This is a genomic window from Streptomyces sp. NPDC107471 (assembly GCF_055582845.1).
Window position 1 is genome coordinate 516,361 of sequence record NZ_JBVJPC010000001.1, and the last position, 57,671, is coordinate 574,031.

Annotated in this window: 45 protein-coding genes, 2 tRNA genes and 2 pseudogenes (1 of these 49 running past the window's edge); 8 read left to right on the forward strand and 41 right to left on the reverse strand. The window is 70.5% G+C overall.

The window, feature by feature from the left end; genetic code table 11:
- Window positions 1-1,009, forward strand: a 1,009-nt coding sequence (locus ACZ66S_RS02330; protein ID WP_469899046.1) for a WD40 repeat domain-containing protein, incomplete at its 5' end; no start/stop codon positions are given.
- A 125-nt stretch (window positions 1,010-1,134) separates the two neighbouring features.
- Window positions 1,135-1,927: pseudogene (locus ACZ66S_RS02335) on the forward strand (IS5 family transposase).
- A 36-nt stretch (window positions 1,928-1,963) separates the two neighbouring features.
- Here the strand turns inward: ACZ66S_RS02335 and ACZ66S_RS02340 are convergent.
- From ACZ66S_RS02340 to leuS, 10 genes and pseudogenes are all read right to left on the reverse strand, one after another.
- On the reverse strand, window positions 1,964-2,731 hold the full coding sequence (locus ACZ66S_RS02340) for a hypothetical protein (protein ID WP_469899047.1): 768 nt from the start codon (window positions 2,729-2,731) through the stop codon (window positions 1,964-1,966).
- A 229-nt stretch (window positions 2,732-2,960) separates the two neighbouring features.
- Window positions 2,961-3,380, reverse strand: coding sequence for a hypothetical protein (locus ACZ66S_RS02345; RefSeq protein ID WP_469899049.1), 420 nt, complete (start codon window positions 3,378-3,380; stop codon window positions 2,961-2,963).
- The gene (locus ACZ66S_RS02350) at window positions 3,377-5,479 is read right to left on the reverse strand and encodes an integrase (protein ID WP_469899050.1); all 2,103 of its coding nucleotides are present in this window, start codon (window positions 5,477-5,479) and stop codon (window positions 3,377-3,379) included. Before ACZ66S_RS02350 ends, ACZ66S_RS02345 begins: the two co-directional genes overlap by 4 nt.
- Window positions 5,476-7,215, reverse strand: a complete 1,740-nt coding sequence (locus ACZ66S_RS02355; RefSeq protein WP_469899051.1) for a hypothetical protein — start codon at window positions 7,213-7,215, stop codon at window positions 5,476-5,478. The genes ACZ66S_RS02350 and ACZ66S_RS02355 overlap by 4 nt, the downstream gene beginning before the upstream one ends.
- Window positions 7,212-8,765, reverse strand: coding sequence for a site-specific integrase (locus ACZ66S_RS02360; protein WP_469899053.1), 1,554 nt, complete (start codon window positions 8,763-8,765; stop codon window positions 7,212-7,214). The genes ACZ66S_RS02355 and ACZ66S_RS02360 overlap by 4 nt, the downstream gene beginning before the upstream one ends.
- A gap of 68 nt (window positions 8,766-8,833) precedes the next feature.
- Window positions 8,834-10,762: pseudogene (locus ACZ66S_RS02365) on the reverse strand (ComEC/Rec2 family competence protein); the annotation flags it as partial.
- A complete protein-coding gene (locus ACZ66S_RS02370; protein ID WP_469899054.1) occupies window positions 10,759-11,658 on the reverse strand; it encodes a ComEA family DNA-binding protein in 900 nt (299 codons plus the stop codon). The pseudogene ACZ66S_RS02365 and the gene ACZ66S_RS02370, both read right to left, overlap by 4 nt.
- A 388-nt stretch (window positions 11,659-12,046) precedes the next feature.
- Window positions 12,047-12,892, reverse strand: a complete 846-nt coding sequence (locus ACZ66S_RS02375) for a DegV family protein (RefSeq protein ID WP_469899055.1) — start codon at window positions 12,890-12,892, stop codon at window positions 12,047-12,049.
- A gap of 72 nt (window positions 12,893-12,964) precedes the next feature.
- Entirely contained in the window at window positions 12,965-13,699 is a 735-nt protein-coding gene (locus tag ACZ66S_RS02380; RefSeq protein ID WP_469899056.1) for a hypothetical protein, read from the reverse strand.
- Window positions 13,700-13,817: 118 nt separating this feature from the next.
- Complete coding sequence (gene leuS, locus ACZ66S_RS02385; RefSeq protein WP_469899057.1) at window positions 13,818-16,688, reverse strand: leucine--tRNA ligase; 2,871 nt, start codon at window positions 16,686-16,688, stop codon at window positions 13,818-13,820.
- 444 nt (window positions 16,689-17,132) lie between these two features.
- Between leuS and ACZ66S_RS02390 the strand changes: the two genes are divergently transcribed.
- Together ACZ66S_RS02390 and ACZ66S_RS02395 are read left to right on the forward strand one after the other, a co-directional pair.
- Window positions 17,133-18,461 (forward strand): cytochrome b/b6 domain-containing protein, encoded by a 1,329-nt coding sequence (locus ACZ66S_RS02390; protein ID WP_469899059.1) that lies wholly within the window; start codon window positions 17,133-17,135, stop codon window positions 18,459-18,461.
- Complete coding sequence (locus ACZ66S_RS02395) at window positions 18,458-20,071, forward strand: NADH-ubiquinone oxidoreductase-F iron-sulfur binding region domain-containing protein (protein WP_469899060.1); 1,614 nt, start codon at window positions 18,458-18,460, stop codon at window positions 20,069-20,071. Before ACZ66S_RS02390 ends, ACZ66S_RS02395 begins: the two co-directional genes overlap by 4 nt.
- A 106-nt stretch (window positions 20,072-20,177) precedes the next feature.
- On the opposite strand, the gene ACZ66S_RS02400 is transcribed toward ACZ66S_RS02395, so the two are convergent.
- The 4 genes from ACZ66S_RS02400 to ACZ66S_RS02415 form a co-directional block, all read right to left on the reverse strand.
- A tRNA-Ala gene (locus ACZ66S_RS02400) sits at window positions 20,178-20,250 on the reverse strand.
- 99 nt (window positions 20,251-20,349) lie between these two features.
- Entirely contained in the window at window positions 20,350-20,583 is a 234-nt protein-coding gene (locus ACZ66S_RS02405) for a hypothetical protein (RefSeq protein ID WP_003976229.1), read from the reverse strand.
- Between the two features lie 3 nt (window positions 20,584-20,586).
- The gene (locus tag ACZ66S_RS02410) at window positions 20,587-20,760 is read right to left on the reverse strand and encodes a hypothetical protein (RefSeq protein WP_469899062.1); all 174 of its coding nucleotides are present in this window, start codon (window positions 20,758-20,760) and stop codon (window positions 20,587-20,589) included.
- A gap of 69 nt (window positions 20,761-20,829) precedes the next feature.
- Window positions 20,830-22,197, reverse strand: a complete 1,368-nt coding sequence (locus ACZ66S_RS02415) for an MFS transporter (RefSeq protein WP_469899063.1) — start codon at window positions 22,195-22,197, stop codon at window positions 20,830-20,832.
- Between the two features lie 255 nt (window positions 22,198-22,452).
- Here ACZ66S_RS02415 and ACZ66S_RS02420 point away from each other — a divergent pair, with 255 nt between their 5' ends.
- Window positions 22,453-23,349 (forward strand): helix-turn-helix transcriptional regulator, encoded by an 897-nt coding sequence (locus ACZ66S_RS02420; protein WP_469899663.1) that lies wholly within the window; start codon window positions 22,453-22,455, stop codon window positions 23,347-23,349.
- Here ACZ66S_RS02420 and ACZ66S_RS02425 read toward each other — a convergent pair.
- The 7 genes from ACZ66S_RS02425 to ACZ66S_RS02455 form a co-directional block, all read right to left on the reverse strand.
- Window positions 23,331-23,403 (reverse strand) — tRNA-Ala (locus tag ACZ66S_RS02425). The two genes, ACZ66S_RS02420 and ACZ66S_RS02425, sit on opposite strands and share 19 nt — an antisense overlap.
- Before the next feature lie 105 nt (window positions 23,404-23,508).
- Window positions 23,509-24,168, reverse strand: a complete 660-nt coding sequence (locus ACZ66S_RS02430; protein ID WP_469899065.1) for a histidine phosphatase family protein — start codon at window positions 24,166-24,168, stop codon at window positions 23,509-23,511.
- On the reverse strand, window positions 24,165-24,608 hold the full coding sequence (gene rsfS, locus ACZ66S_RS02435) for a ribosome silencing factor (protein ID WP_053849605.1): 444 nt from the start codon (window positions 24,606-24,608) through the stop codon (window positions 24,165-24,167). Before rsfS ends, ACZ66S_RS02430 begins: the two co-directional genes overlap by 4 nt.
- A 113-nt stretch (window positions 24,609-24,721) precedes the next feature.
- The gene (locus tag ACZ66S_RS02440; RefSeq protein ID WP_469899067.1) at window positions 24,722-26,578 is read right to left on the reverse strand and encodes an LCP family protein; all 1,857 of its coding nucleotides are present in this window, start codon (window positions 26,576-26,578) and stop codon (window positions 24,722-24,724) included.
- Window positions 26,579-26,594: 16 nt separating this feature from the next.
- Window positions 26,595-27,233: a nicotinate-nucleotide adenylyltransferase gene (gene nadD, locus ACZ66S_RS02445; protein WP_469899069.1), complete on the reverse strand. Its 639-nt coding sequence runs from the start codon at window positions 27,231-27,233 to the stop codon at window positions 26,595-26,597.
- Window positions 27,234-27,312: 79 nt separating this feature from the next.
- Window positions 27,313-27,477, reverse strand: a complete 165-nt coding sequence (locus ACZ66S_RS02450; protein WP_020136208.1) for a hypothetical protein — start codon at window positions 27,475-27,477, stop codon at window positions 27,313-27,315.
- 117 nt (window positions 27,478-27,594) lie between these two features.
- Window positions 27,595-27,753: a hypothetical protein gene (locus ACZ66S_RS02455; RefSeq protein ID WP_356587255.1), complete on the reverse strand. Its 159-nt coding sequence runs from the start codon at window positions 27,751-27,753 to the stop codon at window positions 27,595-27,597.
- A 161-nt stretch (window positions 27,754-27,914) separates the two neighbouring features.
- On the opposite strand from ACZ66S_RS02455, the gene ACZ66S_RS02460 reads away from it, so the two are divergent.
- Complete coding sequence (locus ACZ66S_RS02460) at window positions 27,915-29,015, forward strand: M48 family metallopeptidase (protein WP_469899070.1); 1,101 nt, start codon at window positions 27,915-27,917, stop codon at window positions 29,013-29,015.
- Between the two features lie 52 nt (window positions 29,016-29,067).
- Here ACZ66S_RS02460 and ACZ66S_RS02465 read toward each other — a convergent pair whose 3' ends face one another.
- The 5 genes from ACZ66S_RS02465 to proB all read right to left on the reverse strand — a co-directional run bounded on the left by ACZ66S_RS02465 (window position 29,068) and on the right by proB (window position 34,169).
- Window positions 29,068-30,138 (reverse strand): SCO2583 family membrane protein, encoded by a 1,071-nt coding sequence (locus ACZ66S_RS02465; RefSeq protein ID WP_469899072.1) that lies wholly within the window; start codon window positions 30,136-30,138, stop codon window positions 29,068-29,070.
- A 78-nt stretch (window positions 30,139-30,216) separates the two neighbouring features.
- Complete coding sequence (locus tag ACZ66S_RS02470) at window positions 30,217-30,783, reverse strand: SCO2584 family spore wall biosynthesis protein (protein ID WP_469899073.1); 567 nt, start codon at window positions 30,781-30,783, stop codon at window positions 30,217-30,219.
- 95 nt (window positions 30,784-30,878) lie between these two features.
- Window positions 30,879-32,165, reverse strand: coding sequence for a glutamate-5-semialdehyde dehydrogenase (locus ACZ66S_RS02475; RefSeq protein ID WP_469899075.1), 1,287 nt, complete (start codon window positions 32,163-32,165; stop codon window positions 30,879-30,881).
- A gap of 103 nt (window positions 32,166-32,268) precedes the next feature.
- The gene (locus ACZ66S_RS02480; protein WP_469899077.1) at window positions 32,269-32,856 is read right to left on the reverse strand and encodes a hypothetical protein; all 588 of its coding nucleotides are present in this window, start codon (window positions 32,854-32,856) and stop codon (window positions 32,269-32,271) included.
- A 206-nt stretch (window positions 32,857-33,062) separates the two neighbouring features.
- Complete coding sequence (gene proB / locus ACZ66S_RS02485) at window positions 33,063-34,169, reverse strand: glutamate 5-kinase (RefSeq protein ID WP_469899664.1); 1,107 nt, start codon at window positions 34,167-34,169, stop codon at window positions 33,063-33,065.
- Window positions 34,170-34,462: 293 nt separating this feature from the next.
- Here proB and ACZ66S_RS02490 point away from each other — a divergent pair, with 293 nt between their 5' ends.
- On the forward strand, window positions 34,463-36,451 hold the full coding sequence (locus ACZ66S_RS02490; protein ID WP_469899078.1) for a hypothetical protein: 1,989 nt from the start codon (window positions 34,463-34,465) through the stop codon (window positions 36,449-36,451).
- Between the two features lie 163 nt (window positions 36,452-36,614).
- Window positions 36,615-38,633, forward strand: coding sequence for a hypothetical protein (locus ACZ66S_RS02495; RefSeq protein ID WP_469899665.1), 2,019 nt, complete (start codon window positions 36,615-36,617; stop codon window positions 38,631-38,633).
- On the opposite strand, the gene ACZ66S_RS02500 is transcribed toward ACZ66S_RS02495, so the two are convergent.
- From ACZ66S_RS02500 to ACZ66S_RS02570, 15 genes are all read right to left on the reverse strand, one after another.
- Window positions 38,617-39,810: a glycosyltransferase family 2 protein gene (locus tag ACZ66S_RS02500; protein ID WP_469899079.1), complete on the reverse strand. Its 1,194-nt coding sequence runs from the start codon at window positions 39,808-39,810 to the stop codon at window positions 38,617-38,619. The two genes, ACZ66S_RS02495 and ACZ66S_RS02500, sit on opposite strands and share 17 nt — an antisense overlap.
- 109 nt (window positions 39,811-39,919) lie before the next feature.
- Window positions 39,920-41,965 carry a hypothetical protein gene (locus tag ACZ66S_RS02505; RefSeq protein WP_469899080.1) on the reverse strand — a complete coding sequence of 682 codons (2,046 nt, stop codon included), beginning with the start codon at window positions 41,963-41,965 and terminating at the stop codon, window positions 39,920-39,922.
- 150 nt (window positions 41,966-42,115) lie between these two features.
- Complete coding sequence (locus tag ACZ66S_RS02510; RefSeq protein WP_469899081.1) at window positions 42,116-43,615, reverse strand: D-ribitol-5-phosphate cytidylyltransferase; 1,500 nt, start codon at window positions 43,613-43,615, stop codon at window positions 42,116-42,118.
- Between the two features lie 144 nt (window positions 43,616-43,759).
- Window positions 43,760-44,953 (reverse strand): hypothetical protein, encoded by a 1,194-nt coding sequence (locus ACZ66S_RS02515; RefSeq protein ID WP_469899082.1) that lies wholly within the window; start codon window positions 44,951-44,953, stop codon window positions 43,760-43,762.
- A gap of 90 nt (window positions 44,954-45,043) precedes the next feature.
- Complete coding sequence (locus ACZ66S_RS02520; protein WP_469899083.1) at window positions 45,044-46,594, reverse strand: alkaline phosphatase D family protein; 1,551 nt, start codon at window positions 46,592-46,594, stop codon at window positions 45,044-45,046.
- Window positions 46,595-46,796: 202 nt separating this feature from the next.
- Window positions 46,797-48,320 carry an FG-GAP and VCBS repeat-containing protein gene (locus ACZ66S_RS02525; protein ID WP_469899084.1) on the reverse strand — a complete coding sequence of 508 codons (1,524 nt, stop codon included), beginning with the start codon at window positions 48,318-48,320 and terminating at the stop codon, window positions 46,797-46,799.
- Window positions 48,321-48,412: 92 nt separating this feature from the next.
- Complete coding sequence (obgE, locus tag ACZ66S_RS02530; protein ID WP_469899086.1) at window positions 48,413-49,849, reverse strand: GTPase ObgE; 1,437 nt, start codon at window positions 49,847-49,849, stop codon at window positions 48,413-48,415.
- A gap of 116 nt (window positions 49,850-49,965) precedes the next feature.
- A complete protein-coding gene (rpmA, locus tag ACZ66S_RS02535; protein ID WP_007381992.1) occupies window positions 49,966-50,220 on the reverse strand; it encodes a 50S ribosomal protein L27 in 255 nt (84 codons plus the stop codon).
- A gap of 14 nt (window positions 50,221-50,234) precedes the next feature.
- Complete coding sequence (gene rplU / locus ACZ66S_RS02540) at window positions 50,235-50,555, reverse strand: 50S ribosomal protein L21 (protein WP_007381993.1); 321 nt, start codon at window positions 50,553-50,555, stop codon at window positions 50,235-50,237.
- A 206-nt stretch (window positions 50,556-50,761) separates the two neighbouring features.
- Complete coding sequence (rfbC, locus tag ACZ66S_RS02545; RefSeq protein ID WP_469899088.1) at window positions 50,762-51,355, reverse strand: dTDP-4-dehydrorhamnose 3,5-epimerase; 594 nt, start codon at window positions 51,353-51,355, stop codon at window positions 50,762-50,764.
- Window positions 51,356-51,365: 10 nt separating this feature from the next.
- A complete protein-coding gene (locus tag ACZ66S_RS02550; RefSeq protein WP_469899089.1) occupies window positions 51,366-53,369 on the reverse strand; it encodes a glycosyltransferase family 2 protein in 2,004 nt (667 codons plus the stop codon).
- Complete coding sequence (rfbD, locus tag ACZ66S_RS02555) at window positions 53,366-54,262, reverse strand: dTDP-4-dehydrorhamnose reductase (RefSeq protein WP_469899091.1); 897 nt, start codon at window positions 54,260-54,262, stop codon at window positions 53,366-53,368. The genes ACZ66S_RS02550 and rfbD overlap by 4 nt, the downstream gene beginning before the upstream one ends.
- The gene (gene rfbB / locus ACZ66S_RS02560) at window positions 54,259-55,245 is read right to left on the reverse strand and encodes a dTDP-glucose 4,6-dehydratase (protein WP_469899093.1); all 987 of its coding nucleotides are present in this window, start codon (window positions 55,243-55,245) and stop codon (window positions 54,259-54,261) included. The genes rfbD and rfbB overlap by 4 nt, the downstream gene beginning before the upstream one ends.
- Window positions 55,242-56,309: a glucose-1-phosphate thymidylyltransferase gene (locus ACZ66S_RS02565; protein ID WP_469899094.1), complete on the reverse strand. Its 1,068-nt coding sequence runs from the start codon at window positions 56,307-56,309 to the stop codon at window positions 55,242-55,244. Before ACZ66S_RS02565 ends, rfbB begins: the two co-directional genes overlap by 4 nt.
- A gap of 229 nt (window positions 56,310-56,538) precedes the next feature.
- Window positions 56,539-57,671: the end of an Rne/Rng family ribonuclease gene (locus ACZ66S_RS02570; RefSeq protein WP_469899096.1), read on the reverse strand. It continues 2,908 nt past the right edge of the window; the window shows 1,133 of its 4,041 coding nt (coding positions 2,909-4,041); its start codon lies off the right edge, out of view; its stop codon occupies window positions 56,539-56,541.

Below are 57,671 nucleotides of genomic sequence, written 5' to 3' on the forward strand. Positions count from 1 at the left end.
GGTGGCGGTGACGCAGATCGAAGGCCGCCCGCATGCTGTCACCACCAGCTCCGACCACACGGTGCGGGTGTGGGACTTGGAGGCTGGGACAGAACGGGCCTCCCTCAGAGGCCACCTTCGGCCGGTGCTTGCGGTGGCGGTGACGCAGATCGAAGGCCGCCCGCATGCTGTCACCACCAGCTCCGACCACACGGTGCGGGTGTGGGACTTGGAGGCTGGGACAGAACGAGCCACCTCCATGGTCGACTATAGGACGGTGCTTGCGGTGGCGATAGCACAGATCGAAGGCCGCCCCCATGCCATCACCACCAGCGATGACGAAGGAGCGGTGGGGGTGTGGGACGTGGAAGCGGGGACCGCACGCACCTTCCTCGACTGCCCGGGGCTCGCGGTGGCGATTGCGCAGATCGAAGGCCGCCCCCATGCCCTCATCACTCATAACGACCTCACCAGAGACGGCAGAATGGTGCGGGTCTGGGACCTGGAATCTGGGGCCCAACGGACCACCCTCACCGGCCACACCGACCAGGTGAATACGGTGGCGGTAACCCAGATCGAAGGCCGCCCCCATGCCATCACCACCAGCGATGACAGCACGGTGCGGGTGTGGGACCTGGAGACTGGCACCGAACGGGCCACCCTCACCGGCCACACCAGCGAAGTGCTCGCGGTGGCGGTGACGCAGATCGAGGGCCGCCCGCATGCTGTCACCACCAGCAACGACCGCACGGTGCGGGTGTGGGACCTGGAGGCTGGGACTGAACGTGCCACTCTCACCGGCCACACTGACCGGGTAAATACGGTGGCGGTGACGCAGATCGATGGCCGCCCCCATGCCATCACCACCAGCAACGACCACACAATGCGGTTGTGGGACATGGTTTTAGCACATCCGGTAACCGTGACCTACATACCGCTATCGGTTTATAGGCTTGTCACGTATGGCAGTACCGCGTTCTTGACTATGGCAAGTGAGATTTTGGTTCTTGAGCGAAAGTCGGAAGAGTGAGCATGGTCGATGCGTCTGCTCATCATCCTTGCATAGGCTAACGACGACTAATGGAGCGAGCTTGACCGCGTCCTACGTAGTGAGGCGTCGTTGAGCCGGGCACGGGGCGGGGTACGTGGAGTTGGATTGTTCCGGAGGGGTTGTGGGAGATCGCGAGGCCGTTGATCCCGCCGTCCAAGGTGCGGCCGCAGGGTGGAGGCACCTTGGCCACGCCTGATGGGACGCTGTTCGCGGCGATCGTCTACGTCATGGTTAGCGGCTGCGCCTGGCGCCCACTGCCGCCCTGCTTCGGCTTTCGAAGTCGACGGCCCACCGCCGTTCCTGATCTGGTCGCGGGCCGATGTCTTGGGGCCGACAGCACGAGGCCGTGCTGCACCAACTTGACGACGCCGGCCTGGTCGATGTCACCCGCGTCGTCCTCGACACCGCCCACGTCCGCGCTAAAAAGGGGGCGAATACACAGGTCCGAGCCCCGTGGACCGCGGCAAGCCGGATTCCAAGATGCACATCTTGTCGGACGCGAACGGACTGCCCCTCCTCGTCGGCGTCTCGGCCGGCAGCACGCACGACAGTGAAGGGCTGAAGCCCATGGTCGAGGGTCGCCGAACGAGACACGACCTCGATCGCGGCCGGTTCTTCAAGCCCCAGCGGCTGTATGCGGACAAAGGCTACGACTGCGCCGACCTGCGGAAATAGGTACGCGGCAAGCGCATCGGAGTACGGATCGCACGCAAAGGCATCGAGTCCAGCGGGCGATTGGGCCGCCGCCGCTGGGTCATCGAGCGGACGATGTCCTGGCTGTCCGGCTACCGACGTCTGAACCCTCGCTACGAGCACAATCCCCGCAACTACCTGGCCTTTCTCGGCTTCGCCGCTGCTGCGTGCTGCTACAAACGACTCGTCCGCCTGACCACGTAGGACACGGCCTTAAGCCTCCTGGCCCTGCGCGTGAGGTCACGTCAGGAACGCGAACAATGGTGCAACTGCCCCCTCGATCCCAGTGACCAGATCGGAAAGTGTTGGAATGATGGGCTCGCCGCTGACGACGCCCCCCTCGCCAAAGGCAACATCAAAGCTGAACGAATGAGCCCCACCCACTCCTCGGTCGGCGCCTTCCTTGACTGCCTTCTTTACCCGAAATACTTCCTCGCCGTCTTGAAGTGGGTATGCTCTATCGGCTGGCTTCAGAGGAACCACTAGGGGGTCTATGCCAGGGACGCTAAAAGACACGTTGACACTGCCGAGAGCTACACCAGTGGTAACGAGCAGGTGATGTTTGTCCTCGATATCCAGCTGATGCAGGCGCCAGAAGCGCTCGTCGCCGCCAGAGAAGGGTTGCAGAGCCTGTACTGCCGCTATGGCGGCTGGTGATGAGCCCCTCAGGTCCGCTTGGTACCTCTCCCTGAACTTATCCCGACTCTCCGCAATCGGAAACATAGTGCGCTTATTTGGCGTCCCTCCGCCAGCTATCACCAGCTGCCAAGCAAGGTAGTCCAAGGCTGATCGCGCATTGTGGATAGCATCACCCAACAGCAGACTCATCTCGATCGGTGGGGACTCGCTTACCTTGACGCGATAGACTAGATCACCAGTCGCTAGCTCCTCCTCCGGGTGAATCCCAAACGGCCTGCGGTCTCTATATGTGCGGATCGCTCCCTCGAGCTCAGCGGTGTGCACTCGCGATCGTCCGAACTTCAATCGCACCTCGGTATCCAGACCCATATGTCCATGGTCGCCCTCGTGGGAGGATCCGCCTCTTGGCGCCCGAGTACTGGCTGGGGAAGGCAGGGCTTGGCGTTTGGCGCGACGAGTTCGCCTTCCGGCGAACCGTGGACACTCGGCGCCCCGCCAGGCAGGACAGCGACGCGGTCGCCGGTCTCCGACCAGTTCGAACAGCGCATCCGGGTTCTAATGGCCGAGATAGCACTGACCGTCCAAGCCCGCCGCCTGCTCAGCCGGCGGGAGGCTGAGGCTGGGTGGGCAGGAGGCGGACGACGGGGCCAGGAGACGCCAGTTGCTGGCGTAGCTGACGGTTCTCCAGAGTCAACTGGTTGACGACCCTGACCAGGGCCTCGCGGTCAGCCCGCAGCTCGCCGAGTTCGAGCAGGTCTGTCTCACGGAGCTCCTTGAGTTTCACAATTCGCTTGCGTAGCCGCACTTCGGCGTCCGTGGGCTGGCCCCGTTCCTTGACCTTCGCGTAGAACTCGTTCTTCAGGTCCAGGTGGCGCTGGGTGAGCGCGTTGCGGGGAACACCAGCTTCGGCGGCCAGGGCCACGATCGTCATGGCACCGCTCGAGTGCTCGGCGGCACCAGCCATGATGCGGTCCATGGCGGCGCGGATGCGGTCGCGTTCGTCGAGGGCCGGGCTCACTGATCGGACTTCCTGAGAGTGATACGGGTTAGGCGATGCTGGTCGGCGGCCTCGCGCAGGCGGGCCGCGCTGGTCCGGAAACGCTGCGCGAGAGCGTGCGGGACGTGCCGGGATTTCAACTCCAACTCCTCGGCTCGTTGTTGGAGTTGATCGGCTTGGTGGTCGGTGCGGGCGATGTTCGCGCAGGTGCTCACGCAGCGGTCCAGGGACGGGGCACTCTTGGCGCCCTCGCGCCGGCATAGTGCCTTGTCGGCCTTGTAGACGCACATCAGCAGTGCGTTCTGGTTGTCATAGACGGCCAAATCCGGGTTGCTCATGACGTTGCGGGCCTGCCGCGGGGTAATGAGGGTGCCCACGAACTGGGGTGCATGAGCTGCTGCGTTGATGGCCCGGCGGGCCGCCGGACCCGAAAGGCCTTCCCCCGCTTCCAGGCCAGCCTGGAGGTCAGCGACGGTGTCGATGGTGGCGCGGGCGGTCTCCACGTCGAGCAGATCGTGGATGCCGTCTCTGCTGCGGGCAGCATAGCTGGCACTGATTGCGGTGCGCATATGGCCGTACTGAACGGCCAGGGCTACCAGACCGCCGGGGCGGCGGGCGATGTGCCAGGCCAGTGTGCGGCGAAAGCGGGTAGCAGACACACCGCCGTGTTGGTCGGGGGGAATGGTCTCGCCCGGCCGCTCGAGGCGGACTGCTTCCCCGTTGGCCCAGGTGATGAAGTCCGTGATGCGCTGTCCCATCGTCTCCGCGTTCAGCGATCCCACCCCGGGCCGGGAGGCCATCAGGTCGTGGGCTTTGTGGTCGAACAGGAGCTGGCCGTCGGGGACGAAGCGCTCCAGGACGCGGATCGCGTGGACGACCGGGGCGATGGCGACCCACGGGACGTCGCGCAGTTGGCCCGAGGACAGGTGGTTGCCCATATCGTCGCGGGCGGTCTTGTAGACGTGCCCGCGGATGAGGTGCCTGCCTCCGTCCTCGGGGTCCGGGCAGCAGCCCGTGCGCAGGCCGAGCACTTCGCCAGGGCGCATGCCCGTCAGATAGGCGATGACGATGAAGCAGGCGGTGCCCAAATGCCTCATGAGCGTCGCAGCCTCGGAGTAGTCGATCACCGACCGCCAAGGCAAGCTGTCGACCTTGCCAGTGACGGGTGAGGCAAGAGGGCACGGTCCCGGGTTCTCCTTCACGCGTGCGCCCCATCCCCACCCGCGGGTTGCGTGCTGCAACTGCGCAATGGAGGCACCGGTGGTGCCCGCGATGTAAGCGTGGGCCAGGCGGTGCTCGCCCTTGGTGAAGACGGCGGGAACCGGACGGTTCTCGGCAGCGATGTCGTCCAGGTAAGCCCGCAGAGCCGTGCGCGAGTCACTGCTCGCCTTCTGGCTCAGGGCTGCGGTCCGCAGGCGCTGATGTTCGCTCCAGGCGGTCAGGATGTCGCCCGCGAAGTCGTCCACCATCCGCATCGCCCAGATCAGGAGCGGGCCCATCGTCTGCTCGGTGACCGGGTCGGTGGCATTCTCTCCGGCCGAGGTGGCCGCCGGGAGATAGTCATCCGCTCCCTCCTGTTCCCACGGAGGCTCACACACCCCGATCGGAGCAGGGCTGACCTGGTCAAAGGCCCACAGGCGCGTCAGGGCCGTCAGCACCCCGCTCACCTCGCCGCGAGTTAGACCGCGTCCCCGGACACCGGCCACATGCTCCTCCAGCAACTGCGGCGTGATCCCGGCGAGCGTGGTGAGACCGCGCTGGTGCAGCCAGACAGCCAGGCGCCGCCAGCGCAGCACCGTGGCGTAGAAGGCGGAGGAACCCATCCGCGACCGCCAGCCAGCCCCCCGGCCGTGGAGGAAGCCGTTCGGTAGACCACCGTTGATCATCGTCCAAGCGAGGAGCCGGAACTCTTCCCGCATTCCGGCCGGGAACTCGTTCCAGTGGATGACGTGCCGGGTCGCGCTCGGGTTGTCGACCAGAGGTGCCAGGGGCCAGGCGCTGGCGGCGTAGGCGGCGACGGGTCCGGTGTAACCGGCAACGAGCCACTCAGTACCGATGGCCGGATCACCGGGTTGAGGAAGACGGGACGGACGCGGCAAGGCGTCGGCGAGCAGGGTCACTGGGCGAAGTCCCCTTTGAGAAGGTGGTCGATCATGTCCCGGTCGGCCCCCGTCACGTCCTGGAGCGCTTTGTCCCATGCGGGTGGGCCCAAGAGTTTCCTCAGATGGTTCAGGCGGGCGTGGATGTCGTACCAGTCGGCGTGCCACTCGGCGGGATCCATGACACTTCGGAGGTTCTCCAGTGCCTGGTGGAGGTGGGCGAGACGGGGGTGGTGCCCCGGATGGATACGGGCATTGGGGCAAGCCAGACACAGCAGGAAGGAGGCCGAGCAGCTGACGCCGTGTGCGGTGAAGGGGCTGTGCTTGCTGTCGTGGCAGTCCGCTGTCGCGGCCAGTTCGTCCTGCGGGTCGGGACGATTCCGCAGAACGGCGACCAGCACCGTCTCACGAGCCTTGTGCAGGGCCGAGGCGGCCCCGTCAGCGATGGTGCCGGCGGCTTCCTGCTGTGCCTGACGGTCCGGCAGAACGTAGACGCTGTCGTGAGTGTCCTGGGTGTTCTGGCCCGGCTCACGCCGGTGCAGGACATTGACTGTGCGCCGGGTGCGCCGGAACGGCGATCCCGATAGGCCCTCAGCCCTTGCCCAGACGCTCGCGTAGGCCGTGGTCGTGCCGACGCCGAACGGTCCGACCCGGACGATGTCCTCGCCGTAAGCCCGTCCGGAACTATCGCGCCAGATCAGGAGCCGGTCCAGGTCAGGGGCCTGCTCGTGGACCACAGCGCGGGCGAAGGCGGTGACTTCCAGCGCCTGCGTAATCAGCCGTCCGGGTGAGGCGGCGCCGAAGTCGGCGAGGTTGCGGGTCTCGAAGTGTCGGCCGCGGCCTCGGCGCTGTTTCTCCAGCTCCAGCCGATAGACGGGGAAGCCGTCCTCGCCTGGATCCGGTGCCGCTCGGGGAGCGGCCAGGTGCGCTGCCGTCGACAGGTTCAGTCCGTGCTCAACGGTCAGCAGCGTCGCCAGTGCCGTCATCTCGGACAGATTGGGAAACAGGCGTCGCCACGTGTACAACGCGTTCGCCCCGCCCAGCGGCCGGATATAGCGGTAGACAGGCCTGCGCCGACCGCCCTGCCCAATGTAGTGGGGAGTGTCCCCGGTGCGGGCCATGCAGTCGAGCGCCTCACCCACCAGCCACTCGTCACTGCCCTCTGCGTACTCACCAGCCCTCCAGGCCGCCAGGCGGGCGGCGTTGGCGGTGATGCGCAGGTGAGCGGCCCTGAAAATGCGCCGTGCCACGGTGGCGACCTGTGTGAACTCGGCCGGGCCATAGGACTGTTCCGATGCCTTGACCGGGGTGCTTCGTTCGATGATGGCTTCCCGGGCCGTCTCGCTCAGGCGCGAATCCTTCCGCAGCAGCCGGGCGATGAGTTTGACCTGGGTGTTTCCCCCCGACCTTGCAGGGCGGCTGAGTTTCCACTCCTTCCAGACGACCGCCGTCACGTCGTCCACGTCCTCGACCTCCGGATGGTGCTCTGACATGAACGTCGTGAATGTCCGGACAACCCAGAACGCATTGCTACTCGTGTCGAGTGAGTCCCAGATTCCGCGTGTGCAGCACCCTGCGAACAGCCGTGCCAGTGACGCCTTAAGCGGGGCCGGTCCCTGACATTGTGCGAAGTCGTAGCGGGCGATGCGGCCCTTCTTGTCGAGGTGTTCGACCAGCAGCGTGCCCGGAACCTGCGTCGGCGGTCGGCGGGGAGGCTCACCGGGCGGCAGTGCCGCCTTGCGTCCACGGCGGCTCATGCCGCGGTCATTCTGTCGTCGATGTCCTGGATTCCCTCGGCTTCCCGGGCCAGCCGGGCGAAGACCGAGTCGAGCGACCCTGCCGCAGCCTCACCCGCCTGCGATGCGGGCGCTGTTGCCAGCAAAGACCGTAGTTGCAGGTCAGCGACCGGCGCCAGATAGTGCTCGACAGTCGTCTCACGGCTTGCGTGACCGAGTAGATCCTGGACCATCCGCCAGGGGTCGCCGTAGAGCAGCCGGTAGTCCCGGCGTTCCTCCGGAGTGAGACCGAACCGCTCGTCCATGAGGTGATGCAAGATCACCAACATGTAGAGCGCGAAACTGTGCCGGCATCCGTGCGGCGTCAGATAGGGCGCATCCACCACACCTGGCACCAGCCTCAGCGGGCTCGTGCCCTCGGGCGCAAGGACCTTCTTGCACCGCGTGTTGGCAGTCCTGAAAACGCCCTCCCACGAGGACGGCAGGAACGGCAGGCCCTGCTCGTTCAGCCACAACCACAGCGGCTCAGGACCGCGCGGACCCTCGGTGTAGAACGTCAGTCGTTTCGCGGCGGTGGCTAGATTCAGGTCGGTCTCACCCACAACACCGTCCTGGTCGTACCAGTGGATGATCCGGCGGGGGCCTCCGGTGACCTCGGTGACCAGCCGCATCTCGGGCAGGCTCTCGTATCGGCCCGCCGCCTGGGCCTTGCGGATCACTGCCGCCCGGGAAGACTCCGCGTAGCTCTCGATCTCTCCCACCACACCGGCCGAGACGTAGTACGTGCGCGACTTCTTGGACCGTGTCACCGCCTCGGCCACCCGGCCCGCGTAGTAGCGGCCGCCGTCAAGCTTCAGCGTCGGGACCTCGAACGTCAGCAGCGAAGACCCCTCCAGCAGCCGCATTCCCGAGCTGTAGAGCAGGTGGGCGCAGGCGACGTTGCGATCCTCCAGTCGTCCGGCCCACTCACGTGTCGGCAGTCCCTCCCGGGTCTGGCAGCGCAGGCCCACGTCCACCCAGCGACGGAAGGCACGCGGAGTAAGCCAGTGCACGTTGCTGCCTTTGGCGTCTCCCGATCTAAGCAGGGGGATCTCCATCATCTTCCCGTCCCGGCCCATGATTTGATGGGTCAGCACAGGGTTCACCGGCACAAACGCGTTGCTGGCACGGCAGGCCCAGTTGTACAGACCGCTCAATGCCGCGAGTTCACGATTCCACTTCGCCCCACCCACATGCTGCGGATTGGCAGGGGCCTCTTGACGCCAGTACTGATAGTCGCTCAGGTCAGCGGCGTCGGCCTGCGTCCATAGCTTCCCCCTCTGCCACAAGAAATTGAAGTAGAGGCAGAGGTCAGTGACGTAGTTACGCTTCGTCTCAGGGGTGTAGTGGACGAACGGGGAGCTGCTGAAGTAGAGGCCCAGCAACTCGTCGACCCGGTAATCCGGTGCGAGCAGAATGGGAGAACCTGGGCGTACCCCCACCGACGCCTCCCGGGCGGCAAGGTCCTCCCACCCCGTCAACGGGTCCAGCCGGGTACGGTTCTGCGCCCTTGCCGTCGGTACCCAAAACATACGCCATTCCGCCACAGTCCCGCCCTGCTATATCGGCTTCAACACGCTGATCCAACAGGGAAGGTACGACACATCGCCAACCGCCAGCCCGGCGGCGGCCACCCCGTGATCACCCGGGTCAACGGCGGCGGCTGCACGACCGCGAGCACGAACACGAACGCGCAGACGGCGCACCACCAGGGATGTCCCAGCAACCGCCGCCCGACGAGCAGCACCAGCCCGGTGACGAGAGCGAGCAGCCCCGCCCCCGTCCAACTGCCCGGCCAGTCCACTCCCCCGCCGGGCAGCGACGCCCCCGTCCGGGCGACGTCCGCGATCCACCCGGCGGGCCAACTCGCGCCCCAGGCAAGCGCCTCGGCCACCGGCATCGCCACGGGTGCCGTCGCCAGCGCCGCGAAGCCCAGCACGGTGGCCGGGGCGACCGCGAACTCCACGAGCAGATTGCACGGCACCGCCACCAGGCTGACCCGCGCCGACAGCACGGCGACCACCGGCGCGCACAGGGCCTGCGCGGCAGCGGCGGCGGCCAGCGCCTCCGCGAGCCGCGGCGGCACCCGGCGCCGGCGCAACGCCAGGCTCCAACGCGGCGCGAGCGTGAGCAGGGCCCCGGTGGCCAGCACGGAGAGCAGGAAGCCGTAACTGCGGGCCAGCCACGGGTCGTACAGCACCAGCAGCAGGACGGCCGTCGCCAGCGCCGGGATGAGGGACCTACGGCGTCCGGTCGCGAGGGCGAGCAAGGCGACGGCTCCGCAGGCGGCGGCCCGCAGCACGCTCGGGTCCGGCCGGCACACCACGACGAACCCGAGGGTAAGCCCGCCGCCGAGCAGCGCGGTCGCCCGCAGCGACACCCCGAGGCGGGGCGCAAGGCCCCGTCGTTCGACGAGTTGGGCGAGTCCGGGCGGCCCGATGAGCAGGGCGAGCAGGATCGTGAGGTTGCTGCCCGAGACGGCGAGCGTGTGTGCGAGGTCGGTCTCCTTGAAGGCCTCGTCCAACTCGGGTGTGATCCGCGCGGTGTCCCCGACGACGAGCCCCGGCAACAGGGCCCGCGCATCCGCCGGCAACCCGTCGGTGGCCTCCCGCAGCCCCGCCCGCAACCGCCCCGCGAACCTCTGCGTCCCCGACGCCTCCCCCACGACCTCGGGGCCGGCCCGGTCCCGCACCCGCAGAACGGCCGCGACCCGGTCGCCCCCGACCAGCGCCGGCGCGGCACGCGCGGTGACCCGCACCCGCGTGGACGGCAACAACCCGAGCCAGGGCGAGCGAGCGGGACCTTCGACGGCGGGCGTCGAGCCGTGCGTGGCCCTACCGGCCCCACTGCCCCTACCGGCCCCATCGCTCCCGGAACGGTCGGCGGCCGTCAGCTCTCCTCCCGAACCGGCCCCCGCACGCGCGTCGACGATCAACAGCACCGGCGCCCTCGTCGCCACCACTGCCCCGTCCTCCGTCTCCACCCGCCGGACGTCGGCCTCGATGACGACAGCGGTCGGGGCCGCGTGGTCCCCCGTGATCCGGGGCCGGGTCAGCCGGGGGTCGGCGGTCACCTGGACCTCGGCGGTCACGGTGGCGTACTGCCGGGCCAGCGCGGGCACCGGCCCCCGCCGCAGATCGGCGCCGTGCAGTCCGGCCGAGGCGGCGGCCGCCGCGACACAGAGCAGCACGGCGGCGACCGGCACCCGGCCGTTCCCACCGGGGCCCCGTGTCCCCCTCACCGTCCACCGCCCCTGCGCCTGCCCCCGCCCCCGTCCCCGCCACGACAGCAGCGCGCAGGCGAGGACCAGACAGCCGGCCACCAGCCCCGTGAGCCATCCCGACGACACGTCCAGGGCCACCGCGGCCGTGGCCCAGGCGGCGAGAGCCGCCGGTACCAGCCGCAGATCCGTGGGCCCCTCCTGCCGCGGGTGAGCACTCCCGAGCCGCGTCCCCGAGGCGGCGTGCACAGTGGCCCGTGCACGTGACGCCTCCTCGTGCCTCCGCGGCACCTGCGGGCCGCGCCTCATGGCTGTACGAGATTCCGCAGATCGGCGAAGCGGCGGTCGCCGATGCCGTTGACCTCGCGCAGTTCGTTCACCGAGCGGAAGCCGCCGTGCCGGGTGCGGTAGTCGAGGATGTGCTGGGCCAGCACGGGGCCGACGCCGGGCAGGGTGTCGAGCTGGTCGACGGTGGCGGTGTTCAAGGAGACGGGAGCGGTCGCCGTACCCGCCGGACCACCGGCGACGGGACCGCCCGCGCCGGGTACGGGGGCCGGTGCGGGTGCGGCGGGGCCGCCGACGACGACCTGCTCGCCGTCCACGAGGAAGCGCGCCCGGTTGAGCGTGTCGGTGTTCGTGCCCGGCCGCACGCCACCGGCCGCCTTCAAGGCGTCGGCGACCCTCGAACCGGCCGGCAACCGCTGGATCCCCGGTTCACGGACCTTCCCGCCGACGTCCACGACGATCTCGGCGCCGGCCGATCCCGCCGCGCCGGGGCTCCCGCCCGGGACAACGGACCCGGCCACCTCCTGCCGTCCGCCGGCACCGGTCCGCCCCCTCTCCGCGCCGCTCTCCCCGAACGGGGCCGCCGCGCGCACCACTTCGGGCGCCTGGACGGAGTGTGTCCGGCCCGTCCAGAAGTGCTGCAGGGCGAACACGGCGGCCACGACGAGCAGTACGGAGAGCGCGAGTACGCTCCGCCGCTCCAGCCCGCACCGCGTCTGCAACCACACGGGCATCCGCTCCCGCAGAGCCGCCCCGGCCCGCTCACGCAGGACACCGGGACTGCCCCCGGACTCTCCCCAACTCCCTTCCAGGGGACGGTCGTCCGGGAGAAGTTCCTCCACGATCCCCGCGGCCTCGTCCTCCGGCGGCGGTCCCTTCCCCGAGTCCCTTCGCTCCCCCGCCCGTTCGGCGAAGAGCACCTCCGCCCGCCGCCGGAGTTCGTCCGCCGAGGCGGCGTGCCGATGCCGGACCCGGCCGCCCTGACCCCGGTCACGATCCCGGTCACGGTCCCGGTCCCGGCCCTGACCCCGGTCACGGTCGAGGTCCCGGGTGTCAGACGGTCGGCGGTGTCGTGAGCGTCCGTCGGATCGAGGTCCGCGGCCCGGCCCGCTGGTCGCCGTAGCTGTGCGTGAGCGTGATCGAAGTGCCATGCGCCGAGGATCGGACACCTCCGCGCCCTCGCGATGATCTTGGTCAATTCCCGGGGATTACCCACCGGTTGTGGAAAACCCGACCACCCGGACGAGTGACGAACCCACCTCTACGACCGCGGACCCCTACCTCGCCGTGCGCCCTCATCCCCCGGGCTCACCGAGGCGAGACCACGACCCCCAGCAACCCAGGCCCCGTATGCGCCCCGATCACCGCCCCGACCTCGCTCACATGCAGATCCGCGAGTCCCGTCAGCCGGGCCCGCAGCCGGTCCGCGAGGGCCGACGCCCGGTCGGGGGCGGACAGATGGTGGACCGCGATGTCGACCGGCGCGCTGCCGGCCCGGTCCGCCGCGATCTCCTCCAGGCGGGCGATGGCCCGGGACGCCGTCCGCACCTTCTCCAGCGGCTCGATCCGTCCGCCGACGAGCTTCAGCAGCGGCTTGACGGCGAGCGCGGAGCCGAGGAGGGCCTGCGCGGCCCCGATCCGGCCGCCGCGGCGCAGATAGTCGAGGGTGTCGACGTAGAAGTACGCGGAGGTGCCCGCGGCCCGTTTCTCCGCGGCCGTGACCGCCTCGTCGACGGTGCCGCCCGTCTCCGCGGCCTCGGCGGCGGCGAGCGCGCAGAACCCGAGCGCCATGGCGATCATGCCGGTGTCGACCACCCGCACCGGCACCGGCGACTCGCGCGCCGCCATGACCGCAGCGTCGTAGGTGCCGGAGAGCTCGGCGGACAGGTGCAGTGACACGATGCCGGTCGCGCCGGACTCGGCGACCTTGCGGTAGTGCTCCGCGAAGGCCTGGGGGCTGGGTCGCGAGGTGGTGACGGGGCGTCGCTTCTGGAGTGCCTGGGCCAGCGACCGGGCGGTGATCTCGGTGCCCTCCTCCAGCGCGCGGTCACCGAGGACCACGGTCAGGGGTACCGCTGTGATGCCGTGCCGCTCCATCGTCCCCTGCGGCAGGTAGGCCGTTGAATCCGTGACGATCGCGACATGGCGGGACATGAGCTGGAGGTTACCTGCCGTAGCGTCCGGGTGGCAGCCCGGCCCCTGTGACCTGGGGCTGCCGTGTGCGGATCAAGTGGTGCTCTCGGGACGGGGTTTCTTCTGCCAGGGATAGGTGGGGCGAGGCCCCGGCGGGGTGATCGCGGGCCGCGTCGGCTCCTCCGCGGTAGGGGAGCCGGACGTCCCGGGCCAGGTCTGCCGCTCGGGACCGGCGTCGGCGGCGGGCGCCTCGGGCCACGGGGGCGGAGTCGCGGCGGGCTCCGTCTTCGTCCAGTGCCGCAGGGCGCCGGACTCGACGTCGATCTGCGCGCTCAGTGTGTCCAGGTCGTCGTCGGCGAAGCGGCGGGCGCGGTCACGGGCCGCCCAGCGCAGGGCGTCAGCCGACTGTGTGATGCGCTCGGTGCGCTCCCGCAGGCCCGGCAGGCGCTCGGCGAGCGTCGCCCGGTCGGGTTCGGACTCCAGGCGCTTGAGTTCGCCGTCCAGTTCGTGGCCGTGCGCGCTGAGCCGCTGGAAGAGGCCGAGGGACTCCTTGAGGGATTCGTCCTCGGCGACGCCCGCGTGCAGCGCGTCCTGGGTGGCCCGCATCGAGGTGCGCAGCCTCAGCCGCAGTTGGGCCAGTTCACCCGCCGGGCCGAGCTGGGCGAAGGACTTGGCGCGCAGGGTGTGGTCCTCGACCGTGCGCCGGGCCTGGGTGATGGTGCGGTCCACGCCGCGCTTGGCGGCGCCGACCACCTTCACCGTGGCGTAGGCGCCGAGCGCCACGAAGAGCACGAAGAGCAGGGCCACGATCGCGATCACTGCTTCCACGTAACTCCTCCTCAGCCCGGCCGGCGGTCGCCTGCCGTTCCTCCAAGGTAAACGCGACGGGCAGGCCCGGAGTTCCGGAGGAACCCCGAACCTGCCCGCACGAGACCCTTAGGGGGCGTCACGCCGGAACGATGTTCACCAGCTTCGGCGCCCGCACGATCACCTTGCGGATGCCCGCCCCGTCCAGCGCCGCCACGACCTTCTCGTCGGCCAGCGCGACCTTCTCCAGCTCGTCGTCGGAGATGGCCGGCGAGACCTCCAGGCGGGCCTTGACCTTGCCCTTGATCTGGACCACGCAGGTCACGGTCTCGTCCACGACGTACCGCGGGTCGGCGACCGGGAAGTCCTGGTGGACGACCGAGTCGGTGTGGCCCAGCTTGTGCCACAGCTCCTCGGCGATGTGCGGGGCCAGCGGCGTGATCAGCAGCACCAGCGCCTCGGCGATCGGACGCGCGACCGCGCCGCCCGTCTTGGTCAGGTGGTTGTTCAACTCCGTGACCTTGGCGATGGCCGTGTTGAAGCGCAGGCCCTCCAGGTCCTGGCGGACCCCGTCGATCGCCTTGTGCAGGGCGCGCAGCGTGGCCTCGTCGGGCTCGGCGTCGACGACGGTCACCTCTCCGGTGGCCTCGTCGACGATGTTGCGCCACAGCCGCTGCAGCAGGCGGTACTGGCCGACCACCGCGCGCGTGTCCCACGGCCGCGAGACGTCCAGCGGGCCCATCGCCATCTCGTACAGGCGCAGGGTGTCGGCGCCGTACTCCTCGCAGATCGCCTCGGGGGTGACGGCGTTCTTCAGGGACTTGCCCATCTTGCCCAGCTCGCGCTTGACCTGCTCACCGGCGTAGAAGAACTGGCCGTCGCGCTCCTCGACCTCGGCGGCCGGTACCGGGAAGCCACGGCTGTCGCGGTAGACGAAGGCCTGGATCATGCCCTGGTTGAACAGCTTGTGGAACGGCTCGGCCGAGGAGACGTGTCCCAGGTCGAACAGGACCTTGGACCAGAAGCGCGCGTACAGCAGGTGCAGCACGGCGTGCTCGGCGCCGCCGACGTACAGGTCGACGCCGCCGTGCGGCTGACCCGCGCGGGGGCCCATCCAGTACTGCTCGATCTCGGGGTCGACCAGGACGGAGTCGTTGTGCGGGTCCAGGTAGCGCAGTTCGTACCAGCAGGAACCGGCCCAGTTGGGCATGGTGTTGGTCTCACGCCGGTACTTCCGGGGGCCGTCGCCCAGGTCCAGGGTGACGTTGACCCAGTCCTCGTTGCGGGACAGCGGGGTCTCCGGGGAGGTGTCCGCGTCGTCCGGGTCGAAGGTGCGCGGCGAGTAGTCCTCGACCTCGGGCAGTTCCAGCGGCAGCATCGACTCGGGCAGCGAGTGCGCGATGCCGTCCTCGTCGTAGACGATCGGGAAGGGCTCGCCCCAGTAGCGCTGGCGGCTGAACAGCCAGTCGCGCAGCCGGAAGTTGACGGTGCCCTCGCCGATGCCCTCGCGCTCCAGCCACTCGGTGATGCGCGCCTTGGCCTCGACGACCCCCAGGCCGTCCAGGGAGACGCCCCGGCCGTTGGAGTTGATGATCTTGGCGTCGTAGGACGAGAAGGCGTCCTCCCACGTCGAGGTGTCGGTGCCCCGGCCGTCGGTCGGCTCGACGATGCACTGGATCGGCAGCTCGAAGGCGCGCGCGAACTCGAAGTCGCGCTGGTCGCCCGCCGGGACGGCCATGATCGCGCCGGTGCCGTAGCCCATCAGGACGTAGTCGGCGATGAAGACCGGGATCCGTTCGCCGTTGACCGGGTTGGTGGCGTACGCGCCGATGAAGACGCCGGTCTTGTCCTTGGCCTCGGCCTGCCGCTCCACGTCGGACTTGGAGGCGGCCTGCGCGCGGTAGGCGGCGACGGCCTCGGCGGGCGTGGCGTGGCCGCCGGTCCACACGTCGTGCGTGCCCTCGGGCCACTCCTGCGGCGTGAACTTCTCGACCAGCGGGTGCTCGGGCGCCAGCACCATGTAGGTCGCGCCGAACAGGGTGTCGGGGCGGGTGGTGAAGACGGTGATGCGCTCGCCGTCGATCGGGAAGTCGACGCGGGCGCCCTCGGAGCGGCCGATCCAGTTGCGCTGCTGCAGCTTGATGGCCTCGGGCCAGTCCAGCTCGTCCAGGTCGTCCAGCAGGCGGTCGGCGTACGCGGTGATCCGCATGTTCCACTGGCGCAGCTTGGCCTTGAAGACCGGGAAGTTGCCGCGCTCGGAGCGGCCGTCGGCGGTGACCTCCTCGTTGGCCAGCACGGTGCCCAGGCCCGGGCACCAGTTGACCGGGGCGTCGGAGGCGTAGGCCAGGCGGTACTCGCCCAGGAGGTCGGCGCGCTCGGCGGCGGTCAGGGAGTCCCAGGACCGGCCGCCGGGGACCGCGCGCTCACCGGACTCGAACGCGGCCACCAGCTCGGCGATCGGGCGCGCCTTGTTCGCCTCGTCGTCGTACCAGGAGTTGAAGATCTGCAGGAAGATCCACTGGGTCCACTTGTAGTAGTCCGGGTCGATCGTGGCGAACGACCGGCGCTTGTCGTGGCCCAGGCCCAGCCGGCGGAGCTGGGACTTCATGTTGTTGATCGCGGCCTCGGTGGTGATCCGCGGGTGCTCGCCGGTCTGCACGGCGTGCTGCTCGGCGGGCAGGCCGAAGGCGTCGAAGCCCAGGGTGTGCAGGACGTTGTGCCCCGTCATCCGCTGGAAGCGGGCGAAGACGTCGGTGGCGATGTAGCCCAGCGGGTGGCCGACGTGCAGGCCGGCGCCCGAGGGATACGGGAACATGTCCATGATGAACTTCTTGGGCTTGGCAACCAGCTCGGGGTCGCCCGCCAGGTCGCCCTTGGGGTTCGGCGCCGCGTAGGTGCCGTCGGCGTCCCAGAAGTCCTGCCAGCGTGCCTCGATCTCGGCCGCGACGGCGGCCGTGTAGCGGTGCGGCGCGGCCACCTCGGCGGGGGCAGCGGGGTTCGTCTCGCTCATGTCCTCAAAGCTCCATCGATCGTCTCTGCCAGCGGCTGTGTCGTCCGGAAACGAAAAATCCCCTCGCACAGGAGGGGACGCCGCGCCGATTCCGACCACGTCTTCACCGGTGGTCGGGACTGATCAGCGCGGCTCGCTAAGCAGAAGGCGTACGGCACGCATGGCGTCAGAGTACCGCAGCCGTTGAGCAAGCCGCGACGAGCTTACGTATGCCTCTTCGGCACCGGGTGCCGCACTCGCCGCCGCAGTCGAGCGCACCGTCCGATCCGACAGGAACTGAACCAAGGTCAATGATTACTTCGCGTAACAGCTACTAAGGGGCATCACAGCAGCCCCACGGCCGTTTGATAACAACGCAATAACTCAAACGTCGTACCCATCGGTATGGCGCCACTTAGAGTGCGGCAGCGGGACCGCCTTCCCGAACCGCTCGGAGTTGCCCCCATGAACCCTCGTAGTAGCAACAGCACGCTCCCCCGGACGGGCCGGTCGGCCTATGGGGTGGCGACGGCCGTCTTCCTGCTGGCCATCCCTCTGGTCGTGGTGTACGGAGGCGTCTGGCTCCAGGACTTCCTCAACTTCGGGGCGGGCGTGGTGACGCTTGTCCTGCTCACCTGCTCCGTGATCTGGGGGCTGGTCGCGCAGGACCGGCTGATCCTCAACACCCGCCAGCGGATCGTCGCCCAGGGCGTGCACCGGATCACCGCGGTGGGCTCGATCGCGTTCCTTCTGCTGCACATCGGAATCAAACTCACCCTTGAGCACACGACGTGGATCGCCGCGTTCATCCCGTTCGGGCTCGGCTTCAGCAGCAGCGGGGGCCTCATCGGCCTGGGCACCCTGGCCGGCCAGCTCATGATCTTCGTCGGCATCACCGGCGCCCTGCGCAACCGCTTCGCGTCCCCCGCCCCGGTCGCGGCCCGCTGGCGGGCCATGCACATGCTGGCCTACCCGGCCTGGTGCGCCGGGCTGATCCACGGCCTGTACGCGGGGCGCGCGGTCAAGGCCCCGATCTTCACCTACATGTACGCGCTCTGCGTGCTCGCCGTCATCGCGGCCCTGGCCCTGCGCTCGGCCCCGCGCCCGTTCAAGCGCAAGGTCACCGACCGGGTCGCCATGCTCCTGGGCGCCGAGGAGCGGCCGGGCCGCGAGGAGCTGGAGGCCAGCCGGGCCAGGAGGGCCGCGGAGAGCGCCGCACCGGGCCGCGAGGGCCGCAGGGGAGCCGAGTCCGCGGGCCGGCGCTCCGAGTCGTCCCTGCCGGGCTACGAGGGCCTGAGCCAGACCGGCTCCGTACCCGCCTACCAGGCCCCTCCCGCGGCCGAGCCCGCGGGCAGCGGGTTCGCCGCCGCCTACCGCGCCATGTCCCCGGGCGCCCAGCAGCCCTTCGACACCGGCCAGACCGCACGCATGGACATGCCGATGGACATGCAGGCCGCCACCGACCCCATCGCCCGCATGGACAGCGGCAGCACCTCCGGGAGCTGGCCCGTCCCGTCCCCGCCGCCGGTCGGCGAGGCACCCCCCTCCGCCTACGACCCGCTCCAGGACACGGGCTACAACATCCCGACCTATGGCGGCAATTCGGGCACCGCCGGCTACCTCACAGGTGATGTACGCGACACCGGTGAGACGAACACCCTTTACGGCACGTACAACCCGAACGACACGTACAACAGCGGTCCCGCCACTGATCCAACGCCCGGTCAGTCGTACGACTTCGACTCACCGGGTCCGGGCGAACCTTGGAACACGCCTTCCGGAGGCTATAGGTGAACGAGGCCCTGCCCGACGTACCCGAAGTCCGCGTGGTCGGTCTTCCCCAGCTCACGTCGGGCTTCGACCTTGTCGAACGACTTGACCTGCCCATGCACCTGAAGGTGCACGGGCCGCTCGAACCCATGGGCGGCGAGCAACTCGCGAAGCTCTCCGAAGCCATCAACCTGAAGGGGCGCGGCGGTGCCGGCTTCCCCTTCCACAAGAAGCTGCGCTCGGTCGCCGAGGCGGCGATCAAGCGCGGCGTCCGGCCGGTCGTCGTCGTCAACGGCAGCGAGGACGAACCCGCCTGCCGCAAGGACACGGTGCTCATCAACCGTGCCCCGCACCTCATCCTGGACGGCGCCCTCCTGGCCGCCGAGGCCCTGGGTGCCCGCACGCTCGTGGTGGGGGTCACCCGGGAGTCCACCCAGCGCTCCATGGAGGCGGCCCTCGCCGAGCGCGGGCTCAGCAACGGCCGCAGATCGGCGCTACGCGCACGCGTGCAGCGCAATCCCGTCCGTATGGTCACCGGAGCGGCCGCGTCACTGATCCGTTCCATCGACGGCGGCCCGGCGATCCCGCCCGGCCGCAAGATCAGCGCGTCCCAGAGCGGCGTGGGCGGCGCGCCGACCCTGCTGTCCAACGCCGAGACCTTCGCGCAGTTGGCGATCGCCGCCCGCATCGGCCCGGAGCGCTACGGCAACACCGGGCTCTACGACGAGCCGGGCACCGTCATGCTCACGGTCTCCGGGGCCGTCGCGCGCCCCATGGTGATCGAGGTCCCCACGGGCGTACCGCTGCGCTACGTCCTGCAGTTGGCCGGCGCCCCGCCGGTGCCGCAGGGTGTGCTGACCGGCGGCTACCACGGCAAGTGGATCGACGCGGCGACGGTCAACGAGGCGATCGTCTCCCGCAACTCCCTGGACGCCGTGGGAGGCGCGCTCGGTGCCGGCGCGATCCTGCCGATCACTCAGGACACCTGCCCGCTGGGCGAGTCGCTGCGGGTGGCGCAGTGGCTGGCCGAGGAGAGCGCGGGCCAGTGCGGCCCCTGCTACCTCGGTCTGCCGGCCGCCGCGCGCGGCATGGAGGACATCCTCAACGGCGGCGGTCCGGCCGCCCTGGAGGCGCTCAAGCAGGTCGCCAAGAACGTGAAGCGGCGCGGCGCGTGCTCGCACCCGGACGGCTCCGCGATGTTCCTGGAGTCGACCATCAAGGCGTTCACGGACGACCTGGCCGCCCATGTCCTCGGCAACGGCTGCGGACGGCCCGTGGAGGGCGTTCTGCCGCTCTTCGAGGGCGGGAGGATGCCCACCGGCATCCCGGGCGGCGGCGAGGCCGAGGAGACCGGTCCCAGCCGTCAGAAGATCTACGTCGACTGGACGCTGTGCCGGGGGCACGGCCTGTGCGCCGACATCCTCCCCGAGGTGTTCGAGCTCGGCGCCGACGGTTTCCCGACCGTCGCCCAGGCCCAGGTGCCGCGCTACGCCGAGGCGAAGGCTCTGCGCGCGGTGCGCCGCTGCCCCGCGCTGGCCCTGCGCCTGGAGGAGGAGAGCCCCCGCGACAAGGGGCCCACCCGCAACCTGCCGGTCCTGTCCCAGGGCCGCGGACGGCGTGCGCTGGGCCGCTGAGCGACAGCACCGAGGGGGCCGCCCGGATCGGGCGGCCCCCTCGGTCGTAACTGCCCCTGAAAACAAGGAATCCCGCCGGATCACATGATCCGACGGGATCTTTCTGTGGAGCTAAGGAGATTTGAACTCCTGACCCCCTGCATGCCATGCAGGTGCTCTACCAACTGAGCTATAGCCCCGTGTCGCGTGCCACCCGGTTTCCCTGGCGGCGACGCCAACATTACACGGTCCACCGGGTGGAACACCAAATCGTTTCCCTGGGGGCAGGAGGAACGACGTCAAGCGGTCACGAACGAGTAGAACCGCTTCAGCGTGCAGTGTTCCTCCAGAAGGCGACCGTAGATCGGCTCGCCCTCGAGTTCGCGGTACGTCTCGATGGGGTCGCCTTTTATGATCAGCGCCCGCGCGCACTCCTCGCACCAGTACTGGTAGTCGGGATTGACCGGCTCCATGTCGCGCACGATCGGAGTCCCGCTGCCGCACCAGTCGCACTTTCGCCTGTGTGCACCCATCAATCAGCTCCAGCAGTGGCCGCAGGCCGTGCACACGTAGGAGATTCCGCCGTTGTCGCCGAGTACTTGCGCCACGTGGACAGAACCGCAGGAAGGGCAGATGAGTCGGACCGTCGTGTCCCGTGTCGACGCCGCGTCGCGGAGGTGGCCGACCTCCACGATGATGCTCGCAGGCATCACTGCTCCCTCCCGTCGGGCCGCGCCCCCTTCCGGCCGTTTGATTCTGCCACGGCCGGACCAATACGGTCAGCGACGCCTGCGTACCAGTCCGGACACGGCGCCCACCGCGGCGGTCCCGGCCAGCGCGAACATGCACGTCCACAGCGCCTCCGCAGAGGTATACGCCTCAGAGGGGCCGAGTGACTCAAGTCGGTTCAAGAACAGTGTGCCGAAGCCCGCCACTCCTACCAGTTGGCCGAGCTGGGTGACCGTGGCCAGCAGTCCGCTGGCGTCCGCCGCGTGCCGGGGCGGCACCGTGGCCAGCGCCCCGGTGAGCGTCGGACTGAAGGCGAGCGCGAGCCCCACGCCCACGCCGGCGTACGCGGCGTACAGCGCGACGCCGCCCTCGCCTCCGCCCTTCAGCGCCAGGCCGACGCCCAGCGCGGCCAGCGCGGTGATCATGAACCCGGCGGGCGTCAGGAGCCGCTGCCAGGGCGCGGGCCAGTGGCGCCAGGTCAATCCGACGATGCCGAAGATCACCGCGGTCGGCGCGAAGGAGAGCCCGGCCCGCAGCGGGCTGTAGCCGAGGCCGCCCTGCACATGGAGGGTGAGCGCGAAGAGGAAGCCGCCGTTGACGGCCATGACCGCCATGATCCGGAAGGCGGCGCGCCCCATGCCGGGGTGGCGCAGCACGCTCGGCGTGATCAGCGGGGCACCGCCGCGCCGGGCCAGCCGGGACTCGTAGCCGCAGAAGACGGCGAACAGGACCGCGGCGGAGGCCATCGACAGCCAGGACCACAGCGGCCAGTCCGCCTCCTGTCCGAGCACGAGCGGCACCGTGCACAGCGACACGGCCGCGCCGAGCAGCACCAGGCCGGGCAGGTCGAGGCCGCGCGCCCGGTCCCGGGGCGTCGGACGGTCCCCGGGCAGCAGGACCCTCGCGCCCAGGGCCAGCAGGACGAGCCCCACCGGTACGTTCACCAGGAACACCGGCCGCCAGCCCGTGCCGAACAGGTCGGCGCCGACCAGGATCCCGCCGACGACCTGCCCGGCGGCGGCGCCGACCGCGAGGACCGCGGAGTAGGAGCCGAGCGCCTTCATCCGGGCCTCGCCGGTGAAGTGGCGCTGGATCAGGCTGAGCACCTGCGGGATCATCACCGCCGAACCGGTGCCCTGCACCAGCCGGAAGACGATCAGCTCGGTGGCGCCCTGGGCGAGACCGCAGGCGAGCGAGGCCGCGGTGAACAGGGCGAGCCCGGCGAGGTGGACCCGGCCGTGCCCGAACCGTTCGCCGAGCCGGGCGCCGGTGATCAGCAGCACCGAGTACGTGATGGCGTACCCGGCGACGACGAGCTGGAGTTGGGCGCCCGAAGCGTGCAGTTCCGTGCCGATCGTGGGCGCCGCGACGTTCACGATGAACACGTCGAGCAGTGCCATGAACTGGGCGGCGAGCACGAGTGCGAGCAGCGGCCGGGGCCGGTTGTCAGTGGCGGGTGCTTCACTTTCGGCAGGTGGGGATACGGACGCGGGACTCGGTCCCGTCCGGGGCGTTGTGGTCATGCCGTCGAGCATGAGGACGGCCGGGTACGGGTGCCGAGAGCCCGTCGATGCTGGTACTGCCAGCACCTGGCAAGCGCCGGGCGCAGCACCGAGGATGGTCGTGACGAGGGGGACGTGGCGATGGGGGACGCGACGATGACGAACGCGACGATGACGAACGCGACGGCGGGACACATGACGACAGGGCCGCGGACGGCACAGCGCCGGCGGCCCGAGCTGGCCTCCTTCCTGCGCAGCAGGCGGGCCCGGGTGACCCCGGCCGACGTGGGGATGCCCCCCGGCCTCAGGCGCCGCACCCCGGGTCTGCGCCGCGAGGAGGTCGCCCAGCTCTCCGGCGTCGGGGTGACCTGGTACACGTGGCTGGAGCAGGGCCGGCCGATCAACGCCTCCGCGCAGGTCCTGGACGCCGTGGCCCGCACCCTGCGGCTGGACCCGCCGGAGCGGGAGCATCTGTACCGCCTGGCGCAGGTGCCGTTCGTCCCGGACCCGGAGCGGCTGACGCGGTCGACGGGCCCGGAGGTGCAGGGCATCATCGACGCCCTCGACCCGCTCCCGGCGGTCGTCTACAACTCGCGCTACGACATCCTGGCCACGAACGCCGGCTACCGCGACCTGTTCCTGATACCGGAGATCGTCGACATCGGGGTGGCCAACGCGCTGTGGACGCTGTTCACGGTGTCCGACGAGGCCTGCCCGCTGATGCACCGGGAGCGCGAGCTGCCGGTGATGGTGGCGACGCTGCGGTCCTCGTACGGCAGGCATGTGGGCGAGCCGGCCTGGGAGGAGTTCGTCCGGGGGCTGTCCGCGGCCAGCCCGGACTTCGCCGAGATCTGGGCGAGCGGAGCGGTGGTGCCGCCGGGGCCCCGGGTGAAGACGTTCCGCCACCGGGCCGTGGGCGAACTGCGCATGACCTCCCAGTCGCTGTCGATCGACGGGATGCCCGAGTGCCGGATCGTGGTCTACACACCGGAGGACGAGGAGACACGCGAAAAATCCCGCCTCCTGAGGGAGACGGGATCTTCGTCGAGTGGAGCTAAGGAGAATTGAACTCCTGACCTCCTGCATGCCATGCAGGCGCTCTACCAACTGAGCTATAGCCCCTGGTCCACGCGACGCAGTCACATGGTGTCCGGCCCCGCTCGGCGGGGCGAACAAGAAGAACTTTAGCCTGCGACCTGCCGGAAAGTGAAATCCGGTCCAGGGCCCTCAGTCGTCGTCGCCGAGCACCGGCTCCGGGAGGGTGCCGGCGTTGTGCTCCAGGAGGCGCCAGCCGCGCGCGCCCTGGCCGAGGACGGACCAGCAGCAGTTGGACAGGCCGCCGAGGCTCTCCCAGTGCCGGGCCTCCAGACCGAGCAGCCGGCCGATGGTGGTGCGGATGGTGCCGCCGTGGCTGACCACGACGAGCGTGCCGTCCTCGGGCAGCTTCTCGGCGTGCCGGAGCACCACGGGGGCGGCGCGGTCGGCCACCTCGGTCTCCAGCTCGCCGCCGCCGCGGCGGATCGGCTCGCCGCGCTTCCACGCGGCGTACTCCTCGCCGTGCCGGGCGATGATCTCCTCGTGCGTCAGCCCCTGCCAGACGCCGGCGTAGGTCTCGCGCAGGCCCTCGTCGAGGGCTACGTCCAGGTCGGTGAGCGCGGCGAGCTCGGCGGCGGTGTGCGCGGCCCGCCGCAGGTCGGAGGCGACGATCGCGTCGGGCTGGAGGGAGGCCAGCAGCCGGGCGGCGCGACGGGCCTGGCCGACGCCGGTCTCGGTGAGCTCGACGTCGGTGGTGCCCTGGAAGCGGCGCTCCACGTTCCAGGAGGTCTGGCCGTGCCGCCACAGGATGACGCGGCGGCCCCGGCCCTTGCGGTCGGCGGGAGTGGTCACCGCTGTTCCCCGTACTCGGCGTCGTCCTCCTCGGCCCGGAGCTTCGCGTGCTCCTCGCCCTTGCCGCGGGTCGCCTTGGCGTCGGCCGGCAGCTCCAGCTCGGGGCAGTCCTTCCACAGCCGCTCCAGGGCGTAGAAGACCCGCTCCTCGCTGTGCTGGACGTGGACGACGATGTCGACGTAGTCGAGCAGGACCCAGCGGGCCTCGCGGTCGCCCTCGCGGCGCACCGGCTTGGCGCCGAGCTCCTTGGAGAGCCTCTCCTCGATCTCGTCGACGATGGACTTGACCTGGCGGTCGTTGGGTGCGGACGCCAGCAGGAAGGCGTCGGTGATCGAGAGGACGTCGCTGACGTCGTAGGCGATCACGTCGTGGGCGAGCTTGTCGGCGGCCGCCTGCGCGGCGGTGTTGACGAGCTCGAGGGAACGGTCAGTCGCGGTCACTACAAGGCTTTCGGTCGGTGGTCACTTGACCTCAAGGGTCTCACGGACCGCCGACGGCACCCCACGTGATGACGGAGATCACGCGGGGTGCCGCTCCGGGCGCGGTGCCGGGCCTAGGACGCGGAGTCCGGCTCGTAGTCCTGTCCGAGGATCACGGAGACGTTCGCGCTCGAGGAGGTCGTGCCCTTGTCGACCGCGCTGCCGGGCAGGCCCAGGGTCTTGGCGACCTCGGTGGCGTTCGCCTTGTCGGCGGCGTCGGCGTAGACGACCTTGGACGTGGACCGGGCCGCGGCGGGCGTGCCGCCGTCGACGAAGGTGAAGCCGCCGTTGAGGAGGACGACGCGGGCCTTCTCGGTGTTGTCCTTGGTGCCGGTGGCGTTCTGGACCGAGACGCTCACGGCCGCGTCCTTGTCGGGGCTCTTCGCCTTGCCGCCCAGGACCTCCTTGACCACGCTCGCACTGGCCTCGGCGCTGAGGGTGCCGTCCTGCTGGACGGGCAGCAGCGCGGTCCTGTAGTCGCCGCTCTTGGCGAGGTCCGCGAGCTTGGCGAGGAAGGTGCCGAGGTCCTTGTCCGTCAGGGACGGGTCGAGGATCTGGGCCAGCGTCTGCACGGTGGTGGTCGCGGCCGTCGGGTCGGAGGACAGCTTGCGCAGGACGCCCTGAAGGACCTGGCCGAACCGTTCGAGTTGGGCGTTCTGGGCCTCGCCCGCGCCGCGGTAGGTGGCGTAGGCGACGGCCATCTTGCCGCTGAGGGTCTGGTCCTTCCCCTTGCCCACGAGGGGAGCCTGGCCCTTCTTCTTGGCGGCCGGGTCGGGCACGGCGACATCGGTGTCGATGTCGATGTTGCCGACGAGGTCGACCAGGTTCTGCAGGTAGGGGGTGTCCAGGCGCCAGGTGCCCTCGATGTCGGTGCCGAGCACGGTGTCGAGGGAGTCGACGGTCCCGGAGGAGCCGTCGTCGTCGACGGACTTGGCGAGGGTCGTCGTGGCGCCGTCGTCGGCCGTCAGGTTGAGGGAGTTGGGGATCAGGACGGTGGTGCCCTGCTTGGTGGTGGTGTTGTCGACGAGCAGTGCCGTGGAGGTGCCGCCCTCGGTGGTGTTGTGCAGATGGACGACGATCACGTCGCGGTTCTGGGCGCTCGCCGCGATCGTGGTGCCCTTCTTGCTCTCCGGGTCGGACAGGCCGGGCAGCTTCCCGGCGTACCAGAGGTAGCCGACGCCGCCCACCGCGACCAGGGCGAGGACGACGACCAGGGCGACGAGCCGGCTGCGGGCGCGGCGCTTGGCCTCCTCCCGGCGCTCGGTGCGGTTCTCGGTGAAGTTGAGCCAGTCGATGACGTCCTCGGAGTCACCGTCGGGCTCCTCGACGAACGCGAACTGCGCGGTGTGGTACTGCCGTTCGTCCCCCTCGTCGTCCCGCGCACCGGCCTGAGGACCGCCGGCGTGCCCCTGCCCGGCCCGAGGACCGTCGGCGTACCCCTGCCCGGCCTGCGAACCGCCCTGACCGCCCTGAGAGCCCGCGGCGTAGCCCTGACCGGCCTGGGTGCCCCCGACCGGTCCGCCCTGCTGCGGGATGTACGCGGTCTGCTCGGCGACCCGGGGCTGCCGGCCGCTCGCGGCGGCCTGGCCGTAGGGGTCGTACGCCGGCGCGGGGGCGCCGCCCTGCCGGCCGCCGTCGGCGTAGGGGTCGTAGGGCGGCACGGGCGCCTGCTGACCGGTGTCGCCGGTGCCGTAGGGGTCGTAGGGCGGTACGGGCTGCTGGGCGCCCGTGTCGTAGGGCGCGGCCTGCCCGCTGCCCGTGGCGTACGGGTCGTAGCCGTAGCCCTGCTGGGCGTACGGGTCGTACTGCTGCTGCGGGGGCTGTTGCGGCGGGACCTGCCGGTACACCGGTCGGCCGTAGTCGTCGTAGCCGACCAGCGCGTACTGGTTGTCCTGGTCGTCGCCGTAGCCCGCGTCGTATCGGTCGTTCACCGGTGCCCCTCTCGGCTCACTCGCCGCGGTACAGCTCGCGCTTGTCGATATAACGCACGACGCCGTCCGGCACCAGGTACCAGACGGGGTCGCCCTTGGCGACTCTCGTCCGACAGTCGGTGGAGGAGATGGCGAGGGCCGGGACCTCGACGAGCGAGACACCGCCCTCGGGGAGCCCGGGGTCGGCCAGGGTGTGGCCGGGCCGGGTGACCCCGATGAAGTGCGCGAGGGCGAACAGCTCCTCCGCGTCCCGCCAGGTGAGGATCTGGCCGAGGGCATCGGCGCCCGTGATGAAGAAGAGGTCGGTGTCGGGGTTGAGGGCCTTGAGGTCGCGCAGGGTGTCCGTGGTGTAGGTCGCGCCGCCGCGGTCGATGTCGATGCGGCTGACGGAGAACTGCGGGTTCTCGGCGGTCGCGATGACCGTCATCAGATAGCGGTCCTCGGCCGGGGACACCTTGCGGTGGGTCTTCTGCCACGGCTGGCCCGTGGGCACGAACACCACCTCGTCCAGATGGAACTGCGCGGCGACCTCGCTGGCCGCCACGAGGTGCCCGTGGTGGATCGGGTCGAACGTCCCGCCCATGACGCCCAGTCGGCGTTTGCCGGGGCTCGAAGGGGCGTTGCCCGGGCCGGTAGGCATGTCCTGCTCTCCCATGCGTGCAGACCCTACCGGCCCGTCCTGAGGACCCCGGCCGGCGGAGGCCCGGAGTGCCCCGCTTTGGACACTCCGTGCCTCAGCGGTCGCGGTTGAAACGAGTGGTGATCCACAGCAGGAGCAGCAGGATGATGAAGGCGGCGCCGCCGGTCACCAGGGGGTCGAGGCTCTCGTGGTTGCCGCCGTGCTCCTCGCCCTCGGCGGCAAGGGTGACCAACTGGGCAGCGGTGCTGTGGAAGCTCATCTTCGTCAGGACCTATCCGGTGGGCGGGATAAAGATGTCGGCCCATCGTAAGCGGGCGCGGTGAGGGCCATCACGCCGACTCCACCGTTGGGGGCGGCGGGGAACCTTCGCCCTGCGTCAGTCGTCCTTCCGCTTGTACCCCCGCAGCAGGAACCACGCGGTGAACGCACAGCCCAGGAACATCACGACCAGCACCACCCGGAGCAGGTTTCCGGCCCCTTGCTGCTCGGCTGCGCTCGCGGCCTCGGTGAGCCAGGCGGCCCGGGTGTGCTCCATGACGTGGACTCCTTCGCTGTACTGCCCGTCCACGCTATCTCCGCCTAGGCTGGGCTCTGCTTCGGGGGCGCAAAGGGCCGCACAAGGGTCCGCAAAGGATCAGAGCGGCCGAAGGGGCACAGCCGGAGACGGCACCGCCAAAGACGCACTTGGGGGAAGACATGTCCGACGACGGCCACCACAACAACGGACACGAGCACGTGCCGAGCAGGCAGCGCAGGCGTTTCCCGGGTATCTCCTCGCGTGCGTACGAGCACCCCGCGGACCGCTCCGCCCTGGTGGCGCTGCGCAAGCTGAGCGGCTTCGACACGGTGTTCAAGGCGCTCAGCGGTCTGCTCCCCGAGCGGAGCCTGCGGCTGCTGTTCCTGTCCGACTCGGTGCGCGTATCCGACCAGCAGTTCGCGTACCTCAACGACATGCTGCGGGACGCGTGCTACATCCTGGACCTGGAGAAGGTCCCGCCGATGTACGTCAACCAGGACCCGCAGCCCAACGCGATGTGCATCGGCCTGGACGAGCCGATCATCGTCGTCACCACGGGTCTGGTCGACCTGCTCGACGAGGAGGAGATGCGGGCGGTCGTCGGCCACGAGGTGGGCCACGCCCTGTCCGGCCACTCGGTCTACCGCACCATCCTGCTGTTCCTGACCAGCCTCGCCCTCAGGGTGGCGTGGATCCCGCTGGGCAACATCGCGATCATGGCGATCGTGACGGCGCTGCGCGAGTGGTTCCGCAAGTCGGAGCTGTCGGCGGACCGGGCGGGCCTGCTGGTCGGCCAGGACCTGAAGGCCTCGATGCGGGGCCTGATGAAGCTGGCCGGCGGTCACCACCTGCACGAGATGAACGTGGACGCGTTCCTGAAGCAGGCCGAGGAGTACGAGGCGGGCGGTGACCTGCGCGACTCCGTGCTGAAGATCCTGAACGTCCTGCCGCGTTCCCACCCCTTCACCACCGTGCGGGCGGCGGAGCTGAAGAAGTGGGCCGAGTCCCGCGACCACCAGCGGATCATGGACGGCCACTACCCGCGCCGCAGCGAGGACAAGGACACCTCGGTCACGGACTCCTTCCGTGAGTCGGCGGCGAGCTACGCGACCAACGTCAAGAGCTCCAAGGACCCCCTGATGAAGCTGGTCAGCGACATCGCGGGGGGCGCGGGCGACCTGGGCGGCCGGGTGCGCAGGGGCTTCGGCGGCTTCTCGGGCTCCGCCCCGCGGGAGGACGAGCCCCCGACGGACACCCCGCGGGACAGCGCGGGAGGCTGAGGCCCTCCGGGCACGCGACGGGCGGCCGGCCGGGAATCCTGGCCGGCCGCCGTCACACCCGCGGCTGCGCGCTGGTGGCCAGCGACCCGCACAGGGCGGTGGCACTGCCGGTGGCGTAGGGGTCCGTCCCCGCCGGCCCGCCGGCTTTCGCGGTCTGCCCGGCCAGCAGGGGGTGCAGCCGGTTCGTGGAGTCCTCCGCGCAGGACAGCGGTCCGGCCTGGACGTACGAGACGACGAGCTGGGCCGTGTGCATCCGCAGGTCGTCGCGGTCGAAGCGGAAGTGCAGCTCCCGCCGGACGGTGAACAGCGAGGCCTCCTTCGGGGCACCGGCCCGCGCCGCCCGCAGGGCGTACACGAAGGTGTGGTCCGCCGTGACCTCCAGCGTCGACGCGTCGGTCTCGGCGGCCTGCAGACTGCCCTGCACCCGGATCCTGCCGTCGGCCAGCCGCGCCTGGGCGGGGTCGAAGCGGACCAGCCATCCGGTCGGCGCGTGCCGGCCGTCGGCGGCGGGGTGGGCGAAGCTCTGGTCGAACTGGTCGAGTTGGTCCGTGTCGAGGAGCACCCGCACGGTACGGACCTGGTCGCCGGCGAGCACGTCCGGGTCGAGCGAGGACCGCACGATGTAGTCCTTGGCGGTGCTCAGCGCGGACACCACCTGGCTGTCGGAGAAGTGCGCGGTGCGGCGGGAGGCCGGCAGCGGGATGCCCTCGGCGCCGACGCGGTACTGGGCGGCGGGGCTGTGCGCGTACAGGTACTCGGCGTCGGCGTGCCCCGGGACCTCGCCCGCGGGGGCCAGCGGGATGACGGTCATCCGCAGGGGTTCGGCGGGCTGCCGGATCGCGGAGGGCTGGTAGGGGTGCCGTACGCCCATGTAGATCGCGGTGCCGAAGGCGACGGCGATCAGCAGGACCAGGACCAGCACCTGCCGGGACAGCCCCCGGCGCAGCGGCGGCCGGCGGCGGACGGCGGGCGCGTGGTCGGACATGCGCTCCCGCGCGGAGTACTCCTGGAGGCGGGCAGCGCGGACGAACGACTCGTCGAAGACGACGGATCGGTACTCGTCCTCACCACCCACGGGGCCGCCCTCGGGTGTCCCCTCAGGTGGGTCTCCTGGCCCTCCCATATCTTCAGGGTAGGTCTCGGGAAGCTCGGGTAAACGCCCTGCCGTGCGACAAGTTCTGACAGGTTCTCACCAGGATTGTCAGGGCGTTCGCGGGACCGCGGAGACCGCTGGCTGGGAGTAGTCGGCGGACGCGGAGGGCGTCACCGTGCTCCCCTGCTCCAGACCGGTCGAGGCGGGCGGCGGAACCCGGTCGCGGCTGCCGGAGGAGGCGCCCCGGTAGACCGCGGTGAAGGCCAGCGCGACCATGCCGATGCCCATGACGAGGGCGAGCATCCAGGCGACGGGGCGGTGCCAGCGGACCTGTTTGCCGTACGTCCCGGGGGCGCCGTAGCGGCCCTGGAGGATCTCGGTGTCGTCCAGGTCGTCCAGGTCGGGATCATGGCCGAAACCGCCGGGGCCGAAGCCGTCGTCGTACCGCTCGGTTCTGGGGCCGGCGCGGCGGGCCTCGGCCTCGGAGGCCTCCGCTCTCGCCTGGGCGGCGGCCAGGAGGCGCTCCACGGCGGTCGGCTCGTGCACCACGGCCGCCTGGACGAAGGCCTCGTCGAAGACCACGGAGGCGAACTCTTCGTCCGACACCCCGCGGTCGTGGTCGTCGTCGGGCTCCCAGCCGTCAGGGAACGGCGTGCCCCCCACGTCCTCCGGCACGGATCCAGAGTAGACCTGGGGGGTCAATTTGGGCAGACGGTATGGAAATTCATCCGCCGTGTGAGACGCCTCCCGCGCGCCCCGGGGCGCGCGGTTCAGCGGCGGATGTGGCCGTCGCCGGTGACGATGTACTTCGTGCTGGTGAGCTCCGGCAGGCCCATGGGGCCGCGGGCGTGCAGCTTCTGGGTGGAGATGCCGATCTCCGCGCCGAAGCCGAACTGGCCGCCGTCGGTGAAGCGGGTGGAGGCGTTCACCGCGACGGTCGTGGAGTCGACCAGTTGGGTGAAGCGGCGGGCGGCCTGCTGGGAGGTGGTGACGATGGCCTCGGTGTGGCCGGAGGTCCACAGCCGGATGTGCTCGACGGCCTTGTCGAGCGAGTCGACGACGGCGGCGGCGATGTCGTAGGAGAGGTACTCGGTGTCCCAGTCCTCCAGGGTCGCCTCGACGACGGTCGCCTTGGTGTCCTTGGCGTACGCCAGGACCCGCTGGTCGGCGTGGACGGTCACGCCGGCCTCGGCGAGGGCGTCCAGGGCACGCGGCAGGAACTCGGGGGCGATGTCCTGGTGGACCAGGAGGGTCTCGGCGGCGTTGCAGACGCTGGGCCGCTGGGCCTTGGAGTTGATCAGGATGTCGACGGCCATGTCGAGGTCGGCCTGGGCGTCGACGTAGACGTGGCAGTTGCCGGTGCCGGTCTCGATGACGGGGACGATCGACTCCGTGACCACGGTCTGGATCAGGGAGGCGCCGCCGCGCGGGATGAGCACGTCGACCAGGCCGCGGGCGCGCATCAGCTCGCGCACGCTCTCGCGGGACTCGCCCGGCACGAGCTGGATCGCGTCGGCGGGCAGTCCCGCCCCGCCCACGGCGTCGCGCAGGACCCGGACGAGTGCGGTGTTCGACTCGTAGGCGGAGGCCGAGCCGCGCAGCAGGACGGCGTTGCCGGACTTCAGGCAGAGGGCGGCGGCGTCGACCGTGACGTTCGGGCGGGCCTCGTAGATGATGCCGACCACGCCGAGCGGGACGCGGACCTGGCGCAGGTCGATGCCGTTCGGCAGGGTCGAGCCGCGCACGACCTCGCCGACCGGGTCGGGCAGCGCCACGACGTCCCGGACGTCGGAGGCGATGGCCCGCACCCGCTCCGGGGTGAGGGTGAGCCGGTCGACGATCGACTCGCCGGTGCCGGCCTCGCGGGCCTTGGCGACGTCCTTGGCGTTGGCCTCGACGATCTCGCTCGTACGGACCTCCAGGGCGTCCGCGATGGCGAGCAGCGCGTCGTCCTTCTCGGCCCGGGGCAGCGGGGCGAGGTCGGCGGCAGCGGCCTTGGCCCGGTAGGCGGCCTGGATGACCGGGGTCATGGAGTCGTACGGCGAGAGCGAGGTCATACGGGAAGGGTAGTGCGCGGCGCGGAGCCGTTCACCGCGTGTTCCACACCCCGAGACAAGCCGCGCAGAACCCCCGGACCGCGCAAAGCCGACGGTGACGTCCTCAGAAGGGGTGCGCGCCGACCGGGGTGGCCGGGGGCGGTCCGTATCCCTCGGCGATGCGCTGGTGGTAGGTCTGGCGGTCGATGACCTCCAGGCCGACGATCTCCCAGGGCGGCAGACCCGCGGTCTGGCGGTGCTCGCCCCACAGGCGCAGGGCGACGGCGGCCGCGTCGTGCAGGTCGCGGGCCTCCTCCCAGTACCGGATCTCCGCGTGGTCGTTGGCGTAGCGGCTGGTCAGCAGGAAGGGATGGTCGTGGGCGAGCTGTTCGAGGGCGCGCCTGACCTCCTTCAGCGGGGCCTCCTCGCCGGAGACGCTGAGGGTGACGTGCCACAGGCGCGGCAGGTCCCGGGGCTCCTCGCCCTGGTACCGGTCACCGGCCGCGACGCTCGTCAGGGCCCGCTCCTCGCCTGTCCCGACGCTGGTCAGGGTGCGCTCCTCACCGGCCGCCCGCGCGGCCGCCCCACCGGCCTCGCCCGCGGCCCGTGCCACGGTCCCCGCGGGGGGACCGGAGCCGCCGCGGGAAGCCGCCGCACCAGCGCGGGACGCCGCCGCCCCAGGGCGCACTCGTCTCACGACGGCCTCCTTCATGCACAGGTCGACCCCACGGGTCGGGCGGAATGTGTCCCTGGGACAAAGTTGAGCAGGCCGCAAGGGCTCGTGGGGCGGTTTTGCGGAACGTCCACCTGAGGGCGACGGTCTTGGCACGGCGTTCACCCCGTTTTCGGGCAGCCGGACCCGCGCAGGACGCCGGTTCGGCCCTCGGGGGTGTCCCCAGGGGTGCTTCAGGGGTGCCTTCAGGGATGCAGGATCGCCAGATCGTCCCGGTGGACGACCTCGCGCTCGTAGGCCGGTCCCAGCTCGCGCGCGAGTTCCCGGGTGGAGCGGCCGATCAGCCGCGGGATCTCCTTGGCGTCGAAGTTGACGAGCCCGCGGGCCACGGCCCGGCCGGTGCCGTCCCGCAGTTCGACGGGGTCGCCCGCGACGAACTCCCCCTCGACGGAGGCGATCCCGGCCGGCAGCAGCGACTTGCGGCGGTCCACGACCGCCTTCACCGCGCCGTCGTCCAGGGTCAGCGAGCCCTGCGGGGTGGACGCGTGCTGGAGCCACAGCAGCCGGTCCGCGGAGCGCTTGTCGGCGGGGTGGAAGTAGGTGCCGGTGTCACCGCCGGACAGCGCCTCGGCCGCGTGCACCGCGCTGGTCAGCACCACGGGGATGCCGGCGGCGGCCGCGATCCGGGCGGCCTCGACCTTGGTGACCATGCCGCCGGTGCCGACGCCCGCCTTGCCGGCGCTGCCGATCTCGACGTGCGCCAGGTCCTCGGGGCCCCGCACCTCCGCTATCCGCGCGGTGCCCGGCCTGCTGGGGTCGCCGTCGTAGACGCCGTCGACGTCGGAGAGGAGGACCAGCAGGTCGGCGTGGACCAGGTGGGCCACCAGGGCGGCGAGCCGGTCGTTGTCGCCGAAGCGGATCTCGTCGGTGGCGACGGTGTCGTTCTCGTTGACGATCGGCAGGGCGCCCATCGCGAGGAGCTTGTCGAGGGTGCGGGAGGCGTTGCGGTGGTGGGCGCGACGGCTCATGTCGTCGCTGGTCAGCAGCACCTGGCCGACGCGGACGCCGTAGCGGGCGAAGGAGGCGGTGTAGCGGGCGACGAGCAGGCCCTGGCCGACGCTGGCGGCGGCCTGCTGGCGGGCGAGGTCCCGGGGGCGGCGGCGCAGGCCGAGCGGGGCGAGTCCGGCGGCGATGGCCCCGGAGGACACGAGCACAACCTCGCGCTCCCCCCCGCTGCGGCTTTTGGCGAGGACGTCGACGAGCGCGTCGACCCGGTCGGCGTCGAGGCCGCCGGCGGCGGTGGTCAGCGACGAGGAACCGACCTTGACGACGATCCTGCGGGCCTCGCCCACGGCCTGCCTTGCCCCTGCCACCTTGTGTCCTGTCCCCTCGCGCCACGTGTGGGTACCTCGTCCGCAATGTACGCGAAGGGGACGCGGCGCCGCGCATCCGTCCAGGGGCCGGACCCGGTACCGGACGCCTCCGGAGGGCGTTCCGGTTCCCGTTCGCAGGAAAACGGAGTTACACCCTCCCGTTAATCGGAAGTGAATTCTTTCCGACCGTCGGATGTACAACCATTCACCGCCTCCTCGTGTCGAACTGGCCGACATCAAGGTCATTGCCGTAGCTCGAGAAAGCCCTGCCCATGACGATCCGTCGGTTGTGCGCCGTCCTGCGCGTCAGCGGGAAAACCGAACTTCTCCTGGTGTTCCTTTTCGCCGCCGGTTTCGCGGCGCTGCCCGTCCTGGCGCTGCTGCCGTCGCTGTGGGGGTTCACAGCGGCGTGGGCCGTGACGTACCTGGCCGACGAGGCCCTGCACAGCAGGGCCCCGGGATTCGTCCGCCGCCTCGCGACCCTGCAGCTCAGCCGCACGATGCGGTTCGCCGTGCGCACGGTGATGCTGCTCGCCCTGGCGGACCGCATGGACGCGCCGGACGCGGTGCTGATCATCGGACTCGCCGTCCTCAGCGCCCATTTCCTGCTCGTGATGATGTATTCGGCGCTGCACCACGCGATCCGCCGGCGCCGCGTGCTCCCGGTGATCGTGCGCAATCTCGACATGAGCGGGATCGAGATACCCGAACGACCCCCCGCCTATCTCTACCGGCGTTTCCTGCGCAAGCTGCTCCACCTCGACCTGCCCGCGCACGCGGGCCTGATCGTCGCGCTGGCGACCGGAACCTGGTACGCGGCCTACGCCGGCTACGCGCTGACGATCGGCACCGCCGTGGTCGCCCTGGCGGCCCTGCTGGGCCGGTTCCGCGCGGTCCGCCGGATGCCCGGCCGGGACGCGGTGATCGGCGAGGTCAACCGCCAACTGGCCGGCTACCGGCCCGAGGTGGCCCTGTACTTCAGCTTCGCCGCGGTCTCCCGGGACTTCATGTACCAGGTCAACATGTGGATCGAGACGCTGGAGCAGCTCGACCGGCGCCCGGTGATCGTGCTGCGTGAGCGGGCCTCGTTCCGCTTCCTCGCCCGCACCCGCATCCCCGTGATCTGCGTGCCCAAGGCGGACGACCTGGCCGAGCTGGAGCTGTCCGGCGTCCGCGTCGTGCTCTACCCCGGCAACGCCGGCAAGAACGTCCACATGCTGCGGATCGCCGAGGCCAAGCACGTCTTCATCGGCCACGGCGACAGCGACAAGCTCGCCAGCAGCAACCGCGTCAGCAAGGTGTACGACGAGATCTGGGTGGCCGGACGGGCGGGCCGGGACCGCTACCGGCGGGTGCGGCACGCCATCAGCGACGGGGCCATCGTCGAGGTGGGCCGCCCGCAGCTCGCCCCGGTCCGCTCGCACGCCGAGCACGTCCCCGGGCCGGTGCCCGTCGTCCTCTACGCGCCCACCTGGGAGGGCTGGAGCGACGACGACTGCCACACCTCCCTGATCCCGATGGGCGTACCGCTGGTCCAGGGGCTCGTGGCGGAGAACGTACGGGTCATCTACAAGCCGCACCCGCTCACCGGTAAGCGCTCGGCCGAGGCGGCCGCCGCGGACCGGGCCATCAGGGAGATGCTGCGGGGCGACGAGGAGAAGGTCGCGGACGCCACGCGCACCCGGCTCCAGGAGATCCGGGCCCGGCTCGACGAGCTGTCCGGACGCCACGAGGGCGACGACGCCCAGCAGTTGAGGGACGCGCGGGTCCCGGAGGGGGACGGCGCGGGCGAGTGGCAGGAGCTGCGGGACGAGTGGCACCGGGTCTTCTGGGCCAGCCGGAGCGGCGCCCGCCACCACGTGATCCTCGAACAGCTCCCCACCCTGTACGAGTGCTTCAACCAGGCGGACCTCCTCGTCAGTGACGTCTCCTCGGTGGTCGCCGACTTCGTGGCCAGCCTCAAGCCGTACGTCCTGACCAACGCCCAGGACCTGCCCGACGAGGAGTTCCGGGCCGCCTACACCACCGCGGGCGGGGCGTATCTGCTCGACCGGGCCTGCACCCGGCTGCCGGAGATCCTGCGCGCGGTCCGCGAACCCCGCCACGACCCGATGGCCGCGCAGCGCCGCACCCTCAAGGAGTACGTGCTCGGCCCGGACCGCCCGACCTCGATGGAGCGCTTCAACGCGGCCGTCAACGACCTGGCCGACCGGGCGGAGGCGGAGCGGGCGGAGGACCTGCTGGCCGAGGTCGTCGCCTAGGGGCCGCCGCCGGACCGGACGGGCGCATAGCACCTGTCCGGTCCGCAGGACAGCGACACGCGCGTGTCGTCCGGAGGTCGCCACGCGTTAACCAGGACGTCCGTCTCGCGACGACCCTGGAGTGTCCCCCGTGCGAAAACGCCTCCCCCGCCTCCGGTCCGCGCTGCGGCTGCCGGGCCGGCAGACCGCGACGAGAGCGCTCGTCGCAGCCGTCCTGGCAGCCGCCGTCGTCGCCCAGGCCGCCGCCGCGCTGCGTCCGCACGTCCCCCTGCTGCTCGCCGCGACGGCCGCCTCCCTGGCCGTCGAGGCCGTCCTGCACCGCTGGCAGCGCGGCATGGTCTCCCTGTTCGCCAAGTCCCACGCGGACATCACCGTGCGGCACGTCCTGCGCGACCTGCTGCTGGTCTTCGGCCTGCTGCGGCTGACCCCGGAGCACGAGGAGACGGCGTACACCGTGCTGGTGGCCGGTCTGCTCGCCTTCTACGCCCTGCACTGCGCGATCCAGGCGGCCTCGGTGCTGGTCCGGCGCACCCGCACCCTCCCGGTGGTCACCCGCAACATCGACGCCGCCGCGCTCCGCCTGACCCCGGCCCCGCCCGCCCTGCTGCGCCGCCCGGGCCCCCGGCTGCTGGTCCACGGCCTGCCCGCCACGACGGGCCTGCTGGTCACGGCGGCCACCGGCGAGCCCCGCTGGGCGGCCGTCGGCATCGCGGTGTCCCTCGGCCTCGCCCTCGTGGGCCTGGCGGACCTTCTCGTACGACTGCTGCCGAGCCGGCGTCCGGCGGGCGAGCAGGAGGTGCTGGACTGGTTCGACGCGTGGCTCGCCGCCTACCGGCCGACCGTCGGCCTGTACTTCTCCGGCGGGGTCTCCTCCGCCTACCAGGCCAACATGTGGCTGGAGCCGCTCGCCAAGCTCGGCGGGAAGCCGGTCATCGTCCTGCGCGAACGGTTCATGATGCAGAGGATCGCCGCGACCGACGTGCCGATCGTCTGCCTGCCGAAGGTGTCCACGCTGCTGCGCCTGGAGCAGTCCACGCTCCAGGTCCTCGTCCACCCGTCGAACTCCGGCAAGACCTCCCAGGTCCTGCGCATCCCGACGATCAAGCACACCTTCGTCAACCACGGCGAGAGCGACAAGCTGTCCTCCTGCAACCCGTACGCGAAGGCCTACGACGAGGTGTGGGTGGCCGGTCCCGCGGCCCGCGAGCGGTACGCGGCGGCCCAGGTCGGCGTCGAGGACAAGGACGTGGTGGAGATCGGCCGCCCGCAGCTCGACGCCGTACGGCCGTACCAGGGGCCGCCGACCGGGCCGTACACCACGGTGCTGTACGCCCCGACCTGGGAGGGCTGGGACGGCAACCCCGGCAACACCTCGGTGATCGAGGCCGGCGAGAACATCGTGCGGGCACTGCTGGCGGACCCGGGGGTGCGGCTGCTGTACAAGCCGCATCCGCTGACCGGTTCGGTGGATCCGCGGGCGGGCAGGGCGGACCTCAGGATCCGTGAGCTGGTCCGGGCGGCGAACCGGGAGCGGACCGGCGAGCGGCCCGAGGACGACGGTGAACTGACCCGCAGGACCCAGGAGTTGGACCGGCTCACCATCGCGTCCTTCCGGGCCGCCGCGGACTCGGCCGAGCGGATGCTGCTGCAGTCCACGCCGGAACCGGGCCGCGCGGAGGCGGTGGCGCGGGCGACGGCGGCCTGGGAGCGGGCGTACTGGGCCTCGTTGCCGGAGTGGGAGCACCAGGTCGTCACCGACGCCCGGCCCGCGCTGTACGCCTGCTTCAACCGGGCCGACGTGCTGATCAGCGATGTGTCCAGCGTGGTCAGCGACTTCCTGGCCAGCGGGAAGCCCTACGCGGTGGCGAACACCAGCGGTTTGGACGAGGACGCGTTCCGTGCGGCCTTCCCCACGGCGGGGGCGGCGACAGTGCTGACCCCGGACGCGGCGGGCGTGGCCGCGCTGCTGGACGCGGTACGGCACCCGGAGCGGGACGAACTCGTCGGTGCGCGGGCCGAGTTGAAGCGGCGGCTGCTGGGGCCGGACGAACCGACCGCGCAGGAACGGTTCGACACGGCCGTTCAGGCGTTGTGCGCGGCGGCCCGGGAGCGCCGGCTTCCGGGGCAGCGGCGGGACGCGGGGACCGTGCGCGCCTCGGGGACGCTCACGCTGCCGGGGTGAGCACCCTGCGCGCCTTGCGAACCGCCCGACGCAACAACTGATCGACCCCGACCTCCCGGTAGCCGGGGACGTCCCGGGCCTCGCGCGGCTCGGCCAGGTAGACGGAGTCGGGCAGGCCCGCCGACCGGTCGCGGAAGAACGGGTACGCGAGGTACACCCGGCGGCCGCCCTTCTCCAGCACGGCCCGCGGGGTCCTGCCCGCCCTCATGAACTCCAGGACCTCCACCAGGAGATCCGGGCGGCCCAGCGCCACCAGGTGCAGCCGCAGCCGCTCGTGGACGCGGAGCCGGTGGGCCACCTCGCCGGTCCAGTACGCGTCCACCAGGGGCCTCGCCAGCTCCAGCTTCTCCCGGCGGACCGCCTCGCCGTCCTTCAGGAACCCCGGGCCGAACTGCGGGAGCAGGGTGACGAGGAAGGGACGGACCATCAGCGCGTCGCGTCTCGCGCCCGCCGGGACCATGTCGGCGATCAGGTTCATCAGGGCGCGCGCGGAGTCGAAGCGCAGGGTGTGGCTGCCCGTCCTGGTGACGTGCTTGCCGTCCTCACGGCCCACCAGGTAGTAGCAGGTGTGGTCGGCGATCACGGAGACACCGTCGGCCCGCAGATAGGCCTCCATCGTGAACAGCGCGTCCTCGCCGGTCCACAGGGACTCGTCGAAGCGCATGCTGTGCCGTTCGAGGAAGGCGCGGCGGAACAGCTTCTGCGCGCTGAGCGTGAACTTGATGTTGGACGAGAAGACGTCGGTGCGCTCCAGGGTCCGCCCCCACATCGACGTCGGCGGCTTGCGGTTGACGCCCTCGACCCGGCCGAGCACGACGTCCGTGCCGTTGCGGTCGGCCATCGCGACCATCCGCTCCAGGGCCTCGGGGCCGAGCCGGTCGTCGGCGTCCAGGAAGAAGACGTACCGCCCGCTCGCCTTGCCCAGACCGACGTTGCGCGGGCCGCCGGGGCCGCCGGAGTTGTCCTGCCGGATCACCGTGACGTCGAGGGACGTGCGGGCGGCGAACTCCTCCAGGTACCCGCCGGTGCCGTCGGTCGAGCCGTCGTCGACCGCGATGACCTCGATGCGCGCGTGGCCGATCGTCTGGGCCTCGACGGAGGCCAGGCAGTCGACCAGGTACGGCATCGCCTCGTACGCCCCGACGACGACGGTCACATCAGGCTGCGCGAAGGACACTGTTCCCCCTGGACACGGTGGGTGGTTCCGGTGCCCTGACATACGCAGCAACGGCCCGGTTTTCGGGAATCACCACCGAAAACCGGGCCGTTTCTTTACCAACCCGAGGTCAGACCACGGTCTCCGCCGCGGAGGCCGCCGCCCGGGACTCCTGGCCGACGTTGCGTGCCTCGGCCTTGATCGCGAGGTTCGCCACCGCGGTGTTGAACTGCTCGATGGAGGTGGGCTCGTCCGGTCCGAGCAGGTACTGCTTGAGCTCCACCCGGTCCTCCGCCAGCGAGTCGGCCGCCGGGTCCCGCACGGCGTCCAGCAACTCGCCCAGCTCGGCGGCCTTGTTGGACAGGATCGTGGCGGCCCGCACCGCGGTGTTCTGCCGCTTGAACTCCTCCACGCCCAGCTCGGCGGAGTCCGTGACCGCGTACGGCTTGCCGCTCGCGATGAAGTCGGACACCACGCTGGAGATGTCGGAGACCATCGCGTCGGAGACGTTGAAGCAGTCGTACAGCCGCGGTTCGGCGCCCGTGATGACCCGGTGCTCCCACACCGGGAAGGAGCGCCAGTACGCGTCGTTCCACTCGCCGCGCAGCCGGGCGATCTCCTCGTACTTGGCCACGTCGACCACGCCGTCACGGGTGGCCTCGGCCTCGTCGCCCTTCTCGCCGCCGCTGCCGGCGAGGACCGCGAGCCGCGCCTCGATCCGGGCGAGCTCGGCCTTGGCCGCGGCCAGCGCGGTCGCGTCGGCCGGGAAACGGGGGTCCGCGGCGCGCTCGGCGGTGGCCTTCTCGATCAGCGCGCTGACCTTCTGGTGCGCGGCGCCCGCCTTGGGCAGGACCGTGCCGGTGAAGGGGTGCGGCTTGTAGAGGACACGGACCGGCGGGTCGGCCTTCAGCAGTTGCCTGACGATGTTCTCGCCGGCCAGCATCAGCGAGGTGTTGCCCGGGTTGCCGTCCCAGCCCTCCCAGGTGGGCGCGTAGAGCACGGTCGGCATCCGCCCCGCGGGCACGCCCTGCCCGTTCCGGATCGGCGCGAGCTGCGGACGGCCCACCTCGACGATGTCCTCGTCGCGGACCCCGACGTCGGCGATGGCGTAGCGGTCGCGGCCGGCCCGGCCCGCGGTCCACACCTCGTCGTACGCCTTGCTGAACGGGTTGACGCTCGCCAGCTTGTCGCTGTCGCCGTGGCCGATGAAGACGTGCTTCATGGTGGGCACGCGCAGCAGGTGGATGTTCTTGCCGACGTTCGCCGCGTACAGCGCGACCCGCACCGTGGACAGGTCCATGTTCATCAGGTGCACCCCTCCAGGCACGCAGATGACGGGGACCGTGGTGGGCGCGAGGTTCTGCAGGATGACGCGCTCACGCAGGATGATCAGCGGCCGGGAGTCCAGTTGCTCCATGGTCTCCAGCCACATGTTGACCTGGTAGGCGGAGTCCTTGGAACCGGAGAAGTACAGCACCGTCTCCGGCTTGTACTCGCGCAGCCACTCGTCGACCTTGGCGAGGACCTTGTCGGCGTTCGGCGGGATCTTCTTGCCGCGCACGTACGGCATCAGCGCCAGGACGTACAGGGTGCCGAGCACTATCGTCACGCCGATGCCGACGAAGCCCGGCAGTGCCGTGTCGGTGGCGGCGGCCACGAGTATGCCGACCACGGCCGCGAGGTCGAGGTGCAGCATCTTCTCGGCCGACCGGTTCAGCAGTCCCAGCGGCGGGGCGTCCGGGATGCGGATGCGGGAGGCCAGGTCGACGTTGCGGGTGGCGACCGGGAGCCGGCGGCGGTTGCGGATCAGGGTGACCAGCGCACCGTGCGGGGCCTGCAGGCCGTAGAAGGCGATGAAGCAGGCGGTGGCCCCGTAGAAGATCAGGTTGTTGGACAGGTCGAGCCGGGCCAGCAGCAGGATCAGCAGGAGCTGCCTGATCAGGAAGCGGATCGACAGACCGGCGCGGACCTTGCTGAGGCGGTTGATCAGATAACTGCCCTGGCGGTGCAGATAGTGGTCCGCAAGGTACGTGACGGCGGTCGCGGCCGCGAAGGCGGGGACGCTCGGAATGAGCGCGGCCACCATTATGGCGGGGAACCCCGCCAGCATGAGGACCGCCGCGGCCAGCTCGGCCGCGCTGCCCACCCGGGCGACGCGAATAGCGGTGCTTATCACTGAAAACCTGCTCTGGGAGGGATGCCGGTTGTTTACGAATTAGCGGTGCTTGGGGCTTCAGGACCTTGCTTAAGCCTTCAGGCCCCTGTGAATGCGCCAGGAACGGGCAGCCACAGAGGCCTGAATTTACAGAAGGCTATTTGTCCCTGATTATGCCACGCCGTCCTGACGGTCCAGGACACTGGCCAGTGCCTGCTCGAAGCCGGACGCCTGGCCCGCGGAGGCCGTCGGGTCCTGCTGGCGGACGTCGATGACATGGCCGGTCAGCTCGGAGAGCAGCACGTCGAGCGAGGTGCGGGCCACCGCCTCGGAGGACAGCAGACTGCCCGCGGGCTCCTGGCCGAAGGCCTTGGTGCGCATGGGCGTGGCGGTGCGCTCCGGGTTGATGCAGTTCACCCGGACGCCGTCACCCGCCCATTCGTCGGACAGGGCCTGCGTCAGGTTGACCATCGCCGCCTTGGTCGAGGAGTACAGGCTGTACTCGGCGCGGCCGCGGGTGTAGCTGCTGGAGGTGTACAGCAGCAGTTGGCCCTTGGTCTCCGCCAGGTACTTGTACGAGGAGCGCGCGATCTGCACCGGGGCCAGGTAGTTGACCTTCAGCGCCTCCTCGATGGTGGCGTTGTCGGTCTCCGCGAGCTTGCCGATGCGCAGCACGCCCGCGGTGTTGACGACGTAGTCGATCCGCCCGGTCTCGGCGTACGCCTTGGACAGCGCGTCGTCGACCTCCTCCGGGTTCTCGACGTGGGTGCCGGTGGTGGAGCGGCCCAGCGCGTACACCTTGGCGCCGTAGGACTCGGCGAGCTCGCCGATGTCCTTGCCGATGCCGTAGGAGCCGCCGAAGACGACGATGGTCTTGCCGGTGAGCAGCTCGCGGTAGGCCTCGTCGTCGACCTGCTCGGGCGCGGCGGTCGAGGCGAGCTGGAAGAGCTTGTCGGCGATGAAGACGTCGACGGGCTGGGTGACCTTCATGTTGTACTCGTCACCCGCGACGACGTGGATCGGCACGTCCGGCAGGTACTTGAGCACGACCGAACAGTCGTCCGTGGCCTGGAAGTTGGGGTCACCGGCGGCGACCTCGTAGGCGCGCTTGATGGTGGACAGCTTGAAGGCCTGCGGGGTCTGCCCGCGGCGCAGCCGGGAGCGGTCCGGGATCTCGGTGATGAACTCGCCGTCCCCGCCGTGCTTGCGCGTGACGATGATGGTGTCCGCGGACGGGATGGCCACGTCGACGGCCTGGTAGCGCTCCAGGGCGACCACGCAGTCGTCGATGACGCGCCGGGAGAGCAGCGGGCGCACGGCGTCGTGGAACAGGACGTTGAGGTCCTCGCCCTCGGCCAGGCCCTCGCCGAGGGCCGCGATGGCGCGCTCGGTGGTCTCGTTCCGGGTGGAGCCACCCTCGATGATCTTCTTGACCTTGGTGAACCCGGCCTTGGCGACGATCTTCTCTATGTCGGGTACGTAGCCCGGCGCCATCAGGACGATGATGTCGTCGATGGAGTCGGCCTTCTCGAAGGTGGTCAGGGTGTGCTCGATGACTGCCTTGCCGGCGATCTTCAGCAGCTGCTTGGGGATCGAGAGACCCACGCGCTGACCGGTGCCACCGGCCAGGATCACTGCGGTGGTACGGGGCTTGGCGATGTGCTGGGACACAGAAGACCTACCTCGGGGCGACAGGGAACGGGGAAATGGTCCCACTTGCGGTTACCGCTGTGCAAGGTGACCGCCGTCCGCCGCATATGTACGCGCTACCTGTCATTCATCTTGCACTGCCGGTAACGGCGGCCGTCCGGGAGTTCAGCGTCGGCGCAGCTTCTTCAGGCACCGGTGACCGAGTACCCGCATCAGTTCCTTCGACGACGTCTGATGCACCGTGCGCGCCTTGGCCGGAGAGGTGTGCCGCACCGGCGACTCGGCCGCCGCGGCCAGCGCCCCGTACAGCGCCTGCGCCGCCACCTCGGGAGAGATCCGCGGGGCGGGGACGCCGTCCCGTGCGGGCGCCTTCGGTACGGCGGACAGGAGACCGGGGTCACCGATGATCCGCACGCCGGCGGCACCGATGTTCCGGGCCATCTCGGCACCGATCCCGGCCGCGGCTTCGAGAGCCCACTCAGGAGTGAGGATCTTCACGTCATCGGGTGACGGACTGCACGCGTTCTTCATATGCATGACGGCGCCGTTGCGGACGAGCTTGGAATACAACTCGTCCGGCAGTCCATTGCCGCGGAATTCCTTGTTAAGGTTTCGCAGCATTTCGGTCTCGGCGAGAGTAAGAGAACGATTCGCGGCGTCCGGAACGGGCTGGAGGAGATTCTCGGGGAGCCCGAGGAGCTGTTCGAAAGTGCGCAGCAGCGCGCCGCGGTCGCGGTCGTCGACCACGACGACGGTGATCCGGTCCGGACCGACCGCGCGGGCCCACCGTTCGACGAGCCGGTCGTGCCGGTGGCGGCGCCAGAAGCTGGGGTTGGGCTGCTCGTACGGCGCCTTGCGCAGCATGTGGGTGAGCCAGTCCTCGTAACCCATGCGCAGGCCGTTCTGCACGTACTGCTGCCACTGCGAGGGCATGATCCGCACCAGCGGGCGCAGCGTGACCAGGACGTGCACGAGCTCCCCGCCGAGCTGCTCGACGATCCGCGCGACCGTCTCGTCGTCCTCGGCGTCGGCGAAGAACTCGCTGCTGATCACCGAGGTCCGGCCGCCGGTGGCCGCGACCTGCTCCAGCAGACGTGTCCAGTGCTTCTCGGTGGGCGCGGTGTCACCCATCATCGCGGGCCGCGCGCAGGCGGCCAGGGCGGCTTCCATCGGGTGTCTGGTGTGCGCCGGGAAGACGACCCCGTGCTCGGGCAGCCGGTCCTTCGCCGCGAACAGCGCGCCCTGGATGGCGGTGGTGCCGGTCTTGTGGGGGCCGATGTGCAGCAGGCGCGTGCCGGCGGGCAGCGGAGCGGTCACGCCGTTCACCGGAAGGTCGTCTCTCGTACAGTCCGTCTCCATAGTCAGAGGACGGTAAGAGAACTGCCTGAGTGTTGCCTGAGAGGAGTGTGGGACTGTGATGAAGACCACGCCCCTCCCAGGCAACCCGCCTCACGCGGGATGGACACCCGGCTTGCCCGCCTCGACTCGCAACTGCGCCAGCGTGGTGGTCACCGCCTCCGGCCTGACCACCGTGTCGACCGCCCTGACCTGCGCGTCGATGCCGTGCCGGTCGATGTCGAAGAGGTGGTAGCCGCGGTGGGCGTCGATGAACTTCCAGTGCGGGTTGTCGGCCGTCAGCGGGTCCCACTGGGCGTGGAAGGCGGCCTGGTCCTGGTCGCCGTTGCTGGAGATGGAGGTGCCGACGAACTCGGCGCCGACGACCCGGGAGGACGGGTCGGCGTAGTCCTCCTTGAGGTCGCTGATCATCGTGAGGTGGCGGTCGCCGGAGAGCACGACGGGGTTGCGCACCCGCTTGAACTCCTCCAGCAGGGCGTTGCGCTCGACCTGGTAGCCGTCCCAGGCGTCGTAGTACCAGAGTTTGCCCTCGCCGAGCAGGATGTCGGTCTCGGCCATCATGATCTGCGAGGCGATGAGGTTCCAGCGGGCCGGTGAGCCGTGCAGCCCGTCGAGCAGCCACTGCTTCTGCTCGGCGCCGAGCATGGTGAGCGAGGGGTCCTGGGCGGCGGCCTGGCTGGTGACCTGGTCGCTGCGGAACTGCCGGGTGTCGAGCACGTTCAGCCGGACCAGCCGGCCGAAGTCCAGTCTGCGGTGCATCCGGATGTGCGGGCCGTTCGGGACGGCGGTGGCACGCACCGGCATGTGCTCGTAGTACGCCTGGAAGGCCGCCGTGATCCGGGCCACGAACGCGTCGTGCGGCTGCTTGTCGGGGTCCTGCGGGATCTCGCCGGCCCAGTCGTTGTCGACCTCGTGGTCGTCGAAGGTGACCACCCAGGGCGCGCTCGCGTGGATCTCGGCGAGGTCCGGGTCGGTGCGGTACTGGGCGTACCGGTTGCGGTACTGGGCGAGGGTGTACGGCTCCCCCGTGCCCTCGTGCCGGCGCGGACCGGACGAGGAGGGTGCCGACTCGTAGATGTAGTCGCCGACGAACAGCACGACGTCGGGGTCCTGGTCCAGCATGTCGGCGTACGGCGTGAAGTAGCCGTGCTGCCAGTTCTGGCAGGAGGCGAGCGCCACCCGGAGGTTGCCGCCGGAGCTGTGCCGGTCGGGGGCGGTGCGGGTGCGGCCGGTGCGCGAGAGCTGGCCGTCTGCGCGGAAGCGGTACCAGTACGCACGGCCGGCGCGCAGGCCCCGTACGTCGACGTGGACGCTGTGTCCGTACGCGGGCAGGGCCTGGGCGGTGCCGCGCCGGACCACCTTTCTGAAGCGCTGGTCCTCGGCGAGCTCCCATTCGACCGGGACCACCCTGTCGGGCATGCCTCCGCCGTTCAGCGGATCGGGGGCGAGCCGGGTCCAGAGCACGATGCCGTCCGGCAGCGGGTCACCGGAGGCCACGCCGAGGCTGAACACCCCGTCGGGCAGCGGGGTCTCCGCGGCCCGCGCGGTGCCCGGCAGCCAGAGCTGGGTGGAGGCGGCGGCGCCGAGCACGGCGGCACCGGCGGTCAGAAAGCGGCGTCGGCCGGGTGATGCTGCTCCGTACATGGGCGAACTCCCTTGCGTCGCTGACCTCTTGGGCACCCTGGAAGCTCACGCTTCGGGGTGATCCGTGCGTTGAACCAGAGTGTTCGCGTGCATGACAAATAGGTAGACAACAGAAGAGCCGTTGCGACTCGGGTATCACATGATGAACGTGATCCCGGCGCAACGGCCTTCAGGACACCGCCGACTGACGATCTTTTGGGTTCTAGTTGGCGAAGTACGAGCCCAGACGGGCGTTCGCCGCGGTGGTGCCGAGCAGGGTGTGGCCGAAGGTGAACGTGCCGTCCGGCCCGAGGACGGTGGCCGGAATCGGCAGGCCGCCGGGCGAGGCGACGTACTCCCCCCGGGACCGGAAGGACCACACGGACCCGGCGCCCGTGTTCTCGCCGGGCGCGCCGACCGCGAGGTCAGCGAGCCCGTCGCCGTTCGCGTCCCCCACATGGACGGCCTTGCCGAAGACGTCACCCTTCTCGGCGGCTCCCGGCACTCCCGGGCTGTTCTGGGTGACCACCTGGTGGGAGCCCGCTCCGGTCAGCCCGTCGGCCCGGCCGCTCAGCACGACGACCGCACCGGCGTCCTTGACGGAGTTCGGTGCGGAGGCGGGCCCCAGGTCCTCGCCGGGTACGCCGGTGACCACGTCGAGGTAGCCGTCCCCGTCGACGTCGGCGAGCTGGACGTCGGTGCCGAAGCCGTCGCCCTTCTCGGCGGTGCCGGGCACCCCGGGGCTGTCCTGGTTGACGGCCTGCTCCGCCACTCCGTCAGGAGCGCCCGAGGTGCCGGGTATCCAGGTGACACGGCCGCCCTTGGCCCGGTACGCGTCATGGTCGCTCGCGTAGCCGTCGACGGCCCGGCCCACCACGATGTCGGCGTGGCCGTCCCGGTCGACGTCCCCGACCGCGAGGTTCTCGCCGCCCTGGAGCGCGGCGCCGTCGATGTCCCAGACCAGTGTCCAGGGCGTGAGGCCGTCCCTGGTGCCCCACCAGTACGCGATCCGCCGGGAGTCGAAGGTGTCGGTGCCGGTCTGGGCGGCCACGACGTCGGTGATCCCGTCGCCGTTGAGGTCGCCCACGTCGAGGTCGAGGACCCGGCTGTCGTACCTGTCCTTCACCACCTGGCGTTCCCCGGTGGCCGCGCCGGAGCGGGTGAAGGGGCCGCCGGTCGCCACCAGGCCGTACCGGTCCACCGCGGTCAGCAGGTCGGTCGCCCCGTCCCCGTCGACGTCCCCCGCCGCGAGGTGTCCCTCGGCGCCCAGCCGGTCGCCGGCCGCGCCGGAGGCCAGGATGGCCCCGCCGGACAGACCGCGGGCGCCGCCCCACAGGACCTGCACCCGTCCGGAGCCGCCGTCCTCACCGCCCACGCCCACGATCAGGTCGCCGTACCCGTCCCGGTCCAGGTCGGCGGCGGTGAGCGCGCTGCCGAACCGGTCGCCGGCCTCGGCACCGCCCGGGACGCCCGCCGTGTTCTGGCTGAACACCCGCTCGGTGGCGGACTTCAGGCCACTCGCCGAGCCGTACAGCACACCGACGAACCCGGCCTTCGCCCTGCCGGCCACGGTCCCGTCGGGCGCGGCCACCGCGAGGTCGGCGTACCCGTCCCCGTTGAAGTCGTCCCGCACCTGGCGGGGAGCGGCCTCGGCGGCCCCGGCGGTGGTGGGCAGCGCGGCGGCGCCTGCGCCGAGCGCCAGGGCGACGGCGAGCGCCGTACGCCACCCTCTTCGTTGTACGCGCATGCCGCATCCCCTCCTGTGACGGTCGTACGGATTGCCCGGTACGACTCACAGGAAGGGCGGTTGGTTGTCTTGCGGCCGATCCGCGGGTCGGATCAGAAGGGCTCGAAGTCGTCGAACTCCTGGCTGGCCTCGTCCCGTTCGGCCTGCTTGTCACGGCGGCGCTGGGCGGCGGGGCGGGGTGCCTCGAAGCGGTGGTCCTCACCGCGCCGGCCGAGCATCTCGGCGCCGGCCATGACGGTGGGCTCCCAGTCGAAGACGACCGCGTTGTCCTCGGGGCCGATGGCGACGCCGTCACCCGAACGGGCGCCCGCCTTCATCAACTCCTCTTCCACACCGAGGCGGTTGAGGCGGTCGGCGAGATAGCCGACGGCCTCGTCGTTGCTGAAGTCGGTCTGCCGCACCCAGCGCTCCGGCTTCTCGCCGCGCACCCGGAACAGCCCGTCCTCCTCGCGGACCACGGTGAAGCCGGTGTCGTCCACGGCCTTGGGCCGGATGACGATGCGGGTCGCCTCCTCCTTGGGCTTCGCGGCCCGTGCCCGTCCGACCAGGTCGGCGAGCGCGAAGGAGAGCTCCTTCAGCCCCATGTGGGCGACCGCGGACACCTCGAAGACGCGGTAGCCGCGCGCCTCCAGATCCGGCCGCACCATCTCGGCGAGGTCCTTGCCGTCCGGTACGTCGATCTTGTTGAGGACGACGATGCGGGGACGGTTGTCGAGGCCGCCGTACTCCCTGAGCTCCGCCTCGATGATGTCGAGGTCGGAGACCGGGTCGCGGTCGGACTCCAGGGTGGCGGTGTCCAGGACGTGCACGAGGACACTGCACCGCTCCACGTGCCGCAGGAACTCAAGGCCCAGGCCCTTGCCCTGGCTGGCGCCCGGGATCAGGCCCGGCACGTCGGCGATGGTGTAGACGCTCTCACCGGCGGTGACCACGCCCAGGTTCGGGACCAGGGTGGTGAAGGGGTAGTCGGCGATCTTCGGCTTGGCCGCCGAGAGGACGGAGATCAGCGAGGACTTTCCGGCGCTCGGGTAGCCGACCAGCGCCACGTCGGCGACGGTCTTGAGCTCCAGGACGATGTCCTGGAGGTCACCGGGCACGCCGAGCAGCGCGAAGCCGGGGGCCTTGCGGCGGGCGGAGGCCAGGGCAGCGTTGCCGAGGCCGCCGCGGCCGCCCTGGGCGGCGACGTAGGAGGTGCCGTGGCCGACGAGGTCGGCGAGGACGTTGCCCGCCTTGTCGAGGACGACGGTGCCGTCCGGGACCGGCAGGACCAGGTCCTGGCCGTCCTTGCCGGAGCGGTTGCCGCCCTCGCCGGGCTTGCCGTTGGTGGCCTTGCGGTGCGGGGAGTGGTGGTACTCGAGCAGCGTGGTCACGGACTGGTCGACGGTCAGGATGACGTCGCCGCCCCGTCCGCCGTTCCCGCCGTCGGGACCGCCGAGCGGCTTGAACTTCTCCCGGTGAACGGAGGCACAGCCGTGACCTCCGTTACCCGCGGCGACATGCAGTTCGACGCGGTCCACGAAGGTGGTCATGGTTCGGTGCCTCCAAAAACGTATGGGTACTACTGGCGTAACACGCGAAAGGCGGACCCGCCTTCCCACCAGGGAAGTGAGGTCCGCCTCGCGAAAAGTTCGGTCTAAGCGTGAGCTCAGGCGACCGGAACGATGTTCACGACCTTGCGGCCACGGTGGGTACCGAACTCCACCGCACCGGCGTTCAGCGCGAACAGCGTGTCGTCGCCGCCACGGCCGACGCCCGCACCCGGGTGGAAGTGGGTGCCGCGCTGGCGGACCAGGATCTCGCCCGCGTTGACGACCTGACCGCCGAAGCGCTTCACGCCGAGGCGCTGAGCGTTGGAGTCACGACCGTTACGGGTGGACGATGCGCCCTTCTTGTGTGCCATCTCTCCTCAGTCCCTTACTTCGCAGCCGCGGGGATCTCAGTGACCTTGATCGCCGTGTACTGCTGGCGGTGGCCCTGACGACGGCGGTAGCCGGTCTTGTTCTTGTAGCGAAGGATGTCGATCTTGACGCCCTTGTGGTGGTCCACGACCTCGGCCTGGACCTTGATGCCGGCCAGGACCCACGGGTCGCTGGTCACAGCGTCGCCGTCGACAACGAGCAGGGTCGAGAGCTCGACCGTGTCGCCAACCTTGGCAGTGGAAATCTTGTCAACCTCAACGATGTCGCCGACAGCAACCTTGTGCTGGCGACCACCGCTGCGCACGATGGCGTACACGCGGATCTCACTCTCTCGCTCGGGAACGGCACCCCCGCAGTCCAGCCGCCCGGCAGAGCAGACGGCCTCTCCCGGCCAGAACAGCGACCCGAGAGGAAGAGGTTTACGGGGATGTGGCGTGTCACCAGTGGACACGCCGACGGTCTAGGTTACGGGGCCGCGGCCGAACGGGTCAAACCGGGCCCCGTCGCGTTCAAACCCACGCGTCAGGAGCCGAGGCTCTCCCGGTAGGCCACGCACTCCTCGTAGGAGGGCAGCAGCCCCTGCTCGCGGGCCTCGGCCAGGGTGGGCGCCTGCTCGTCCTTGGGGGACAGCAGCGGGGCGACGCCCTCGGGCCACTCGATGCCGATCTCGGGGTCGAGCGGGTGGATGCCGTGCTCACGCTCGGGCGCGTAGCCCTCCGAGCACAGGTAGACCACGGTGGCGTCGTCGGTGAGCGCCATGAATCCGTGGCCGAGCCCCTCGGAGAGGTAGACGGCGTGGTGGTCCTGGTCGTCCAGGCGGACGATCTCCCACTGGCCGAAGGTGGGCGAGCCCACCCGGATGTCCACGATCACGTCGAGGACCGCGCCGCGCACGCACTTGACGTACTTGGCCTGCCCGGGCGGCACGTCGGCGAAGTGGATGCCGCGCAGGGTGCCGCGGCTGGAGACCGACATGTTGGCCTGGGCCAGGCTCAGCGGGTGGCCCGCGGCCTCCGCGAAGGCCGGGGCCTTGAACCACTCGTGGAAGCTGCCCCGGCCGTCGGGGAAGACCTTCGGCTCGAACACCCAGGCACCGGAGATCGAAAGGGGTCGCATCGCGGAGTTCTCAGCCCTTCTTCTGGTTGGTCAGGGCGCGCTTGATGCGCCCGGCGGCCCGACGCCACAGCGGGCGCGGCGCGGCCGCCTTCTTCTGGGGGGCGGCCGCCTTCTTCGCGGCCGGCTTCTCGGAAGGGGTGTGCCGGTCGATCACCTTGGCGGCGCGGGCGGCGTCCACCACGACGTCGACGGGCAGCCGCGTCCACTTGCGCTCACCGCGAGCGGCCGAGGGCACCCCGATCCGCACCGCCCAGCGCATCCCGGTGAGCTTCTCCAGCGGCAGCGCGGCGGTGACGGTACGGCCGTCCACGGCGGCGTCGGCCGGGTACTTGCCGACGTTCTTGCGCTCGAAGCGGAGCTGGACCGGGTCCCCGCCGGTCGCGGCGACGTGCAGCGGCAGGGGCAGCCGTACGGCGGAACCCTCGACCGTGGCGTCCGCGGGCGGCATGACGGCGACCGCCTCGCCCTCCAGCTTGTTGGTGTGCTGGTCGACGTCGAGCGAGAGGTTGCCGGGACCGTCGGTCCAGTACGGCAGGACGAGCCTCTTGGACTCGCCGGTGAGGGCGGCCAGCCGGCCGGCCTCGACGTCCTCGCCGCGCACCGCGCCGAGCCGGGTCTCCTTGCTCCAGCCGCAGGACTTGATCCTGAGGTGCAGGTCCCAGATGCCCTTGTCGAGCGGGGCGCCGGAGGCCGCGGTCTCGGGGTCGAGCTCGGCGCGGGCGGAGATCCGCTGGCGGACCGCACCGTCGCCGGCCTCGATCTCGCGCGGCTCGCTCGTGACGGGGAGGTAGAACTGGCGGGCGTCCTCGCGGTGCCGGACCACCAGGTCGACGTCGCTCTTGGCGAGCGGGGCGTCCAGCTTGACGCCCTGGTCGTCGAGCGCCTTGAGCGCCTCGTCGGACAGCGGCAGGGCGAGCAGCCGGCGCTCGCCCTCCTGACGGAAGGTCATGGGCGCGTCGCCGTTGTGCAGTTCGGCGTCGAAGCCGACGTGCAGGGTGCCGTCCTGCCACTCCAGCGAGGTGAGCTCGCCGGTGGGCGTGATCCCGGCCTCCCACTCGGCGAGGGCGCGGACGTCCTGGTAGCGGTCGGCGAAGACCAGCCCGGCGACGACCTTCTGGGTGAGACCGAGACGGGCGACGACACCGGGGCCGAAGCGCTCGGTGACCACCTTGTGGATCTCGGTGTACAGCTCCTCGGCGTAGTCCTCGGGGAGCTTGAGCAGCCGCTTGCCGCGCAGCCGCTCGACCATCTCGTTGCGCAGCCAGCGGCTGAACAGCTTGTCGCGCAGGGCGCCGGGCTCGGTCAGCTCCTCGACGACGTCGAGGGCCTCGCGCAGGTTGCCGAAGTAGCCGACCGGGTCGAAGCGCTGGAAGCCGGCGTTGGAGCCGTCGTCCCGGGTGATGTGGTAGTAGCACAGGTAGTCGCTGAGCACGGCGACGCTCTTGGCGCGCAGGTAGGCCTCGACGACGAAGACGTGGTCCTCGAGGCGGCGGCGGCCCTCCTTGAAGCGCATGTTGTGCTGGTTCAGGAACTCCCGCCGGAACATCTTGTGCGGGGTGAGGCTGTCGATCAGCGGCGCGTTGGACACGGTGGCGCGCGGCCGGTTGACCCGGAACAGCTCCTGCGGGACCGGGCGTCCGATGCCCGCCATCTTGCCCACGACCACGTCGGCCTCGTTGGCCTTGCCGTAGTCGTACATCCGCTCCAGGGCCTCGTCGCCCAGCCAGTCGTCGTGGTCGACGAACATGACGTACTCGCCCCGGGCGGCCTCGATGCCGGTGTTGCGGGGCTTGCCCGACCAGCCGGAGGACTCCTGGTGGATGACGTGGAAGTGCGGGTGCTCGGCGGCGAGCTGGTCCAGGCGGGCCGGGGTCTCGTCGGTGGAGCCGTCGTCGACGAAGAAGACCTCGAACTCGTCCGGGGTCAGGCTCTGCCGGAGCAGGCCCGTGATGCAGTCCTCGACGTACTTGCCGGGGTTGTAGACCGCGATGACGACGCTGACCTTGACCGTCACGCCGTGTTCTCCTTCAGATGGACCCGGTGGATCTCCGGGAAGGCCTCGGTGAGAGCCGTGCGCCAGTCGCGCAGCGGCTCGATGCCGGCCTCGGCGAACCGGCCGTGACCGAGGACGCTGTAGGCGGGACGGGGAGCGGGGCGTACGAACGCGTCGCTGGTGGTGGGGCGGACCCGGGCCGGGTCGGCGCCGAGCAGCCGGAAGATCTCCTGGGTGAAGCCGTGCCAGGTGGTCTCGCCGGAGCTGGTGCCGTGGTAGACGCCGGCCGGGGCGGTGCCGGCGAGGGCGCCGAGGCCCAACTCGACCAGCAGGCCCGCGAGATCGGCGCTCCAGGTGGGCTGGCCGCGCTGGTCGTCGACGACGTCGAGGGTGTCCTTGACGCCCTCCAGCTTGATCATCGTCTTGACGAAGTTGGGGCCGCCGGTGCCGTACAGCCAGGCGGTGCGCACGACGTAGCCGCGCTCGGTCGCCAGGACCGCCTTCTCGCCGGCCAGCTTGGTGCGGCCGTAGGCGCTGCGGGGCGCGGTGGGCGCGTCCTCGGCGTACGGCTCCTCGGCGTCGCCGGCGAAGACGTAGTCCGTGGAGACGTGCAGCAGGACGGCGCCGGTGCGGGCGCAGGCCTCGGCGAGGTGGCGCGGTCCGTCGCCGTTGATGGCGAGTGCCTCGTCCTCACGGGTCTCGGCGTCGTCGACGGCCGTCCAGGCGGCGCAGTTGACGACCACGTCGGGCCGGTGCTCCTCGAGCGCCGCGCTCACGGCGTCGGCGTCGGTGAGGTCCAGCGCCTTGCGGTCGAGGGCGACGAACCGCTCCCCCGACCGGGACAGCCGGGCCAGGACGTCCTGGCCCAGCATGCCGCCCGCGCCCGTGACCAGCCAGGTGCGGTTGTCGGTCACAGCGCGGCCCGCTCCTTCAGCGGCTCCCACCAGGCACGGTTGTCGCGGTACCACTGCACGGTCTCGGCGAGGCCCTGCTCGAAGCTCTTGCGGGGCTCGTAGCCGAGCTCCTCGCGGATCTTCGTGCAGTCGACGGAGTAGCGGCGGTCGTGGCCCTTGCGGTCCTCGACGTACTCGACGCTGGTCTCCCAGTCGGCGCCGCAGGCCTTCAGCAGCAGGCCGGTGAGCTCCTTGTTGGAGAGCTCGGTGCCGCCGCCGATGTTGTAGACCTCGCCGGCCCGGCCCTTGGTGCGCACGAGCTCGATGCCCTGGACGTGGTCGTCGATGTGCAGCCAGTCGCGGACGTTGCCGCCGTCGCCGTACAGCGGGACCTTCTTGCCGTCGAGGAGGTTGGTCACGAAGAGCGGGATGACCTTCTCGGGGAAGTGGTGGTGCCCGTAGTTGTTGGAGCAGCGGGTCACGCGCACGTCGAGGCCGTGGGTGCGGTGGTACGACAGCGCGATCAGGTCGCTGGACGCCTTCGCCGAGGAGTACGGCGAGTTGGGCTCCAGCGGGTGCGTCTCGGGCCAGGAGCCCTCGTCGATCGAGCCGTAGACCTCGTCGGTGGAGATGTGCACGAAGGTCTTGATGCCCGCGCGGTGGGCCGCGTCGATGAGGGTGTGGGTGCCGACCACGTTGGTGCGCACGAACTCGGCGCCACCGTCGATGGAACGGTCCACGTGCGACTCGGCGGCGAAGTGCACCACCTGGTCGTGCTCGGCCATCAGCTTGCCGACCAGCTCGGGGTCGCAGATGTCGCCCTGCACGAAGGCGAAGCCCGGGTGCTCGCGCACCTCGTCGAGGTTGGCCGGGTTGCCCGCGTACGTCAGCTTGTCCAGGACGGTGACCGAGACGTCACCGGGGCCCTGGGAACCGAGCACGGTACGGACGTAGTGCGAGCCGATGAAGCCGGCACCGCCGGTCACCAGAATCCGAGTGGTCATGAAGAGATCTGCACCTTGCTGTGATCACCGAGCACGAGCCGGTGTGCCTTGGGGTTACGGGGCGCGGGCGTGACCTCTACGTCACGTCCGATGAGCGAGGCCTCCACGCGGCGCACGCCGGTCACGGACGAGCCGCGCAGCACGATGGAGTACTCGATTTCGCTGTCCTCGATCCGGCAGTCCTCGGAGACGGACGTGAACGGACCGATGTAGGCGTCGTTGACCACCGTGCCGGCACCGATGATGGCAGGACCGACGATCCGGCTGCCACTGACGCTGGCACCCGCCTCGATGCGGACCCGGCCGATGATCTCGCTGGTCTCGTCGACCGTGCCCTCGTTCACCGGATCGACGGTCTCCAGGACCGACCGGTTGACCTCCAGCATGTCGGTGACGTTGCCGGTGTCCTTCCAGTAGCCGGAGATGGTCGTGGAGCGGACGTCGCGCTGCTGGTCGATCAGCCACTGGATGGCGTGGGTGATCTCCAGCTCGCCGCGCCAGGAGGGCTCGATGGAGCGGACGGCCTCGTGGATGGCCGGGGTGAAGAGGTAGACGCCGACGAGGGCGAGGTCGCTCTTGGGCTGCTTGGGCTTCTCCTCCAGGCCCACCACGCGGCCGTCGGCGTCGAGTTCGGCGACACCGAAGGAGGTGGGGTTGGGGACCCGGGTCAGCAGGATCTGGGCGTCGGGCCGCTCGGCGCGGAACTCGTCCACCAGACCGGTGATGCCACCGACGATGAAGTTGTCGCCGAGGTACATGACGAAGTCCTCGTCACCCAGGAACTCCTGCGCGATGAGGACGGCGTGGGCGAGGCCCAGCGGCGCTTCCTGCGGAATGTAGGTGACCTTGATCCCGAACTGGGAGCCGTCGCCCACCGCCTCACGGATCTCCTCCGCGGTGTCGCCGACGACGATGCCGACCTCGCTGATCCCGGCCTCGGCGATCGCCTCCAGGCCGTAGAACAGCACCGGCTTGTTGGCGACCGGCACCAACTGCTTGGCGGAGGTGTGGGTGATCGGGCGGAGGCGGGTGCCCGCTCCCCCGGAGAGCACGAGAGCCTTCACGAAAATCCCTATTTGTCTAAATTAAGCGTCAATCTCGGCTCACATCATAACCCTGGGGACAGGCCGGGGATTCACCGGCCATTCACATGATGGATCACCGGTTGACAACTTTCCGTTCGGACGCAATACCCACAGAATCACGAAATCCGCTCCCGGCGAACCAGGAGCGGATTTCGATCTTCATACGGCCGAATCCATTCGGTGACCGTCCGTCAGACGACGTGGACCGTCAGGACTCCTCCGCCGGGCTGGAGACGGCACCGGGCGCCTTCTGCTCGGCCGCCACCGTCTTCTTCGACGCCGCCTTCTTCGCGGTCGTCTTCTTGGCGGCGGTCTTCTTCGCGACCGTCTTCTTGGCGACGGTCTTCTTGGTCGCCGCCTTCTTCGCCGTGGCCTTCTTGGCCGTCTTGCGAGCCGTCTTCTTGGCCGGAACCGCCTCCTCGGCGGCCTCCTCCGGGTCGGCCGGCGCCTCGGCCGAGGGCACGACCACGACGGCCGCCTCCTCCGACGCGGTGGGCGCGGTGGCCTTGCGGACGGCACGGCGGCGCGGACGGGCCGGGGCGGCGCTCTCGGGGGCCGCCTCGGGCTCGGCCGCAGCGGCCTCGGACACGGCCTCCTCGACCGGCGCCACGGCCGCGGGAGCCGCCTCGACGGTCTCGGCGACCGTCACCACGGCCGCCTCGGCGCCCGCCGGGGAACCGGCCGGAGCCGACGCCCTGCGGGTGGCGCGGCGACGCGTACGGCCCTTGGGAGCGGCCTCGTCGACGGCGGACTCGGCGACGGCGGGCTCGGGCGCGGCCGGCGCGGCCTCGACCACCGGGTCCTCCGCCGCGACCGGCTCGGCCTGCGCCTCGGCGGCCGTCTCCGGCTGCACCGGACGCGCCACCTCCGCCTCGGCCGGCACGGCCTGGGCGGTCGGGACCTCGACGTCCTCGGACACCGGGCTCTCCACGTCGGCCGGGGCCTCGGCACCACCCGAACGCCTCGACCCGCCGCCCCGCGGGGCACCGGCCGGAGCGGACGCCCGGCGGCTCGCCCTGCGACGGCCACGTCCGCGCGTGGCGGCCGCCTCCGCCTCGGCGATGCTGCTGTACAGCTCCTCGTCCGGCGCGAACTCGGCCGGGGTCAGCGCGATCGGCTCGGCCACCTCGGCGGCGACCTCCGCCTCCGTCTCGACCTCGATCTCCTCCGGCGCCTCCACGACGGCCGCGGCCTCGTGGGTGTGCTCGTGCCCGTCGCCGCCGCGCCCGCGCTTCTTGCGCTTGCCGCCGCCACCGGCGGAGGTCGGCTGCTCCATGTGCACGATGACACCGCGGCCGTTGCAGTGGACGCAGGTCTCGGAGAAGGACTCCAGCAGGCCCT

What these genes read in the sequence shown, in the direction of transcription:
- ACZ66S_RS02340 (WP_469899047.1), bottom strand. Translation starts at nt 2,731, where the DNA reads ATGGGTCTGGATACCGAGGTGCGATTGAAGTTCGGACGATCGCGAGTG.
- ACZ66S_RS02355 (WP_469899051.1), bottom strand. Translation starts at nt 7,215, where the DNA reads ATGAGCCGCCGTGGACGCAAGGCGGCACTGCCGCCCGGTGAGCCTCCC.
- ACZ66S_RS02360 (WP_469899053.1), bottom strand. Translation starts at nt 8,765, where the DNA reads ATGTTTTGGGTACCGACGGCAAGGGCGCAGAACCGTACCCGGCTGGAC.
- ACZ66S_RS02375 (WP_469899055.1), bottom strand. Translation starts at nt 12,892, where the DNA reads ATGTCCCGCCATGTCGCGATCGTCACGGATTCAACGGCCTACCTGCCG.
- leuS (WP_469899057.1), bottom strand. Translation starts at nt 16,688, where the DNA reads ATGAGCGAGACGAACCCCGCTGCCCCCGCCGAGGTGGCCGCGCCGCAC.
- ACZ66S_RS02390 (WP_469899059.1), top strand. Translation starts at nt 17,133, where the DNA reads ATGAACCCTCGTAGTAGCAACAGCACGCTCCCCCGGACGGGCCGGTCG.
- ACZ66S_RS02405 (WP_003976229.1), bottom strand. Translation starts at nt 20,583, where the DNA reads ATGGGTGCACACAGGCGAAAGTGCGACTGGTGCGGCAGCGGGACTCCG.
- ACZ66S_RS02410 (WP_469899062.1), bottom strand. Translation starts at nt 20,760, where the DNA reads ATGCCTGCGAGCATCATCGTGGAGGTCGGCCACCTCCGCGACGCGGCG.
- ACZ66S_RS02420 (WP_469899663.1), top strand. Translation starts at nt 22,453, where the DNA reads ATGACGAACGCGACGGCGGGACACATGACGACAGGGCCGCGGACGGCA.
- nadD (WP_469899069.1), bottom strand. Translation starts at nt 27,233, where the DNA reads ATGGGAGAGCAGGACATGCCTACCGGCCCGGGCAACGCCCCTTCGAGC.
- ACZ66S_RS02450 (WP_020136208.1), bottom strand. Translation starts at nt 27,477, where the DNA reads ATGAGCTTCCACAGCACCGCTGCCCAGTTGGTCACCCTTGCCGCCGAG.
- ACZ66S_RS02455 (WP_356587255.1), bottom strand. Translation starts at nt 27,753, where the DNA reads ATGGAGCACACCCGGGCCGCCTGGCTCACCGAGGCCGCGAGCGCAGCC.
- ACZ66S_RS02460 (WP_469899070.1), top strand. Translation starts at nt 27,915, where the DNA reads ATGTCCGACGACGGCCACCACAACAACGGACACGAGCACGTGCCGAGC.
- ACZ66S_RS02465 (WP_469899072.1), bottom strand. Translation starts at nt 30,138, where the DNA reads ATGGGAGGGCCAGGAGACCCACCTGAGGGGACACCCGAGGGCGGCCCC.
- ACZ66S_RS02475 (WP_469899075.1), bottom strand. Translation starts at nt 32,165, where the DNA reads ATGACCTCGCTCTCGCCGTACGACTCCATGACCCCGGTCATCCAGGCC.
- ACZ66S_RS02480 (WP_469899077.1), bottom strand. Translation starts at nt 32,856, where the DNA reads ATGAAGGAGGCCGTCGTGAGACGAGTGCGCCCTGGGGCGGCGGCGTCC.
- ACZ66S_RS02490 (WP_469899078.1), top strand. Translation starts at nt 34,463, where the DNA reads ATGACGATCCGTCGGTTGTGCGCCGTCCTGCGCGTCAGCGGGAAAACC.
- ACZ66S_RS02515 (WP_469899082.1), bottom strand. Translation starts at nt 44,953, where the DNA reads ATGGAGACGGACTGTACGAGAGACGACCTTCCGGTGAACGGCGTGACC.
- ACZ66S_RS02520 (WP_469899083.1), bottom strand. Translation starts at nt 46,594, where the DNA reads ATGTACGGAGCAGCATCACCCGGCCGACGCCGCTTTCTGACCGCCGGT.
- ACZ66S_RS02525 (WP_469899084.1), bottom strand. Translation starts at nt 48,320, where the DNA reads ATGCGCGTACAACGAAGAGGGTGGCGTACGGCGCTCGCCGTCGCCCTG.
- obgE (WP_469899086.1), bottom strand. Translation starts at nt 49,849, where the DNA reads ATGACCACCTTCGTGGACCGCGTCGAACTGCATGTCGCCGCGGGTAAC.
- rpmA (WP_007381992.1), bottom strand. Translation starts at nt 50,220, where the DNA reads ATGGCACACAAGAAGGGCGCATCGTCCACCCGTAACGGTCGTGACTCC.
- rfbC (WP_469899088.1), bottom strand. Translation starts at nt 51,355, where the DNA reads ATGCGACCCCTTTCGATCTCCGGTGCCTGGGTGTTCGAGCCGAAGGTC.
- rfbB (WP_469899093.1), bottom strand. Translation starts at nt 55,245, where the DNA reads ATGACCACTCGGATTCTGGTGACCGGCGGTGCCGGCTTCATCGGCTCG.